We start from the raw sequence: 56,486 nt of genomic DNA, 5'->3' as shown, positions 1-56,486 counted from the left end.
AAAGGCGCGGGCCCGGGCGGCGAGACCGTCCCAGTGGCCGGTCATCCAGTCGAGGAGCAGTACGGTGCCCCGGCCGTCCTGTTCCACATAGGAGGCGCCGGCCCGGGCCGCCGCGTCCAGCCCCTCCTCCAGCAGATCGTCGACGCCCGCCAGGGCACCGACACCCGGCAGGGCACCGAGCCAGACGGCGGCGTCGGCGGCGTTGATCAGCCCGCGCGCCACATGGGGCAGCCGGCCGGGGCGGTCGCCCTGGGCACGCAGCCGGTCCAGGGCCTCCCCGGCGGCCGGGTCGCCGGTCTCCAGCAGAATGGCGACACAGTTGGCGTCGGCGGTGACGCGGATCTCCCCGTCGTCGCTCTCCTCCGCCGCCTTGCGGGCCTCCCGGAGCCAGTGCAGATTGCGTTCCAGCGGTACGGAGGACATGACGGGCATGGCGAGCGCCGACATCGCGCGGACGGCGAGCGCGGGCCGGCCCGTCAGTTCGCCGACGGCCTGTTCCAGCTCGACCACGCCCTCCAGCCCCATGCCCGCCTGGTTGTAGAGGACCAGGCCCAGATCGAGCCGGATACGGCCGCGGGCGGCGTCGGGGAGGGCCTGCTCGTCGAGGATCTGGCGGAGCACCCGCACCGTGTGATCGGTGTGCAGGCCGAGGACGGCGCTGTGGGCGAGGAGCACCGCGAGCCGGGCCCGGGTCTCCCGGTCGGCCGCGGGGTGCGAGAGCGCCTCCTCCAGCAGTCCGATCGCCGTCTGGTGGGCTCCGGCGGCGGCGGTCTGCCGGGCCGCGTGTTCGACGGCCCGGAGCCAGCCGCGCGGCCCGCCGCCGTATCTGCGGTGGCCGGCGACCCGGGCCCAGTCGACGGGATCCCGGCGCACCAGCACCTCCGCGGCCCTGCGGTGCATCTCCTGCCGGATCGGGCCGGGGGTCAGCTCGCGCACGGCGGTGCCGGCGACCGGCGGGACGAAGCCGTAGCGGTCGGTGCCGGTCTCCAGGAGCACGGAGTGCCGCAGCGCCGCCACCAGGGAGCCGCGTCCGGCCTCCGGGTCGAGTCCGGCGACGGCGTACAGCTCACGGGCCCCGGCGGGGCCGTCGAGCACGGCGGCGGCGCAGGCGACCGGGTGGTGCTCCCCGGGGAGTGCGGCGAGGCGCGCGGTGATCTGTTCCGCGACCCGTACCGGGACACCGGTGGCGTCGAGCTCCGCGGGGGTGCGGATGCCGGCGGTGCCGTGGGCGTCGTCGAGCTGGGCGACCAGATCGGCGACGACCTGGGGGATTCCGCCGGAGCGCTCATGGATCCGGGCGGTGAGGGCGGGCGGGCAGTGCTCGGCGCCGAGACGTTCCTCCACCATGCGGCGCACACCGTCGGCGTCGAGGGGTTCCAGACGGATCCGGGCCGCGGAGAGACGGGCGGGGTAGGCGACGGCGCGGCCCAGGACGAGCCCGGGGGCGGGCAGCTCCTCGGGGCGGTAGGCGAGGACGGCCGCCAGCGCGTCCGGCGGGCGCTCCAGCAGCCGGCTCAGGAGCTCGCGCCCCTCCTCGCCGGCCCGGTGGACATCGTCGGCGATCAGCAGCAGGGGCCGGCCGGACGCGGGATCCAGCAGTCCGGCCAGGTCCGGCGGGTCCCCGGCCGCGGGGCCGGATTCCGGCCGGGCGGGGGCGGGCTCCCGGCGGTCGGGGCCGGGACGGCGGTCGGCGGGGGCGGCCGGGCCGCCGGACCCGGGGGCCGGCGGCCCGGGCTCGTCCGGGAGGACGGACGACTCCATGCCCGAGGCCGTGAAGGTCAGGACCACCCTGGTCCGGGATCCGCCCGCCGACCGCTCCAGGAGCTGATCGAGGCGGCGGCTCTTGCCCGTACCGGCGCTGCCCTCCAGCAGCAGCAGAGCGGGCCGGCGGGTGGGATGTCCGACGGTCTGGCGCAGCCATCGCTCCCAGCCCTCGTCACTGAGTGCGGTCACCGGTTCACTCCCCTCGCGGTCGCCGGGTGCGGGCGGATTCCCCCGGACGTCGCCGGGTGTTTCCGGGCGGTTCATTTCTTCGGGTATCCGTACTTCGGTCTCCCCAATTGCGCGGGGCACCCGGTGACAGCGAGCGTAGCCTCATCGGCCCGGCCGTCCACCTGGGCAGAAGGAGTCCGACGTGATCGCATCAGAGAAGTCCGTTCAGCCTCCGCGCCCCGGCACCGTGCCGCACGGCGCCGTACCGCACGGCACCACCGCCGGGCTGGCCCAGTGCGCGATGCCCGCCACCCCGGAATCGACTCGGGCGCTGCGTCATTTCGCCCGGGCGGTGGCCCGCCGGTGGCGGCTGCGGGACGAGTGCGACGAGGCACTCTCGGTGATCGTGACCGAGCTCGTCGGCAATGTGGTGCTGCACAGCGGCAGCAGCTGGGTCGCGCTGGCCATCAAGAGGCACGGCGACGTCCTGACCGCCGAGGTGCGGGACGGCGGGCACTGGAAGCACCGCGCCGGGCCGCGCCGGGAGCCGCTGGACGCGCATGCGGAGTGCGGGCGGGGGCTGCGGCTGGTCGACGCCTTCGCGAGCCGTACGGTCACCCGCAGGGAGCCGGTGGGCAGTGTGGTGGCGGCGGAGTTCCTGCTGGCGCCCGACGCCCCCGGGCCCGCGGCCGGCCGGCCGGCGAGCGCCGCTCCTCCCGCGCGGGAGACCGGCCTCGCGCACGGCATCGGGCGGCAGCCGGCGGGGCCCGGCGACCACCGGCGGACGGTCCCGGTCAGTCCTCCGGCACCGCCTCGCGATGTGCCTTCGCCAGCTCCAGGTACATGGTCGCGTTGAGGGTGATCCCGGCCCGCTCCTCCTCGGTCAGCTCGCGTCTGACCTTCGCCGGCACCCCCGCGACCAGGGAACCCGGCGGCACCCGCATCCCCTGCGGTACGAGCGCCTGAGCGGCGACGAGTGAACCGGCGCCGATATGGGCGCCGTTGAGCACCGTGGCCCCCATGCCGATGAGTGCGCCGTCCTCCACCGTGCAGCCGTGCAGTACGGCGTTGTGGCCGACGGAGACGCGCTCGCCGACCGTCACCGGGAAGCCGGGGTCGACATGGACGGTGCAGTTGTCCTGGATGTTGGAATCGGCGCCGATGACGATGGGGCCGCAGTCCCCGCGCAGTACGGCGTGGTACCAGACGGAGGCGCCGGCGGCGAGGGAGACCTCACCGACGACAACGGCGGTGGGAGCGGTGAAGGCCCCCGGGGCGATCTCCGGGCTTCTGCCGCCGACGCCCGCGATCCATGCCTCTGCCGTCATCGCGCGTTCTCCTTCCGGCGCGCGCCGCGGCGGCGCACGCCGGGCAGCCTATCGAGGCGCCGGTCAGGAGTGGGGGCGCAGGGTCCAGACAATGGTCATCTCGCCGGTGACCGCGCCGTCCGCCCGCCGGATGGCGATGTTCACGGGGAACTCCGGGCGCTCGCCCGCGTCCAGCTCCGCGACGACCTCGCCGATCGGCCGGCCGAGTGTGGCGGTGGCGGTGACCTCGCCCATCGCCAGTTTCCGGTAGCCGATCTCGGCACTCACCGCGAGGGGAACGGCCCGGTTCAGCTGGTCGCCGAAGGCGGCGAGGACGATGGCGCCGCTGGCGGACTCGGCGAGGGTGAACATGGCCCCGGCATGCGGGCCGCCGACATGGTTGTGGAAGTCCGGCTGGTCCGGCAGGCGCAGAACGGCGCGCTCCGGGGTGGTCTCCAGGAACTCCAGATTGAGGGTCCTGGCCATCGGGACGGTTGCCGCGAGCATCGCGCCCACGCTCTGCTGATCTGCGCTCATGGCCGCGATGTTACCCATCGGTAGCACTATTGGCCATCCCCCGGGCGCCGCCGCGGCCCTCCCGGACGGGGCGGGCGTGGCCGCTGTGACACCGGCCCTCTATCGTTACTCGCCATGTGGCCAGGACAGCAGCCGCCCGGGGGCGATAACCCGCAGCAGGATCCGCAGCAGAACCCGTACCAGCAGCCGGGGTATCACCAGCCGAACCCGTACCAGCAGCCCGACTGGTCGCAGACGGGCCGTCAGCCGGGGCAGCAGCCCGGCTGGTCGCAGCCGAACCCGTACTCGCAGCCGACCGTGTCGGCGTACCCGGTGCCGCCGCATCAGGGCGGGCCCGCGGCGGGACCCGGCGGGGGGCCGCCGCCGGGGAACGAGAGGCGGAAGACCGCCGTGGTGGCCATCGCCGCCGCCACGGCGGTGATCGCCGCCGCCGTGGTCACCGGAGCCGTGGTGCTGCGGGAGGAGGACGGGGCCAAGGGCACCCGCGACACCGGGAAGGGCACCGGAGCAAGCGGCTCGGGAACCGCGACCGCGCCCAGCACCCCGGCCGGCGCACCGGCGCCGACCGGGGGGAATCCGCGCAACGCGGCGGAGGCCGAACCGACCATCGCGGGCTGGAAGGTGGTCACCAACCCCCGGCACGGCACCCGGTTCGACGTCCCGCCGGCCTGGGAGATCGTGGGCTCGGGGGTCTCCACCTTCCTGGAGAACGAGAAGGACCCGGCCGGGCCTCCCCTGGTCACCATGTCCGCCCCGGCCCGCTTCACGTCGCGGTGGTGCGAGGCGGACACCGACAAGGACGGCCGGAAGGAGACCTGGGGACTGGCCACCGTCGGCACCAAGGGCGGCCAGGGCGCCAAGGACTCCGCGAGCGCCTCGCGCAATGAGGCGGGCACCTGGGTCTGGGGGGCGTACGCCCAGTCGGACCCGAAGGAGAAGGTGAAGCTCGGCAAGCCCGAGCCGTACACCACCGCTTCGGGGCTCACCGGCAGTGTGACGACGGCGACCGCGGCCGGGGTGACGAAGAAGTCGAAGTGCCACACCGACGGGAAGTCCATCGCCTTCACCTTCAAGGACCGGACGGGTGATTTCCGCACCTGGGTTCTGTACGGGGTCAAGGGCGTCAAGGGCGAGGTGCCGGACAAAACGGTGCGGCAGATCCTGAACACGGTGCGGCTGACGGACACTCCGGCGGACTGACGCGGCCGGCTCCGGGCACCGTCGGCCGGGGGGCGGGGGGCGGGGGCGAATTATTCCGGTTGGCGGCCCGCCCCGGCCGGGGGACAGTCCGGAAGGTGACCGATCCCGCAGCCGCCCCGCCCGGCGGACGCTCACGCCGCCGGCGGATCCACTCCCCCGCCTGGGCGGGCCGCAACTACACCCTTCTCACCGCTTCCGCGGTCGTCACCAACCTGGGCAGCCACGGGGCCCTGATCGCGGCGGCGTTCGCGGTGATCGAGAGCGGCGGCGACGCCGGGGACGTGGGGCTGGTGGCCGCCGCCCGCACCCTCCCGCTCGTGGTCTTCCTGCTGGTGGGCGGTGCGGTGGCGGACCGTCTGCCGCGCCACCGGGTGATGGTCGCGGCCAATGCGCTCAACTGCGTGTCCCAGGCGGTGTTCGCCGTTCTGGTGCTCGCCGGTGACCCCCGGCTGTGGCAGATGATGCTGCTCACCGCGCTCGGCGGCACCGCGCACGCGTTCTTCAACCCGGCCGCCGAGGGCATGCTCCTCTCCAGCGTCGGCGGCGACCAGGCGGCCCGCGCCTTCGCCCTCTTCCGGATGGCCACCCACGGCGCGGGCATCGGCGGCGCGGCGCTCGGCGGGGCCATGATCGCGGCGATGGGCCCCGGCTGGGTACTGGCGGTCGACGCCGCGGCGTTCGCGGTCGCCGGGGCCCTGCGGGCGTTTCTCGATGTGAGCGGTGTCCGGCCGCGCGAGCCGGGCGGCGGGCTCCTCTCCGACCTGCGCGAGGGGTGGGCGGAGGTGCGGAGCAGACCCTGGCTGCTCGCCATCGTGGCGCAGTTCTCCGTGGTCGTCGCCGTGGTCGCCACCGCCGAGGGGGTGTACGGGCCGCTGGTCGCCCGCGATGAACTGGGCGGCGCCGCCCCCTGGGGGCTGGCGCTCGCCGCCTTCGGGATCGGCACACTGCTCGGGGCGGTGCTGATGATGCGCTGGAAACCCCGGCGGCTGCTGCTCGCCGGCACGCTCTGCGTCTTCCCGCTCGCCGCGCCGTCGGCGGCGCTGGCGATTCCGCTGCCGACCGCCGGGCTCGCCCTGGTGATGCTGGTGAGCGGCGCGGCCATCGAGGTGTTCGGGGTGGCCTGGATGACGGCGCTGCACCAGGAGATCCCGGAGGAGATGCTGTCGCGGGTCTCGGCCTACGACTGGTTCGGCTCGGTGGCGATGGCCCCGGCGGCGACCGCGCTCGCCGGTCCCGCGGAGAATCTCCTCGGACGGGACACGGCGCTCTGGGGCTGCTCGGCACTGGTGATCCTGGTGACCGCGGCGGTCCTTCTCGTACCGGACGTACGGAATCTGCGGTACCGCACCAAGCGGGTCAGCGGGGCGCGGCCCGGTTCGTCAGCCGATCCCGAAGGCGCCGTCGGGCGGCTCGGGTGACCCCTGGGCCTCGGCGTCGCCGACGGGCGCGGCGGATCCGGTGAACCTCCTCAGCGGGGCGCCGTGCTCGACCCGGGCTGGGAAGGGGTCGGCGGAGAGCCTGCGGGTGAGCGCGGCGATGTCCACGGGGCGGTGCGAGGCGAGCAGCAGCGCGTTGCCGAAGCGCCGGCCGCGCAGTACGGCGGGTTCGGCGATCAGCGCGAGTTCCCCGAAGACCGAGCCGAAGTTGGCGAGCTGGGAACGGAGGAATCCGAAGGGGGCGCCGTCCGCGAGATTGGCCGCGTAGACCCCGTGCGGGCGGAGCACCCGGTGCACGGTCCGCGCGTACTCGACGGAGGTGAGCGGGGCGGGGACGCGGGTGCCGCCGAAGACATCGCCGACGATCAGATCGGCCGAGTCCGCGGGGGCGGCCTCCAGCCAGGCGCGGGCGTCCGCCGGGTGAACCCGGATACCGGAGCCGGCGGGCAGCGGCAGCTTCTCCAGGATCAGGGCGATGAGTCCACTGTCCGCCTCGACGACCTGCTGCCGGGATCCGGGCCGGACGGCGGCCACATACCGGGGCAGGGTGAACGCGCCGCCGCCGAGATGGAGCACGTCGAGCGGGGTGCCGTCGCCGTCGTGGCAGTCGATGACATGGGCGAGCCGCCGGACGTACTCGAACTCCAGATGGGCCGGAGCCTCCAGATCCACATACGACTGGGGCGCGCCGTCCACGGTGAGCAGCCAGGCGCGGGCCCGGTCGACATCGGGCAGCAGCCTGGCGGTGCCGTGATCCACGGTCCGGGTCACGGGTACGGGCTCGTCCACGGGGCCATTGTCGTACGGGACGGGGACCGGCGGGCCGCGGGGGTGCGGTCCGGGGCCTCACCGGGAGGGGTACGGGCCCGGAGGCCTGCCCCGGCCCCGTCCGGCCCGGGGCGGGCCCGGGCCGGACGGGGGCGTCACAGGAGCGTGGTCACCGTCCCCGCGCCGATCGTGCGGCCGCCCTCCCGGATGGCGAAGCCGAGGCCCGGCTCCAGCGGGGTGTCACGGCCCAGCTCCACGGTCATGGTGACCGTGTCCCCGGGCCGCGCGACGGGCGTGCCGCCCAGGTCGACCCCGCCGACGACATCCGCCGTACGGATGTAGAACTGCGGCCGGTAGCCGGTGGCCAGCGGGGTCGCACGGCCGCCCTCCCCCGCCGAGAGGACATAAACCCGGGCGGTGAAGCGCCTGCTCGGGGTGATGCTCCCCGGCTCGGCCACCACATGCCCGCGGCGCACCGCGTCCCGCGGCAGTCCGCGCAGCAGCAGCGCCACGCTGTCCCCGGCCTCGGCGGACTCCATCGGCTTCCCGAAGGTCTCCAGACCGATGACGGTGGTGACGCGCGGTCCGGACTCCGCGCCGAGCAGCTCCACCCGGTCGCCGGCCCGCAGGGTGCCCCGCTCGACCGCGCCGGTGACGACGGTGCCGCGTCCGGTGATGGTGAGGACGTTCTCCACGGAGAGGAGGAACGGCGCGTCCGTGTACCTGACCGGCATGGGCACATAGGTGTCCACCGCGTCGAGCAGGGCCTCGATGGCGGAGGTCCACCGGGGATCGCCCTCCAGCGCCCGCAGCCCGGAGACCCGGACGACCGGCGCCGCGTCACCGCCGTACCCGTGCGCGGTGAGCAGCTCCCGGACCTCCAGCTCCACGAGGTCGGTCAGTTCGCCGTCCCCCGCGTCGGCCTTGTTCAGCGCGACGACGATGTGGTCGACGCCGACCTGACGGGCCAGCAGCACATGCTCCGCGGTCTGCGGCATGACGCCGTCGAGCGCGGAGACGACGAGGATCGCCCCGTCGAGCTGGGCGGCCCCGGTGACCATGTTCTTGACGTAGTCGGCATGGCCGGGCATGTCGACATGGGCGTAGTGGCGGGTGTCGGTCTCGTACTCGACATGGGCGATGTTGATGGTGATCCCGCGCCGGGCCTCCTCGGGGGCCCGGTCGATGCGGTCGAAGGGGACGAAGGCGGCGCCGCCGCGCTCGCTGAGGACCTTGGTGATGGCGGCGGTGAGGGTGGTCTTGCCGTGGTCGACATGGCCCATGGTGCCGATGTTCAGATGCGGCTTGGTGCGTGCGTAAGCGGTTTTGGACATGGCTCTTCCCCGGAATTCACTGGTGTGCGGATTCATGAGGACCCCTGGACCCCGCCGACCCTCCCCCTGTGGGGTCCCGCCGAACGGTCCGGGAAGGGTCAGCCTCGGCTCTCGGCGGCCGGTGCGAGGCCGGCGGGGAGAGCCGCGACGGCGGCGGAGTCATCCGCGGGGGAGAAGACGGCGGCCTTCGGCGCGTCCGCGTCCGCGGAGTGCGCTGTGAGGAAGGCGTGCCTGGTCATGGGGATGATGATCCGCCACCCGCGCGCCCCGCGTCGAATGGTTTTCCCCACACGGAAGTTGACCGCGGCAGGGTGCGCCGGTCCCGCCCGGCGGCGGTCCCCGGCGTGTACGGGGCGATTTTTTCCACCGGCCCGGCCGGGCCCCGGCAGCTGCGGCATCCGCCCTGGTCGGTACGGGTCGCCGGAGCGTTCCGGGAACGTGCCGAGCGGGTTTCCAGCCGGTCCCGAGCGCGTCGTGCCGCCGGCATTACGGCGATCACATATGGTCGTCGGTTAGTCTCCCCGAATGTTCGAGCCCGTCATCAGGCCGTCCTCCGGACTCGCCATCCGGTGCACCAAGGTGCTGATCTCGCCGTGGTCACGCCTGTCGCTGCTGGTGCTGATGCTGGCCGCGGCGGGCGCTCTGGTGGTGCTGTACGAGCCACAGCGGCTGCTCTCCGACGGCTGGCCCGCGGCTCAGCTCGGCGGCGCGCTGGCGGTGATCCTCTACGCCACCGGGTACGGGGTGTGCACCGCGGCCTTCGTGCCGCGGCCGATCCTCAATCTCGCGGCGGGCGCGCTCTTCGGATCGCAGTTCGGTCTGGTGGCCGCGCTGGCCGGCACGGTCCTGGGCGCGGGTATCGCCTTCACCCTCGGCCGGCTGCTGGGGCAGGAGGCGCTGCGCCCCCTGCTGCGGGGCCGTGTGCTCCGCGCGGCGGATTCCCAGCTGAGCAGTCATGGATTCCGTTCCATGCTCGCGATACGGCTGTTCCCCGGCATTCCCTTCGCCGCGGCCAACTACTGTGCCGCTGTCTCGCGCATGGGATACACACCCTTTCTGCTGGCCACCGCGATCGGTTCGATTCCCAACACGGCCGCCTATGTGGTCGCGGGTTCCCGAGCCGGGTCACCGACCTCTCCGGCATTCCTGGTGGCGATGGGATTCATCGTGGTCACCGGATGTGTCGCCGCGGTGGTGGCCTGGCGCAAGCGCCACAGTCTGAAAGGCAATGCGCCGAAAGGCGATTGACGGTCCGCGCCGCACCCCGCGCCGGGCCGGACGCCGCCACGCTCACCCGGACGGGTGACAGCGCGCCCTGAAGGGGTGCGCCGGTGTCGTGGACAGGGCCCGTACGGACGCGCCGCGCCGCTCCCGCACCCCGCCCGCCGCGCCCGGGCGCTCACCCGGTCCGGTGGCCGTCCGTACAGGAGATCCCGGGAAACCCTTCATCCGCAGGGCGGCGGATCGTAACCTCCGGACGCTACGCTGCCCATCTCACGGGCGCCTGATCCATTATTGCCACGCGCCGTCTGACGGAATCTTTTCTTGGGTGGCGTGCTTTTCCAATGTCGTGGTTTGAATCCTTCATTCTCGGAATCGTCCAGGGACTCACCGAGTTCCTGCCCATCTCGTCCAGTGCGCATCTGCGGCTCACCGCCGCTTTCGCCGGCTGGCACGATCCGGGGGCGGCATTCACCGCGATCACTCAAATCGGCACCGAGACAGCGGTGCTGATCTATTTCCGCGAGGACATCGCGCGCATCGTGTCCGCGTGGTTCCGCTCGCTCACCGACCGCTCGATGCGCGGCGACCACGACGCCCAGATGGGCTGGCTGGTGATCGTCGGCTCCATCCCGATCGGGGTGCTCGGGATCACCCTCAAGGACCAGATCGAGGGACCGTTCCGGGATCTGCGGCTGATCGCAACCACCCTGATCGTGATGGGTGTTGTCCTCGGCGTCGCCGACCGCCTCGCGGCGCGCGACGAGGCCGGCGGGAAACACCGCGCGGTCCGGCGGCGCAAGACGCTCCGGGAGCTGAGCGTCCGGGACGGCCTGATCTACGGCTTCTGCCAGGCGATGGCGCTGATCCCCGGTGTCTCCCGGTCCGGCGCGACGATCAGCGGCGGGCTGCTGATGGGGTACACCCGTGAGGCGGCGGCCCGTTACTCCTTCCTGCTGGCCATTCCGGCGGTCCTGGCCTCGGGCGTGTATGAGCTCAAGGACGCGGGTGAGGGCCATGTGTCCTGGGGTCCCACCATCTTCGCCACGGTCATCGCGTTTGCTGTTGGATACGCGGTGATCGCTTGGTTCATGAGCTTCATCACTACCCGCAGCTTCATGCCGTTCGTCATCTACCGCGTGATCCTGGGAATCGCCCTGTTCATCCTGGTCGGAACGGACACGCTGAGCCCGCATGCGGGTGAATCGGGTGACTGACACCTCGCGGCACAGGGCAGACGCATGTGCGAGGAGGCCGTAATCTGTTCGCATGTCCCCCCTTCCACGCGAGCCAGAGACTTCTTTGTCCGCCCTGTCCGCCGCCGAGCTGAATGCACGCATTCGCGAGCTGTGGGCCGATGGGCAGCTGCCCGAGGACCGGCGGCCGGAGTACGAGGCGCTCGTACTGAAGTGGGCCGCGGCGGCGCTGGCGCGCGGCGGAAACGTCGAACGCGCGGCCTGATCCCGGGTCCGGGAACACCCTCCCGCCGGGCGGAGAGACCCACGTCACTTTCCGGCCGCGAATTCCGTCCGACGGATCTCACCGCACCTCGCGCACGGCCGCACCGCCCCGAGCAGGGGCGGCGGCCGGAGGGCGCCGGGCTCGGCTAGCCTGGCTGCACGATGAACCGTTTGAGCACGTCATGGGGCGAGGTCTCACTCGCCCGTTTCCCCGCCGATCCGCGCGATCCGCTCCGCGCCTGGGACGCCGCCGACGAATATCTGCTGCGGCACCTCGGCGAGACGGAACCCCGTCCCTCCGGAACGGTCGCCGTCGTCGGTGACCGGTGGGGCGCACTCGCCACCTCCCTGGCCGCGTTCCACCCGGTCCAGATCAGCGACTCCTTCCTCGGCCGGGAGGCGACCCGGGCCAATCTGCTGCGCAACGGCCTCGACGCCGGCGCCGTACGGCTGCTCTCCGCGCGGGACACCCCGCCCGAGCGGATCGATGTCCTGCTCGTCCGGGTGCCGAAGAGCCTCGCGCTGCTGGAGGACCAGCTGCACCGGCTCGCGCCCGCCCTCCACGAGGGCACCGTGGTCGTCGGTACGGGGATGGTCAGCGAGATCCACACCTCCACCCTGAGACTCTTCGAACGGATCATCGGGCCGACCCGGACCTCCCTGGCGGTGCGGAAGGCCCGGCTGATCCTCGCCACACCGGATCCCGCGATCGGCGCCGGGCCCAGCCCCTGGCCGCTGCGGTACGCGCTCCCGGACGGCATCGGGGTGATGTCCGGCCGGACGGTGACCAACCACGCGGGCATCTTCTGCGCGGACCGGCTCGACATCGGCACCAGATTCTTCCTGAAGCACCTGCCCGGGACCCGCGGACCGGTGCGGGTGGTCGATCTCGGCTGCGGCAATGGTGTGGTGGGCACGGCCGCGGCCCTGGCCAACCCGGCCGCCGCGGTTTCCTTCGTCGACGAGTCGTTCTCGGCCGTCGCCTCCGCCGAGGCGACCCACCGCGAGAACAGCGGGGGCGAGGCCGAGTTCCTGGTGGCCGACGGGGTGTCGCGACTGCCCGGCGGCTCGGCCGATCTGGTGCTCTGCAATCCGCCGTTCCACTCGCACCGGGCCACCACGGACAGCACGGCACGCCGGATGTTCGGCGGGGCGCACCGGGTCCTCGCTCCCGGGGGCGAGCTGTGGGTGGTCGGCAACCGGCACCTCGGCTACCACCTGAGGCTGCGCCGGCTCTTCGGCGACTGCGAGGTCGTGGCGAGCGATCCCAAGTTCGTCGTGCTCAAGGCGGTCAGGAAGTAGTACGGGCGGGGCGTGCGGCGCGGATGGCGGTACGCCGCGTACGGCCATCCGCCCCGCCGCGAGCCGCTCCGCGCCCGCCCGGGGGCGGTCCGGGCCCCCGGCGGAGAGTGATCGGCCTGCACAGCTCTTGGCCTGGGGGCTCCGCTGACCGAGACTGAGCCGATGACACAGCGCGTGGATCTCGCGGCAGTGATGGACCGGCTGGCCATCGATGAGTTGGTCTCCCGTTACGCGGTGGCCCTGGACGACGCCGACTGGGGCGCCTACCGGGCCCTGTTCACCGCGGACGGACGCGTGGACTATCGCGGTCCCGGCGGTGTGGAGGGTCCCGCGTCCGAGGTGGCCGACTGGCTGGAGCGGACGCTGACGGCCTTCCCCGTACGCCAGCATCTGATCGTCAACCGGCGGGTACGCCTCCCCGAACCGGACGGATACCCGGTCGGCACCGCCGAACTCCGGGCCGACTATGTGAGTCCCATGCGGACGGAGTCGGGGGACGACTTCGTCTCGGGCGGGAGGTATCTCTTCACCGCGGCGCGTACGGAGGAGGGCTGGCTGCTGAGCGGGGTGGAGGTGCACGAGCGCTGGCGGCGGGGGTCGGGCGTGGTGCCGGCCGGGGACTGAGCGGCCCCCGGGGGAGATCGATCTGTTGATACGGGCCGGCTCCGCGCCCACACTGAAGGTCCCTTCGGAGGCAGGGCGAGGAGGCGCGGGTGCGGGTTCCAGCCGGCCGGGCGGCGGACGGGGAGTCCCCCGGGGCCCCGCCCGCACCGCCGCGCCGGCCGCTCACCGGCGGCGTCGGGCGGTCCCTGGCCGCCCTCGGCGCCGGGGCGCTGCCGGCGCTCGCCTTCCCCGAGCCGTCCCTCTGGTGGTGGGCGTATGTGGCGCTGGTGCCGTGGCTGCTGCTGGTGCGGACCGCGCCAACGGCCCGGCGGGCGGCCATGGAGGGCTGGTGCGGCGGTATCGGCTTCGTGGTCGCGGTGCATCACTGGCTGATTCCCAGCCTCCATGTCTTCATCGTGGTGGTGGCGGCGCTGCTGGGGCTGCTCTGGGCGCCCTGGGGTGTGCTGGTGCGCTCCCGGCTCGGCGGGGCGCCGCCGGCGGCGCGGGCCCTGCGGGCGGTGGCGGTGATTCCGTCGGGCTGGCTGGTGATCGAGCTGGTGCGGTCCTGGGAGGCGCTGGGCGGGCCGTGGGGGCTGCTGGGGGCGAGTCAGTGGGAGGTGCCGCCGGCGCTGCGGCTGGCATCCGTGGGCGGTGTGTGGCTGGTGAGCCTGCTGGTGGTGGCGGTGAACACCGCCGTCGTGGTGCTGATCGCGGTGCCCCCGGCCCGGACGCCGGCCCTGGCCGCGCTGGCCGGCGGCGCGCTCGCCGTGTCGGCGGTCTGGCTGTGGGCGCCCCGGCCGGCCGAGCTGTCCCGGGCCCGGATCGCGGTCGTCCAGCCGGGGGTGATCGAGGGCGCCGACCGCCGTTTCGCGCGGGAGGCCGAACTCACCCGCGCGCTCGCCGGGCGGGGCGCCGATCTGGTGGTCTGGGGCGAGAGCAGTGTCGGCGCGGATCTGCGGGAGCGGCCGGACCTGGCGGAGCGGCTGGCCGCGCTCTCCCGGACGGCCGGTGCGGAGCTGCTGGTCAATGTGGACGCACGGCGGACGGATGCCGCCGGGGGCGGCGGGATCTTCAAGAGTTCGGTACTGGTGGGTCCGCGCGGGCCGACCGGGGCGCGCTACGACAAGATGCGGCTGGTCCCCTTCGGCGAGTACATCCCGGCCCGGAATCTGCTGGGCTGGGCGACCTCGGTCGGCAGGGCGGCCGGTGAGGACCGGCTGCGCGGCGACCGCCCGGTGCTGATGGAGGTGCCGGACGGATTCCGGTTCGGCCCGCTGGTCTGCTTCGAGTCGGCCTTCCCCGACATGAGCCGGCATCTGGTGCGCGAGGGCGCCCGGCTGCTGGTGGTGCAGTCGGCGACCTCGTCCTTCCAGGGGAGCTGGGCGCCCGAGCAGCATGCGTCCCTCGCGGCCCTGCGCGCGGCCGAGACGGGACGGTCGGTGGTGCATGCCACGCTCACCGGTGTGAGCGCGGTGCACGGTCCGGACGGCGGCCGGATCGGCCGCCCGCTGGGCACGGACCGCTCGGCGGCGGCCGTGTTCGATGTCCCGCTCGCCGTCGGCACGACGCCGTACGTCCGCTTCGGCGACTGGCCGGTGTACGGCGCGCTCGCCCTGCTGGGCGCGGTGGCGGCGGGCGCCCTCGTGCGGCGCCGCGCCGCGTCCGCGTCCTGAGCCGGGGTCAGCCGGCCTGCTCCAGTGCCCTCAGCACCACCCGCTCGCAGAGTTCGTGTGTCCGCAGGGCGTCCCGCGCGCTGAGCACGGTGCCCGCGCGCACCGCGTCGAGGAAGTTGAGCACCGACTGCTCGATGCCGCGCTGGCGGGCGACCGGCACCCAGTCGCCGCGCCTGCGGACCGTCGGCTGGCCCTTGTGGTCGATGACCTCCGCGAGGTTGCGGACCTCGCGCTTGGTGTCCTGCCCGGAGACCTCCAGGATCTCCTCGGTGGAGCCGCTTCTGCGGTTCATCGCGCCGATGGCGGTGAATCCGTCGCCGGAGAGCTGGAGCACCACCTGGTGCAGCAGACCCTCGCGGACCACGGCCCGGACGTCGGTGTGCTCGATGGGGCCGGGGGCGAGGAAGCGCAGGGTGTCCACGACATGGATGAAGTCGTCGAGGATGAAGGCGCGGGGTTCCCCGGGGAGCCCGACACGGTTCTTCTGCATCAGGATGAGCTCGCGCGGGTGCTCCAGGCACTGGGCGTAACCGGGGGCGAGGCGGCGGTTGAAGCCGACCGCGAGGCCGACGGAGCGGGATTCGGCGAGGTTCACCAGGCGCTCGGAGTCGGCCAGCTCATAGGCGAGCGGCTTGTCCACGAAGGTCGGGACCCCGGCCCGGAGCAGCTCGGTGACGATCCCGGCGTGGGCCTCGGTCGGGGCGTGCACGAAGGCCGCGTCCGGCTCCTGGTCCAGCAGCGACTCCAGAGTGGTGTGCCGCTGCCCGGCCGGAATCCGGTGTGCTTCGGCGACCCGGTCCAGGGTCGCCGGGGTACGCGTCTGAAGATGGAGCTCGACTCCGGGCAGCGTGCCTAGCACGGGCAGATACGCCTTCTGCGCGATGTCTCCGAGACCGATGCAGCCGACCTTCACTGGTTGCCTCCCGGGCATTCGATCATGTGCCCTGCTGGGCCCGGTCAGCATACGTGCGCACGGGCGGACGCCAGTCGGCGATCCCGTCGAAGGCCCGGACGGCCGCTCCGGGGGCGAGAGCCGCGCCCGCGGTCAGCAGGCCGGCGCGCACGGCCGCGGCGGGCGCGGAGCGGAGCGACTGGACCCGGGCGACCCGCGCGGCCCGGCGGACGATGCCGGTGGTGCGGGGCAGCCGGTCGGCGCTGTACGCGGCGAGGGCGCCGGCGAGATCGGTGCCGGGGGCGGTGTGGTGGGCGAGGACGATGGCGTCCTCGATGGCCTGGTTGCCGCCCTGGCCGAGGTTGGGGGCCATGGCATGGGCGGCGTCGCCGACGAGGGCGGTGCGGCCCCGGTGGAAGGCGGGGAGGGGGTCGATGAGGTGGTGCACGTCATTGCGGAGGATCCGCTCCGGTTCGGCGGCGGCGAGGATCGCGGGAATCGGGTGGTGCCAGCCGCCGAAGCGGCGGAGCAGTTCCGCCTTCTCGGCGGCGGGGTCGCCCAGGTGCCCGCCGGCCGGCAGATGGGCCGCGGCATAGGCGTAGACCCGGCCGTCCTTGAGGGGCTGGCTGCCCCAGATCATCCCCGGGCCCCAGGTCTCGTGCGGCCGGAAGGGCGCGGCGGGGGCCGGGACGACGGTGCGCCAGGCGGTGAATCCGCAGTAGGAAGGGCCGGGATGGGCGGGGAAGAGGGCGCGGCGGACGGCGGAGTGGATGCCGTCGGCTCCGACGACGAGCTCGGCCTCCAGCTCGCCCCCGGGGGTGGCGACCCTGGCCGGGCGGCCGTCCGGGGCCCCTGGATCGGTCACTTCGGCGGGGCAGCCGGTGCGGATGGTTCCGTCCGGGAGCCGGGCGGCGAGGCGTTCGATGAGCTGTGCCCGGTGGAGCAGGACCAGCGGGCCGCCGAACCGTTCGGCGAAGGCGCCGCTGTTCACCCGGACGAGCCGGCGCCCGCCCGGTGTGTACAGGCCGCCGTCGCCCTGCCAGGCGGCCAGTCCGCGGATCTCGTCGCCGAGTCCGATGACATCGAGTGCGCGCTGGGCGTTGGGGGCGAGACCGATCCCGGCGCCGACGGGCTCCAGGGAGTCCGCGCGCTCCAGGACGGTGACCCGCCGGCCGTTGCGGTGCAGGGCGACGGCGGCGGTCAGGCCGCCGATTCCACTGCCGATGACGATGGCACGGGTTCCGGGCACGTCTCCTCCTCGATCCGTCCACTACACCTGTAGTGAAATCGAGCGTACTACACCCGTAGTGAGGATCGGTAGGCTGAGGGCATGACCGACCCCGCTCCCCGCCCCGAACCGGCCGCCGCCCGCCCGCCGGGCGCGGGGGCCTCCCGTTCGGCCACCGCGCCCGCGGCCGGCCGGGCCGAACTGATCGCCGACACCGCCCTCGGCCTCCTCGCCGAACGCGGTATGCGCGGTCTCACCCATCGCGCCGTGGACGAGGCGGCCGGACTCCCCCAGGGCTCGACCTCCAACAGATTCCGCACCCGCCAGGCGCTGCTGGAGGCGGCCGTACGGCGGCTGGCCGCGCGGGAGGCGGCCCTGCTCTCGCTGGAGGAGTGGCCGGGTGCGGCCCGCCGGGAGGGATCCGGAGCGTCCGGCGGCGCCGAGTGGCTGGTGGAGCTGGTGGCCGGCACCCTGCACACCTTCCTGGCCCGGCCGGCCCTGCTCGTGGCGCGGTACGAACTGGCGCTGGAGGCGACCCGCAGGCCAGAGCTCCGGGCGATCTACGACTCCGCGGCGGCCGGATTCCGCGGCCCGCTCCGCGAGCTCATGGCGGCGGCCGGTTCGGCGGAGCCGGAACGCCACGCGCTCACCCTGATCGCCTGGTGCGAGGGCCTGCTGTTCAGCTGCGCGGCGGGCGCGGACCACGCCGCCCGGCCCGGCCTCGCGCACCTGCGCGCCGGATGCGCCGAGCTGCTCCGGGGGATGCTCGGCGAGCGCGCGGTCAGACACGAATGGGGCACATTGGGCGGGGGAACCGCGCGGACCGGGGAAGCCGCGACAGACTGAGCCGCCAGGGGCGGACGCGGGAACGGGCCGGCCGGAGTTCACCCTTCCGGGCCCTTGTGCGCCCATCCGACGATGAACAGGCCCCGCACGGATCAGAGTGACGCGCGTGCACCGAACGACAACCACCGCAAGGACCGTGGCCGGTATGGCCGTCTGGGCGGTATCAGGACTGACCCTGCTGGGATGTGTGGCCGTCGAGCCGCTGCCCGGCCCGGCGATCCCGGGCGGCCGCCCGGCACCCGCATCCGAGTCCCGGGTGATACAGGGTCCGGGCCGGGAGGCGCTCACCGCGCCCCCGGGCGGACCGGCCTCCGCCGCCCCGGCCGGCGCTCCCCCGGAACGGACCGCGGCCGGCCGGGAGCACAGACCCCCGGCGCCCCGGAACGCCGAGCGGCCCGCCGTGCGCCCCGCTCCCCCGGCACCCCGGGCCAGGGCGAAACCGCCCCGGCTGCCACTGCCCCGGATCACCCCCGCCGCGCCCGATGTCTGCGGGCTGAGCGAGGCGTACGGCGGCTGGCGGCCCGGGAGCCCGCAGTCGAACCTCTGCCGGAAGGCGTCCCGAGAGGTCTACGAGGGCGGCGCGGGCGGCCGCTGAGCGGGCGGGGACGGGCGCGGGCGAAGGGGTACGGGACCGGACTCGTACGCGCACGGACGCTTACGGGACCGGACTCGTGCGGGACCGGCGGCGGGCCGCCATGGCGCGAGGACTCCGGGACGAGGGCTCGGGGTCACTCGCCCAGCGCCCGCTCCAGCCTCTCCAGCCGCGCCGCCGCCGTGCGCATCCCGTCGCCCCGGCCGTCCTCACCCAGGGAGTCCATCGCCGCCCGGGCCCGGTCGAGATGGATCCGGGCGGGCTCCGGGCGGTGCAGCTTGAGATAGTCGGCGGCCAGGCTGAGATGGAGCGAGGGGGAGAACGCGCGTACCGCGGGCGATGTCCCGGCGCCGGTCCCCCGCCCGCCGTCCGGACCCTCCGCGGCGGCGAGCGCCCGCAGATCCCAGGCGAGCTCGTCACCGGGGTCGTCCTGGGTGTCGGCCATGTAGTGGGCGAGGGTGCAGCGGTGGAACGCCTCGCCCGTCTCCCCGATCTCCGCCCAGAGCGCGCCGAACCGATTCCGCGCCTCTTCGCGGTCCCCGCCGTGAAGCAGCATCAGCGCCTGCCCGATCCGGGTCATGACGGTGTCCTCCGCCGCTTCCTGCTGCTCCGTCACTGCGGCCTCCCACGTCCGTACGGCGAATGACGCGGGGTCCGGGCCGTGCGGACGCCCGCCCGCCATGGAAGCCCACGCGCGGTACGACGCTAGCCGCCCTCACCGCCAAACCGGCACAGGCTCGGGCAATTGCCCGAGCCTGTCGCATCGGCGCCGGGGGCGGGTGAGCCGCTCCCGGCCGCCGCGCGGGCGTCAGCCCAGGTCGGGAATGCGCCAGTCGATCGGCTCGTGCCCCTGGGCCGCGACCGCCTCATTGATCTGCGTGAAGGGCTGCGAGCCGAAGAACTTCTTCGCCGAGAGCGGCGAGGGGTGGGCCCCCTTCACCACCACATGCCGGGACTCGTCGATCAGCGGCAGCTTCTTCTGCGCGTAATTCCCCCAGAGCACGAAGACGGCCGGGTCGGGCCGGGAGGCCACCGCCCTGATGACGGCGTCGGTGACCTTCTCCCATCCCTTGCCCTTGTGGGAATTGGCCTCGCCCGCCCGGACCGTCAGCACCGCGTTGAGCAGCAGGACACCCTGCTCCGCCCAGGGCATCAGATAGCCGTTGTCGGGGATGGGAAGGCCGAGCTCGGCCTGCATCTCCTTGTAGATGTTGCGCAGCGACGGCGGGGTCCTGACGCCGGGCCGCACCGAGAAGCAGAGCCCGTGGCCCTGGCCCTCGCCGTGGTAGGGGTCCTGGCCGAGGATGAGGACCTTGACCCGGTCGTACGGCGTGGCGTCGAGGGCGGCGAAGACCTCCTCGCGCGGCGGGTAGACCGGCCCCTTGGCCCGCTCCTCCTCGACGAACTCGGTCAGCTCCTTGAAATAGGGCTGTGCCAGTTCCTCGCCGAGGACGCCGCGCCAGGACTCGGGCAGCATGTCGGTGTCGGTCACGTCAAGAACCTCCGGAATGTGATCAGTTACCGACACAGAACCTACCCGGAGCCACTGACAATGGCCGCCGAACGCCTCCAGGACCCCGCGGGACCCCGAGGGATCCCGCTACCAGCTGGCCTTCCGGTACAGCTCCCACATCTGCATGATCGTCTGCGGGTCGAAGGTGCGCTCGGCGCCGCCGACGTCGTCGTTGGCCGCGACGTACATCTTGCCCTGTGACAGCGGCAGCATCAGGACGTCCTCGGCCATGATCTCCTGGGCCCGCTCGAAGTCCTTCGCGACAGCCCCGCGGTCGCTCTCCGCGCGGGACGCGGGCAGCAGGTCCTTGGTGATCTCGGGGCTGTCATAGGGGATGGCGAGCGCGTTGTTCGGCCCGACGAACGGGGCGATGAAGTTGTCCGGGTCGGGGAAGTCGGGGAACCAGCCCCAGCCGAAGACCGGGAAGTCTCCGTTCTTGAACCCCTCCTGGAATTCCGCGTCCGACTTGCCCTGCACGGTGATCCGGAAGAGCCCGGAGGCCTCCAGCTGGCGCTTGAGTTCGCGGAACTCCGCCCCGCCCGCCGATCCGTACCGGTCGGTGGGGTACCAGAAGTCCAGCTTCACCGGGGTCTCGATGTTCGCGTTGTCGAGGACCCTCTTCGCCTTGGCGGTGTCCGGGTCTCCGTAGCGGTCGAAGAATTCGGTGGTGTGCCCGGTGATGCCCTTCGGAACCATGGAGTACAGCGGCTCCGCCGTCCCGTGGTGGACCTTGGAGACCAGCGCGTCCCGGTCCACGAGATGCGCGACCGCCCGGCGCACCGCGGGCTTGCCCGCCTTCGGGTCCTTGGGGTTGAAGACCAGATAGCGGACGTCCATGCCGACCGTCTCGATGATGCGGATGTGTTCGCTGTCCGCCCGCTTCTGCTGAAGCTCGACGATGTCCGTGGCACTGAGGCCGCGATAAGTGGCGTCGATGTCCTTCTTCTTCAGCGCCCGCGCCAGTGAACTGGAATCGGGGAAATACCGAATCGTTACGGCAGCGTTCTTGCGCTTCGCGAAACCCGTGTACTTGTCGTTCCTGACCAGTTCGGATCTGTCGCGCTTGCGGTAGGACTTCAGCACATACGGCCCCGAGCCGGTGAGCTCGTTGCCCTCGCGGAGTTTGTTGGCCGGGTACTCCCCGGGCGGTACGAGGGAGGTGGCCGGCGTCGCGAGGATGAACGGGAAGGTCGCGTCGGACGCCTTGAGGTGGAACTTCACTTTGAGTTCGCCCACCAGCTCCACACTGCCGAGGGAGTTCAGCAGCCCATTGGGGCCGCCCTTCACGGCGATGTTGCGGATCCGGTCGATGGAGTGCTTGACCGCACGGGCATCGAGCGCCTCCCCGTTGGAGAACACCAGACCGGGCTTGAGTTCACACTCGAAGACCTTGCTGGCGCTGTCCACGAAGCGGCAGGCGCGGGCCGCGTCGGGCTTCGGGGTGGTACTCCCCGTGGGAAAACTCAACAGCGTCTGGAAGACATTCCGATACAGCTCCCATGAACCGTCCCATGCGGCAGCCGGGTCCAGTGTCGTCGGCTCACTGGTGGTGCCGACGGAAAGCTTCCCGTTGCCATCCGCTTCCGAGTCGGAGAACAGACTGCACCCCGACAGCAGGGATATGGATGTCAGCGTGGCGGCGGCCCGCAGACTGGTTCGGTGGAACACGTGCACGCTCCTCGTTCAAACCATGAGTTGGCAGACCATACCGCAGTGCCCTGCCGGGTCAACCTGAAGGTCCGGCAGGGCACTGATGGCTCATGCGAGCAGTGGATTTCGACGTCCGTGTCAGTGCACTCCGGCGTTGAGGAAGATACCCCCATCGACGACGAGAGTCTGCCCCGTGATCCAATCCGACTGATCCGAGGTGAGAAACGCGGCGGCACCGCCGATGTCCTTTGGCATTCCGAGCCGGGCCAGCGGGTACGCCGCCGCGGCCTCCGCCTCCCTGCCTTCGTACAGCGCCTCCGCGAATTTGGTCTTGACCACTGCCGGTGCGATCGCGTTGACTCGCACTCGGGGAGCGAATTCATGGGCCAACTGGACGGTCAGATTGACCATGGCGGCCTTGCTCATTCCGTATGCGCCGATGAACGGCGAAGGAGCGAGCCCCGCGACGGAGGCAATGTTCACCATCGCACCGCCGTTCTCCTTCTGCCAGGCCCGGTAGGTCTGCTGGGCGAAGCCGAGCGCCGAGATCACATTCGTCTCGTACACCTTCCGGGCCACCTGGAGATCCAGTTCGGCCAGCGGCCCCCGGACCGGGTTCGTGCCGGCGTTGTTCACCAGGAAGTCGACGCGGCCGAAGGTCTCCATGGCGTGTTCCACCGCCGCCGCCTGATGGGCCTCGTCATGGGCCCGGCCGGCGACGGCGACGGCGCGGTCCGGGCCGAGTCTCGCCACCGCCTCGCCGAGCGCGGCCTCGCCCCGCCCCGTGATGCACACCCGGTCGCCCCGCGCGATCAGCGCCTCGGCGATCGCGTAGCCGATTCCCCGGCTCGCACCGGTGATCAGCGCGACCTTTCCGCTGTCGGGCCGTTCCGCCGTCGCGTGGTTCATGTCGCCCGCCCCCCGCTTCAGTTGAGCGGTCCGCCGGCCACGTACAGCACCTGTCCGGAGACAAAGCCCGCGCCCTCCCCGGCGAAGAAGGCGATCGCGTTCGCGACGTCCTCGGGCCTGCCGACGCGCTGTACGGGGATCTGGGTCGCCGCCGCGGCCTGGAAGTCCTCGAAGCCCATGCCGACCCGGGCGGCGGTCTGCGCCGTCATCTCGGTGACGATGAAGCCGGGCGCGACCGCGTTGGCGGTGACGCCGAATTTGCCGAGTTCCTTGGCGAGGGTCTTGGTGAAACCCTGGAGTCCGGCCTTGACGGCGGCGTAGTTGGCCTGGCCCCGGTTGCCGAGCGCGGAGGACGAGGAGAGCGAGACGATCCGCCCGAATCCGGCGTCCACCATGTACTTCTGGCAGGCCCTGGCCATCAGGAAAGCGCCCTTGAGGTGCACATTCACGACCGTGTCCCAGTCGGACTCGCTCATCTTGAAGAGCAGATTGTCGCGGAGCACACCCGCGTTGTTCACCAGGATCACCGGGGGGCCGAGCTCGGCGGCCACCCGTGCCACGGCGGCCTCCACCCGGTCGCTTTCGGAGACGTCGCAGCCGACCGCGAGGGCGGTGCCGCCGGCCGCGGTGATCCGCTCCACGGTGTCCTCGCAGGCCGCCTCGTCGAGGTCGAGTACGGCGACGGCGCGGCCCTCGGCCGCGAGCCGCACGGCGGTCTCGGCGCCAATGCCGCGTGCCGCGCCGGTCACGATGGCAACGCGCTGCTCGGTGGTGGACATGCTGGTTCTCCTCGCCCTTGAGTGCGGTTCATCCCGGCCGGACTGCCACCAACGGATGAGCGACCGCTTAGTACCTTCGGCAGACGAGACGCTAGAAGCCCTGGCACCCGGTGTCAACGGCCCGCCGGGTGCGCCGGGTCGCGCCCCCCGCCCGGCAGACGGGCCGCTCGCCCGCCGGCGGCCCGCTCCGCCCCGCCCGTCACCGGGCGCGCCGACAGCGGAGCCCGGGCCGGAGAGGTCCGGCCCGGGCTCCGATCGGCACGCCTCAGCGCACCAGCAGATCGAGCAGCCGCTCCACCTCCGCGAGCGGGTCCGCGGTCAGCCCGGTGTGCACCGGCCCCGGCTGGACCACGGTCGAGCGGGGTGCGATCAGCCAGCGGAACCGGCGCCCCGCGTCGTCCCCGGACGCCTGCCCGGCCTCCGCGCCGCCCCGGCAGACCTGTTCGACCGCATGCAGCGCCGCCCGTACGCCGGCGGTGTCGGCCGCCGGATCCAGCACCCTCAGCTTGTTCTCGTCCAGCAGGGTCCGCGCCCCGACGAACGACCGCGCCCGGCTGTAGACCACCACTCCGGCGTTGAAGCACTCACCGCGCTCGACCCGGGGCACCACCCGCAGCAGCGCGTACTCGAAGACCTCGCGCTCGCTCATGCGTTCGCACCCTTTTCATCTGCGATGTTTCCCCGAACCGCGGGACGGTCCGGCCGGCCGGTGAGCCACCCGGGCGCCCTGGAGGGCCTGGGTCCGCCGGGCTCCCCCAGGATGATCCGGGTGTGGATGGACGCCGCGCGCGGCAGCAGCGCCTCCACATAGGCCCGGCGCACCGCGTCCGTGCTGTCGAAGCCGGGCTCGCCCGCCAGCCACTCATCGGGTACGTCGGCGGCCACACCGGTCAGCAGCTCCTCGGTGACCAGCGGCGCGAGCTCCGCCGCCGCCGCCGCGACATCGGGCCGGAAGCGGGCGAGCACATGATCGGAGGCGTCGTACGACTTGGCGGCGGAGGCCGCCGCCCCGGGCCAGTTGTGGTGCCAGATCATGGTGGCGCCGTGGTCGATGAGCCAGGGATCGCCGTGCCACACCAGCATGTTGGGGTTCCGCCAGGAGCGGTCGACATTGTTGATCAGGGCGTCGAACCAGACGATCCGGCCCGCCTCGGCCGGGTCCACCTCATAGGCGAGCGGATCGAATCCGATCGACCCGGGGAGGAAATCCATGCCGAGGTTGAGCCCGCCGCTCGCCTTGAGCAGCTCCTGCACTTCCTGATCCGGCTCACCGAGTCCGATCACCGGATCGAGCTGGATGGAGACCAGTTCGGGCACCCGCAGTCCGAGCAGCAGTCCGAGCCGGCCGCAGATGACCTCGGCGACCAGGGTCTTCCGCCCCTGCCCCGCACCGGTGAATTTCATGACATAGGTACCGAGATCGTCGGCCTCGACGATGCCCGGGAGCGAGCCGCCCTCACGCAGGGGCGTGACGTAGCGGGTCGCCGTGACTTCAGTGAGCATGGCTCCCACATTATCCGCCGGGCCGGGCCGCGCGGGCGGATGAAAGCGCTGCTCCGGGCGGGCCGAAAACGGATGGAGAGCGGGCAGAGAGCGGGCAGAGGGCGGGAGAAGGCACGACGCGAGGCGAGCCGGAAGGCGGGACGGGAAGCCACTTGTCCAGACCAATGGCGGAACGCGCGCGGCACCCGTTCCCCCGGCCGCCTTCCTGAGAATTTCCTTGAATCCTTGAGAATCTGAACCCTCTCCCGCTCCGGTCCGTAACAACCTTCGAGTACTTCCGGCCTCTCGGGGCCGGCCGGGACCGTGCACAGAAGGAGCGACCACATGACCGGAGCGCGGAAAGCGTCCCTCGCCGTCGGACGCCGGGCAGTCGTGGCCGCGGCGGGAGGAGCGGGCCTGGCCGCCGCCCTCACCGCCTGCGGCGGCACGCCGGGCGACCGGGTGGCGGGCAGCGGGCCGGCCGACGGCGACCGGGGAGACCGGGGAGACGAAGGAGGCGGGGCGGAGATCGCCAAGGTGGCGGACATACCCGAGGGCGGCGGCAAGGTGGTGGGGGATGTGGTGATCACCCAGCCGGCGGCGGGCCGGTTCAAGGCGTTCTCCGCCAAGTGCACCCATCAGGGGTGCGCGGTCCGGGGCGTCGCCGGCAATGTCATCACCTGTCCCTGCCACAACAGCACCTTCGACGCCGACGACGGCAGCGTGACGGGCGGCCCCGCGAGCGCGCCCCTGCCGCCCGCCGCGATCACGGTCGAGGGCGACTCGATCAGGCTCGTCCGGTAGCGGGCCGGCCGTGCCGTACCCCACCGCCGGGCGTGTGTGTGTGACGGACCGTCGCGGGCGCCCCCGCGACGGCATCCCGGCCGCCGTTGCCGTATCCGAGGCCGACCGCGCCGGGGACGGCGCCGGGGATCGCGGCATGGGCCGAGACCCCGGTGAGCAGCGGCTGCCGCAGCCGGGATCGCGGCAGTCCCCGGTTCCGGCCCCGGAGACCGTCACCTCCCGGGACTCGCGCGGACTCACCCGCCGAGCGGGGCGGGCGGGGCGGCGCGGGCACATGAGCGGTGCTACGCCGGGGAGCCGGCCGCCTCGCGCAGCGCCTCCACCGCGGCCCGGATCGAGGGCCGCCGGTCCGCGTCGGTGCGCCACACCGCGTACACATGACGCCGCATGTGCGGCCGTACGGGCACCAGCGCCACCCCCTCCGGCACCGGGCCCCGGCCGAGCCTCGGGGTCACACAGACCCCGAGGCCGGCGGCGATCAGCGCGAGCTGGGTGTGGTGCTCGGCCGCCAGATGGGCGATCCTCGGCTCGATCCCCCGCGAGCGCAGGGTGAACATCAGCCACTCGTAACAGAATTCGCCCTCCGGCCAGGAGACCCAGTCGTCCTCCGCGAACTCCGCCAGATCCGCCTCCGCGCGGCCGGCCAGCGGATGGTCCGCGGGCATCGCGACGTCGGGGGCGTCGTCCAGGAGATGGGCCTGGGCGAGTCCGCCGGGCACCGGCAGCCGTTTGTTGCTCCAGTCGAGCACCACGGCGAGATCGAGATCCCCGCGGATGACCGCCTCGATCCCCTGCTCAGGCTCCAGCTCGCGGCAGCGCACCCGCAGATCGGGATGGGCGGCGCGGAGCGTGCCGAAGGCCGCCGGGAAGAGGCCGCGGGCGGCGGTCGGGAAGGCCCCGAGCCGGACCTCTCCGACGACCTGTCCGCGCTGTGCCTCGATGGCGGACTGGGCGAGCTCCACCTGGGAGAGGATCCGGGCCGCGTGATCGGCCAGCAGCCGCCCGGCGTCGGTGAGCCGCACCCCGCGCCCGTACCGCGCGAGCAGTTGCTGGCCGACCTCCCGCTCCAGCTTGGCCATCTGCTGGGAGACGGCGGAAGTGGTGACATGCAGCCCGTCGGCCGCGCCGCTCACCGAGCCGTGCCGGGCGAGGGCGTCCAGGGTCCGCAGGCGCTCCAGATTCAACATATAAGCGATGCTAATCGATGCTCACAACAAAGTCTCACTTGTGCTAATAGATCAGGGGGGTGAAGCTGAGCACCATGACCACCGCTCCCCTGCCGTCGCCCCGCCGCTCCCTGATCGACTGGCGGATTCGCTTCGCGATCCTCTCCCTTGTGTGGGGTTTCAGCTTTCTGCTCATCAAGGTGGGCACGGACGGGTTCGCGCCCTTTCAAGTGACCTTCGGCAGGCTGTTCTTCGGTACGGCGGTACTGGCCGTCGCCCTGCTGGTGCGCCGGGAGCGGCTGCCGCGCGGAGCCCGTACCTGGCTGCATCTGTCGGTGGCGGCGCTGCTGCTCAACGCCATACCGTTCTCGCTCTTCGCCTATGCCGGGCCGCTGATCCCGTCCACCCTCTCGGGCATCTGCAACGCCACCTCGCCGCTGTGGGGCATGGCGCTGGCGATGGTGGCGCTCTCCGAGGACCGGCCGACCCGGCGCAGGGTCGCGGGCCTCGGCCTCGGATTCCTGGGGGTGCTGACGGTGCTCGGCGCGTGGCAGGGCTTCAACGGCATCGATGTCCGCGGTACGGCGATGGCTCTGCTGGCCGCGCTCTTCTATCCGATCGGCTGGATCTACGTGCGGCGCACGCTGGCGGGGGCGAAGGAGTCGAATCTCTCGCTGACCGGCGCGCAACTGCTGCTCGCCACGGTCCAGCTGGCCCTGGTGACCCCGCTCTTCACCACCCTGCCGGCCTCCTTCCCGGCCGTGCCGCTGCTCGCGGTGGTCGCGCTCGGCGCGCTGGGCACGGGGCTGGCGCTGCTGATCCAGTACGGGCTGGTGGCGGAGGTGGGGCCCACGACGGCCACGATGGTCACGTACTTCATCCCGGTCATCGCCACGGCGGCGGGCGTCGCGGTGCTGGGCGAGGAGCTCAACTGGAACACCCCGGTGGGCGCGCTGATCGTGCTGGCGGGGGCGGCGCTGGCGCAGAGCCGGGCGCGGTCGCGCACCGAACCCCCGAGGATCGTCGCGCAGGGCGAGGCGGAGCCGGTTTCCCGGCCGGCGACGGGAGCCCGGCCGTAGCGGATCGCCCGGCCGCAGGTCCCCGTACACCCCGCCCGTACCGCCGGCGCGCCCCCGGGCTCCGCGACGGCGGACGGATCCGGACGCTCAGCCGTAGCTGCGGGCGGGGGCCGGTCCGGCCGCCGCCGCCACCGCGTCCGCGATCGGCCCGACATCGCCCATCGCCAGGCCGGAGACGGTGATCCGCATCCCGGGCGGGGTGGCCACCCGGTAGCGCGCGCCCGGGGCGACCGCCCAGCCGGCCTGGAGCATCCGCATCACCGCACCGGTCTCGTCGGGCACCGGCACCCAGACATTCATCCCGCTCCGCCCGCGGGCCGCCACCCCCCGCTCGGCGAGGGCCAGGACGAGGGCGTCGCGGCGCTCCCCGTACGACCGCGCCACGGCGGCGAGGTCGACGGTCTCCGAGGTCCACAGCCGGACGACGGCCCGCTGGAGGATTCTGCTGACCCAGCCGGGGCCGAGCCGCTGGCGCCCGGTGAGACGGTCGACGGTGACCGGGTCGCCGGTGAGCAGCGCGACCCGGAGGTCGGGGGTGTACGCCTTGGCCGCCGAGCGGACGAAGGCCCAGCTGTCGGTGGTCCCGGCGAGGGAGTGCAGGGGCTGTTCCACGATGCCGTGGCCGTGGTCGTCCTCGATGAGGAGGGTCTGCGGGAACCGGGCGAGCACGGCCCGCAGCCGGGCCGCCCGCTCCGCGCCGATCACCGCGCCGGTCGGATTCTGCGCCCGACTGGTGACGACGAGCGCCCGCGCCCCGGCGGCGAGCGCCTCCTCCACATCGCCGTCGAGCGGACCGTCGTCGTCGACCCGTACGGGAACGGGTTTCAGCCCGAGCGCCGGTACGAGGTCCAGCAGCCCGCTCCAGCCCGGATCCTCGACGGCGACCGCGTCACCGGGCCGCAGCCGCGCGGTGAGCACCCGTTCCATCGCGTCCAGCGAACCGGAGGTGACGGCGACCGGACCGCCGGGAACACCGTCCGCGTCGAGCGCGGCACGGGCGAGCCGGCCGAACTCCTCGTCGACCGGCTCCTGTCCGTACAGCCCCGGCCGCAGCTCATTGGCGACGGCCGCGGCGGCGAGGGCCTCATGGAGCGGGGGCAGCAGCGCGGGGTCGGGATTACCGGCGCTGACATCCCGTACGCCGGGCGGCGCCTCGACCCGGATGGACCCCCGGGGGGTGCTGGCGGGCGCGGCGCGGACCCGGCTGCCCCGGCGCCCCGCGGTCTCGATCACCCCGCGCTCGCGCAGGGTGCGGTAGGCGGCGGCGACGGTGTTCGGATTGACGCCGAGCAGCTCCGCCAGCTCGCGCATGGGCGGCAGCAGCTGTCCCGGCTCCAATTCACCCGTGCCGACACCGCGTTCGACACTGTCGGCGATCTCCGATGCGCGCCGCCCCATGATCCGATACTCTCCTAGCACAAAGACAAGTATGCACTAGTGCAATGGAGAGCGCAATGCCGGACGCCTACGAGCCGACCGAACGCACCGTCCCCACCCGTTCCCGGGAACGCGCCTCCTATGACCGCGCGCGGGTGCATGCGATTCTCGACGCGGCGTACCTGTGCCACCTCGGCTTTGTCCGGGACGGCGCTCCGGTGGTCCTGCCGACGCTCTACGCCAGGGTCGGCGACCGGGTGTACCTCCACGGCTCGACCGGCTCCCGCCCGTACCGGATGACCGCCGGGCCCGAAGCCCCGGGGCTGGACGTCTGTCTGACGGTGACCCATGTCGACGGGCTGGTCCTGGCGCGCTCCGCCTTCCACCACTCGATCAACTATCGCTCGGTGATGATGCACGGAACCGCCCGTCAGGTGAGGGATCCCGAGGAGAAGTCGGCCGCGCTCGACGCGCTGGTGGAGGCGGTGGTGCCGGGCCGGGCCAAGGACTCCCGCCCGGCGAACACCCGCGAGCTGGCGGCCACGGCGGTGCTCCGTCTCGACCTCGTGGAGGTCTCGGCGAAGATCCGCACCGGCCTGCCGAGCGACGAGCCGGAGGATCTGGACCTGCCGTACTGGACCGGCGTCGTACCGCTGCTGACCTCGTACGGCACCCCGGTCCCGGCGCCCGATCTCGCGCCGTCGATCGCGGTGCCGGAGTATGTGCACGCGCTCTGACCGGTACGGGAGGACGGCGCCGGGCCCTGGTGAGGGCCCGGCGCCGCCGTCTCAGACGCGCGGCCTCCGCGTCTCCGACCGGGCCAGCCCCGCCACGGCCGCGAGCAGCACCGATGTGCCGAGCACCGTGGCGGCGGTCAGCCGCTCGCCGAGGAGTGTCACCGCGATCAGCGCGGCGCTGACCGGCTCCAGGAGCATGACCACCGAGACGGTCGCGGCGCGCACCACCGCCGCGCCCGTGAAGTAGAGGACATACGCCAGCGCCGTCGGCACCGCCGCCACGTACACCAGCAGCGAGATCACCCGCACCGGCTGATCGGTGTGCGGGAGCAGCCCCTCCGCGAGCGCCATCGGCAGCAGTCCCAGCGCGCCGATGGCGAAGGCCCACGCGGTGGTGACGAGCGGGTCGGCGGTGACACCGGCCCGGGCCGAGCCGCGCGCGAGCAGGGTGATCGCGGCGTAACCGGCGGCGGCGAGCAGCGCGAGCAGCACCCCGGGGGTGCGCACCGTGCCGCCCTCGCCGCCCAGGACCAGGATCATCAGCCCGCCGAGGGCTCCGGCGACGGCCGCGGCACCGCCCCTCCCCAGCCGCTCCCCCAGGGTGAGCAGCGCGCCGATGGCGATGAGGACGGGGCCCGCGCCCAGGGTCACCACCGTGGCCACCGCGAGGCCGGTCGCCTCGACGGCCGCGAAGTACGCGCTCTGGAAGACGGTCAGGCCGATCCCGGTGCCCAGGATCCGGATCAGCCCGCGGCGCGGGGACTCCGCGGTGGCGGCGGCGCCGGCCCGCCCCGCGGTACGGGTCCGGGCGCGCCGGACCCGTACCGCGAGCGCTCCCAGGAGCAGCAGCAGCCCTCCGGCGCAGCGCCAGAAGGAGAGGGAGAGCGCGCCGAGATCGCTGATCCGGAAGACCAGCGAGGCGGCGGCACCCGCGGTGCCCCAGGCGATCCCGGCGACGATCAGACGGAGCAGGCCCCGCGCCACCGGATCCGGGGCGGGAACAACGGGCAGGGCGGCGGCGGAAGCGGAATCCGCGGCGGGCAGGGAGGAACGATGCGGCACGCGATGTCTCCGGGTGAAGAGCGGGCTGGACAGTCGGTCTGCTCCGTCACGCGGGCAGCGACGGACCGCCCGGGGGGCACAGCCCCGGGCCCGGTCTTCGTCAACGGCGAGCCGCCCGCGCTAGACGGCGGGAGGCGGAAGCACAGTCGCATGCATGGCGTCACCCTAGGTCGCGGTGCGATCCGCCGACAACTCCGCCTCGGGAGCGGTGGTGGAGCCCGCGGGTGCCGCGGTGGGGCCGTCGCCGCCCGGGGCGGCCGGTCCGGCGGGCGGCAGCACGGCGATCACCGGCCCGCCCGAGGCCACCGGGACGGCCGCGGGCTTCGCCGCAGCCGGCGGCCGTGACTGGGCGATGAAGGCACCGGCCAGGACCAGCGCCCCGCCGGCGATCTGCGGCAGCGACAGATGCTCCCGCAGCAGCACCCAGGCCAGCACCGTGGCGATGACCGCCTCCAGACAGGCCACCACCCCGGCCACCTGCGGGGAGAGCCTGCGCACCGAGACGACGCCGGTGATGTAGGCGAGCACGGTGGCGATCAGCACCACCCAGGCCAGCAGCAGCCAGGCCGCCACCTCGGTGCCGCCCATCTCGACCGAGGTGGCGAGCAGACCGAAATCCATGCCCCACGGCCGGGCGATCACGGTCAGCACGGCGGCGCCGATGAGGAGTCCGTACGCGATGACACCCAGCGGGTCGGCGCGGTCCTCGCTGTCCCCGCCGTGGTCGGAGAGGATGAAGTAGCACGCCTGGCAGCAGGCCGCGCCCAGGGCGAGCAGCAGCCCGAGGATGTCGAAGCTCAGCCCCGCCCAGACCTCCACCACACAGGCCAGCCCGCCGACGGCGAGCACGACACCGGCGGCGGCGGCCCGGGTGACCGGCCGGCGCTGCACGAACCGGATCCAGCCGAGGACCAGCGCGGGGCCGAGGTATTCGACGAGCAGGGCGACGCCGACGGGTATCCGGGAGATGGAGGCGAAGTAGAAGGCCTGAACACCCGCGACGGCGAGCAGCCCGAAGCCGAGGAGCAGGGCGGGTTTGCGCCGCACCAGATCCCGGTGACGCCATGCCAGGGGCAGCATGAAGAGCGCGGCACCGGCCGCGCGCAGCCACACCACATGGAGCGGGTCGAGTCCCGCCTCGATCAGCGGCTTGGCCGCGACCCCTGAACCACCGAACGCGAGCGCGGAGACCAGGGCGATCCCCAGGCCGGCGCTTCTCCCCTGAGCAGCTTGCATCGGCACATCATGACAGTGAGCAGTCAGGAGCGTCGACCCTTTCACGCATGTCAATTCTCATGATCGGCGGACTTGGGCCGGTGCCGGTGGCGTGCGCACACACATCCCGCCTCACCGCTTCGCCTCACCGCTTCGGCTTGCGCGCGGAACCGCGGTCGCGCCAGAGTGCGACGGGCGCGGAGCTCCGGGCTCCCGGCGACCGGAGCGAGGGGGCATGCGGGTGTGCGCTACGGATCGGGCCGCCAAGGACGCGGCGATCGCGCGGTTCACCGGCGCGTACCCGCGGGCAGCCGATGCCGGCGCCGGACATCCCGCCCTCCACGGGTGTGAGAACGTCCGCTGGCCGGCCTTTCCCGGATGCCCCGCCGCGATCCCGGTGATCCTGCGCGCTCTCGCGGATCGGACCGCCGCGTCCGAGGCCCAGCGCGTCCTCGTCAACTCCCTGTTCGACAGCGTCACGGAGATGAACGCGGCCGTGCCGGAAGTCCTGCCCTTTCTGCTCCGTCTCGCGGGCGACGAGCGGCTCCCCGGGAGATCCGGGCTGCTGGACTGCCTGGTCGAGTTCGCCGAGTCCGCCGAACCGGTCGGGGGCGACGACGAGATCGCGGTCCTGTGGCTCGGCAGCGACAGCGATCACCCCGAGCGCGAGGGGTGCCGGGCCGTGTTCGCGGACCACGCGCGCGCGGTGGCGATGCTGCCGGAGGGCCTGATCACCGCCGGCGGCCGGGCGACGCTCCGGCGGGCCGCCGGGCTCGACTGAGCCCACGGGGACGCGGGTACGGAGAGGGCCGCGCCGCTGCCGCGCCGGGGCCGGTCAGCCGACCTCCATCCGGCCGCCGAGCTGCCCGGTGTCCACTCCCGCGCGCCGCAGCACCTCCACCGCGCGGCAGCCGGGATCCATCGCGAGGCGGGCGAGCAGATCGACACCCGCCGCCCGGCCCTCGCCGCGGGCACGGGCACGGGCGCGCGCACCCTCCATCGCGGCGGCGGCGGACGGCGACCAGCCCGGCGCCCCCGCGCCCGGACCGGCCCGCGCGCCGAGGGCACGGGCCGCCGGCAGGGCCCCGGAATCCTCCACCGAACCCTGCCAGCGCAGCCCGTATCCGATGGAACGCTGTACGAGATAGCCGAGCACCCGCGCGACGCGCGCACCCTCCCCGAGCGCGGCCCGTACCTCGGGGTCGGCCTCGATGAGCGAGTGGAGCAGATGAGCGGTGTCCAACTGCCGGTCCCCGTCGCGCAGCGCTCTGCGCCGCGCGCCCGCGACCACCGAGGACAGCTCATCGGTGAGGCCGGTGTCGGCATCGGCACGGACAGCGGCGGGCAGCCGCGGCTGCCCCGGATGATGGATCGGCACATATCCCACTCCACCAGGTGAGTCCGGAGAAAGCGTCCCCGCCCGGTCGCATATCCGCATCCCACCGAAGTTGGGCAACCAGGTCTTTTTCTCCTCCTTGCGGATGAGATCGGAGGAACTTTCCCCCAAGGGGCGCACGCATCGCCGCGCACACCCCTCCGCGCCCCCGAACACACCCGCTCACAGATACGCGCCCTCACCCGCAGGGCAACCGATCCGCCACCGGAGGCGTCCCTTCCGGCATGTCCTGGATGGTCACTCTGCTCGCCACCGACGGACGGAGGTACGCCTACCGGGTGCACGCACCGGCGGGCGCGCTCCTCGGCGATGTCTTCTGGTCCGCCTTCCACTGCCACGACGAGGGACCGCATCCGCGCGCGTCCGACAGCTTCGACCTGGCCGAGATCCGGCACATCCCGGCCGGCCGGGAACATCTGACCATTCATCAGCACTGACTGTTCACCCCGGTACGGCCACGTCCCGGGACGCCGTGACCCGGCATCGAGGGGTGGCCGCGGGCCCGAAGTCGGCGCCGTGGCCCGTATCGCGAGGATCCGGGCCCGGTGTGACCGACCTCTCCACCCACGGCCGGCGAAACGCCACCCGCCCCGGTTTCCCCCAGAGCGTTCCGGCCGCCCCGGAGGAGTCACCGCGGAAGCCGGACGGCCCGACCGGCCGAGCGCGCGCACGAACGGGGGCCCGTGCCGTCGCACGGACCCCCGGAGCACCGGCCCATCGGCCGGCGGTCACACCGGCCGGCGCTCAGCGATCGTCGTCGGCGAGAATCAGATAGAGCTTCTTGCGCGCCTCGTTGATGACCTCGACCGCCTTGGTCCGCTGCTCGCTGCTGCCGGTCTTCCAGACCTGCCCGAAGGCTTCCATGAGCCCCCAGCCGGCCTGGCGGATCTCATTGACCGTCTCCCAGTCGACTCCGCGCCCGGCCTCTTCCCAGGGGGCGTCCGGCCCCTCGCCGGCCTCGGTGCGCCCGGCGTCGGTGAGCGTGAACAGCTTCTTGCCGCCCTCGCTCGCGCTGACGATCAGCCCCTCGTCCTCCAGCATCTGAAGGGTGGGGTAGACCGAGCCCGGACTGGGCTTCCAGGCTCCGCCGCTGCGCTCGGCGATCTCCTGGATCATTTCGTACCCGTGCATCGGGCGGTCCTTGAGGAGCGCCAGGATCGACGCGCGCACATCACCGCGCCGCGCCCTTCCCCTGCCGCCACCCCGCCCGCGCCCGCCGCCGAAGGGCCCACCGGGCCCGAAGGGTCCGCCGCCGAAGGGCGGCCCGAACTGCCCGAAGGCACCCCGGCGCCCCTCGAATCCACCCCGACCCTGATGTCCGGGCCCGCAGTGGCCGCCGTGCTCATGCTCGTATCCGGATGAACGCATCGCCGCGCTCCTTTCATCGTTGATCTGTCGCGATACGTCAACGATATATCGGAATAGCTCGCAGAGCAATGCCTCGGGGCGGGAGTGGCTTGACCTGCCTCAACGACGACAGAGGCGACCGGCGCCCTGTCCGGCCGGCGGTTGGACACGCGGCCGGAGCGCCTGCCGGGCCTCGCCGGGCGGCGGCAATCGGGCCGCGCGGCCCTCGGCGTTTCCTACCGGGCGTCCAGTCGCCCGGTGACCGTGTCGAGTGCCGGCCAAGGAGGCCCCGCCCGCAGTGAGCGCAGGCACTCCACCCCGAATCGCCTCCCGTCCGGAAGCCGGTCGCGCCCCTCCCAGCGCCAGGCGGCGACCATCGCCAGAACGAGCTGCCGGCACTCGTCCAACAGTCCTTGATCGACGTCCGGATAGTGTTCGGCGACCGCCTCGGCGACATGGGCGAGATCGAACTCGACGGGTCCGCGGCAGCATGTCTCGAGATCGATGAACAACGGGCCGTGCTCCGTGCCGAGGACATTGCCCGGATGCGGTTCGCCGTGGAGCAGTTGCTCCGGGGCGCCGCGGTCCTCGATCGACCGGCGCAGGCTTCCCAGCACGCCGGCGAGGAAGGCGCGGTCCTCCGCGGCGAGCTCCGGCGAGCGATCCGGGTCGGCGACGACTTCTTCCGCCTCGGCGATGCGGTCCGTGAACCGCGGGCAGGGCACATCGACCTCGCGCATGCCGGCATGCAGCCGCTCCAGCGCCTTGGCGCGGCCGGCCGGTGAGCTGTGCGGTGCCACGGTCTCGTAGTAGGTCCACAGCGTCACCGTGAAGCCGTCGCGCGTGTACACACGGGGGGCCACGCGCGGTTCCAGAAGGCCCGTCGGGCATCCGGCCCGGGCGAGCCGCCGAGCGAGCTCGACCTCGAACCGCGCGGCACCGTGCCCCGCCGGGGCGACCCGGGCCAGGACGTCACACGGGGTCAGCCGCAGCGCCAGCCTGTTCGAGCTGTGGAGAACGATCGCGCCGTCGGCCGGCAGGCCGAGCGATGCGGCGACCGCCGTCGCAGCCGAGATCGCGCGCGTGATGTCGGTCATCTCCACCCTCGTCCGAGCCGGGACACATCTGCTGGACACCCCGGTCATCCTTCTCGCGACCCGTGGCGGATCGCCATGCATTTTCGGAATCGCGACGGGGTGCGCGGCGCCGGGAATCCGCCCCCGTGGGCTCCGGTCCGCGGACTGCCGAACGAGTGCCGGGGAGCGAGCGGTGGACGACGAGGACACGTGGCCGCCGCGGCACGGCCCGTATCCCGATGAGCACGGTCCCGGCGGGACGCGCGGGCCGCTGATCGAGCGGACGCGGCTCGAACGCGCGAGCCGGGGGCTCGGCGACACGCTTCCGATGAAGCTCTGCCGCGTCCGGTTGCTCCCATGCCGGCGCGCTCGATGACGTCCCGCTCATCCGGCGCGCCGAAGCGGCCGGGTGGGACGCCGGCCGCTCCATCGACATCCGGCTCCGCTGCGGCGCCGGCCCGGAGGCGACCAAGGCGTACTCGCATCGCGCGATTCGGACGAGCGCCGGCCGGCCCCGCGGCGCCTGCTCATCCGTAAGGAGGCGGGCGACGACGGATTCCCGCCCGCGGAGCGGTCCGCCGAGTACGCCGCGTACTGCGCGTGATCCACCGCGCCCGGGGCGAGCGGCCCGGTCCGCCGCCGCCGCGATCAGGGGTCCGGAGCTCTGAGCGGCCTCTCGGTGGACCGGATCCGGCACCACGCGAAGAGCCGCCGAGCCGCCCGCCCGGGCTCGTCACCGGCGTCTCATTCCAGGCCAGTTCGGTGCGATTGGCCTTGGCCGCCCGGTTCGCACATGACTACCGTCGTCGTATGCGTATTCGAATCGTCGACGCGTTCGCCGACCGGCCCTTCGCCGGCAACCCCGCCGGAGTCGTCCTCCTGGAGGGCGGCTCCTTCCCCGGCGACGCATGGCTGCAACAGGTCGCCGCCGAGGTCAATCTCTCCGAGACCGCGTTCGCCCACCGTCTTCCGGCCGGCGGCGGGGCCGACTGGGCCCTGCGCTGGTTCACCCCCACCGTCGAGGTCGACATGTGCGGTCACGCCACCCTGGCCACGGCCCATGTCCTGCGGACCACCGGCGCCTGGGACGGCCCCGTCCGGTTCTCCGGCGTCTCCGGCATCCTCGGCGCGGCCGGCAATGAGGACGGCACGATCACTCTCGACTTCCCCGCCGTGCCGTCCCGGCCCGTCGAGGTCTCCCGGGAGCTGGCCGAGGCGCTGGGCGCCGAGGTGATCTCCCTGCACGACACGGGTCCGGTCATCGGGGATCTCATCGCCGAGGTCGCGGACGAGCGGACCGTGCGCGGGCTGACCCCGGACATCCGGGGTCTGTACGAGCACTCCGTCCAGGGCGTTCTCGTCACCGCGGCGGCCGAGGACCCCGCGCGGGGCCATGACTTCGTCTCGCGTTGCTTCTTCCCCCGTGTCGGCATCGACGAGGACCCGGTGACCGGGCGCGCCCACACCTCTCTCGCGCCCTTCTGGTCCGCCCGCCTCGGCCGTACCGAGCTCACCGGGCTCCAGGTGTCCAGCCGCTCCGGAGTGATCCGTACCGAGGTGCGCGGCGACCGCACCCTGCTGACGGGCCGGGCGGTCACCGTCATCGACGGGGAGCTGCTGGCCACCCCCTGACCCGGGGCGGGCGGGCCCGCCCCGGGAGCGTCCGTGAATCCGGCGTCACGCCGTGGGCAGCCAGCCGACCTTTCCGGCCAGCAGGGCGTAGCCGGCGAAGGCCACGATGTCGAGCAGCGCATGCGCCACCACCAGCGGCCCGATCCGCCCCCAGCGCCGGTAGAGGAGGACGAAGACCACGCCCATGACCATGTTGCCGATGAAGCCGCCGATGCCCTGGTAGAGGTGGTACGAGCCGCGCAGCAGCGAGCTCGCGGCCAGCGCCGCCATGGGTGACCAGCCGAGCTGGTCGAGTCTGCGGAGCAGATAGCCGACCACGATCACCTCCTCCACGACGGAGTTCTGGATCGCAGACAGGATCAGTACCGGGAATTTCCACCAGACCTCGGGCAGGGATTCGGGCACCACCGTCAGATTGAAGCCGGTGGCCCGCGCGGCCAGATAGAAGGCGAGCCCGGCGCTCCCGATACCGGCCGCGATCAGGGTGCCCCGCCCCAGATCGGACCAGGGCCTCTCGCGGTCGAAACCCATCGCGCGCAGCCCGCCCGCGCCCTCTCGGGTGAGCAGATGGGCGACGAGCAGCACCGGCACCAGTGCCGTGGTGATTCCGAAGAGCTGCCAGGCGAGATCGAGCCAGGGCCGGCCGGGTGCGTACGACCCGTTCAGCGTCGCGGCCTGTTCCTTGAGCCCACCGGGCTTGGTCACCGAACCGACAAAGCTGATCAGGGCCGATACCGCACTCGCCCCCAGCGAGAGGGCGAGCACCAGCAGCATCTCGGACCGCAGAATCCTTCGCGGCTCACTCTCCGGGGTCAGAGATTCGGCCACGCGGCCCGCCTCCGTCTGCACACAAGCCTCCAGTCGAGTGGTCCCGCGGACCCCGGTTCCTCCCGTCGCCTGAGCCGGACGCGGCACCCGCTGGTCCGCGATCCCGGTTCACCGATGCCGGCCCACCGGCCGCGGCTCACCCTGCGCGGGCTCCGCGGGGGCCGTCACCGCACGGGTCGTCACAGCTTGCCCCATGACGGCCGCGCGGCGGGCAGCGGGTCCGGCGGAGGCGCGCCGCGGCGCCCGCCCCGCCCCCTCCGCAACAGCCGCCCCGCGGCGGAGACGACGCCGCGGACACGGTGCGCACGCGGCACAGCGACGGTGTCCCGCCGCCCGCCGAACCCGACAGCCCGCCCCACGCGACACGCAGTTCCACACCACGGGCAGTCCCACCCGCCGGCCCGTCCCACCCGCCGGCCCGTCCCACCCGCCGGCCCGTCTCACCCGCCGGGGCCGGGGAAGCCCACCGGCCAGGTGTGCACCGGCTCGCCCTCCAGCATCAGTTCGGAGTACCTGCGGGTCATCGCCGCGAGCGCGGCCTCGCGCTCCAGTCCGGCCTCCAGGGCCCGGTGGTAGGTGTCCGCCTGCCAGGAGGCACCGTTCATCCGCCGCTTGCAGCGCTGCTCGATGACCCCGAGATACCGGTCGCGGTCGGCCGGATCGACATTCCAGGCGTCCAGCCCCGCCGCGGCCAGCGGCAGGAGTTCGTCCCGTACGAGCTTCACGGCCGGAACCCTGGTGACACCGCCGGCCCGGCCCGGCCGGGGCCAGTGGAGCTCCGCGTCGATGCCGTCGCGGCACGCGGTGTCGAAGTTCTCCGCGGCGGCCTCGAACGGCAGCCGGCTCCACACCGGCCGGGACTCGTCACCGAGCGCCCGCACCAGCCCGTAGAAGAAGGCGGCGTTGGCGATCACATCGGTGACCGTGGGCCCGGCCGGCAGGACCCGGTTCTCCACCCGCAGATGCGGTACGCCGTCGGCGACCCCGTACACCGGGCGGTTCCACCGGTAGACCGTGCCGTTGTGCAGCACCAGCTCCTTCAGTCCGGGCACACCGCCCTCGTCGACGACCCGCAGCGGATCCTCCTCCGCGCAGATCGGCAGCAGCGGGGGGAAGTAGCGCAGATTCTCCTCGAAGAGGTCGTACGCGGAGCTCACCCAGCGCTCGCCGAACCAGGTGCGGGGCCGCACTCCCTGCGCCTGGAGTTCGGGCGGCCGGGTGTCGGTGGCCTGCTGGAAGAGCGGGGGCCGGGACTCCCGCCAGAGCTCCTTGCCGAAGAGGAACGGCGAATTGGCGCCGACCGCGATCTGCACCGCCGCGATGGCCTGCGCCGCGTTCCACACATCGGCGAACCGGGCCGGTGTCACCTGGAGATGCAGCTGCACCGAGGTGCAGGCGGCCTCGGGCGCGATGGAGGCGGAGGTGCAGGTCAGCCGCTCCACACCGGCGATGTCGAGGGTGAAGTCCTCGCCCCGCGCCGCCAGGATCTGTTCATTGAGCATCAGATACCGGTCGGCGTCCGAGAGATTCCCCGAGACCAGATCGTCCTGGACGAGCGTCGGCAGAATGCCGATCATGACAATGCCGGCGCCCACTTCGTTCGCTTTCCGGTCGGCATATCCGAGCCCGGCGCGCAGCTCCTCGGCCAACTGGTCCAGAACCCGGCCGCCGAGCCGGTGCGGAACGATATTTACTTCCAGGTTGAACATTCCGAGCTCGGTCTGAAAATCATGACTCGCGATCCGCTCGAGAACTTCCGCATTCATCATCCGGGGCAGACCGTCCGCTCCCGCGAGATTCAACTCGATCTCCAGGCCCATCAGATTCTTCGGGCGGTCGAACCTCTTCTCGTCCAGCAGTCGCGCCAGTCCCGCCAGGCACTGCTGGAGCTTTCGCCGGTAACGCTGGCGATCGGACAGCGCGAACCTGCCCGCCACGACCTTCTCCCCCATCGAAGGGTCCCTCCTCGACTGTGGGCACCGCGCGCTCTGGTCGCTCGCGTCACGGACGATAATGCCCAGACTTGCTGATCCATAACGCCGCGCGGAGAGTCTGCGACCGATAGGGTGTTGAGAGTGACCGGCGGCACACTTGAAGGCAAGCCGGGCATCGCAGAGTGCAGCACACAGCTAACGCAGGCCCGCGTATGGTGGAAAACACCGTCGGGTTCCGGCCTACCGCCGCCGGGGAGAATTCCCAGGCCGTTGAGGATATTTCCCCGGGAATCCGGCAGATCGCCCATGCCCAAAAGACCTGAACTCCCCTTGCACGCAATATGCGTGAACGCTAGCCGAAACACCATGGGAACGCCTGTCGTATAAACTCGGCTAAAGAGGCAGAGAGTTGGCGCTCGGTGGCCATCCCAGCCCCCTCTGGCCCCACCCGCTGACAGCGACGTCCGCACCCCTGCCCCCGCTTCACCGTGTCTCGCGAGTGAGAGGCGACCCACCCATGCCCCTGCATGTCCTCCCTGCCCCCGCGCCGGCGCTGCGCACCGTCCACATGGCACTCGGCTCCCCCACCGCCGTCCGTGCGAACCACACCCCCGCCCTCCGGTCCGTCCAGGGACCGCTGAGCCCCGAATCCCCTCTTCCGGTCCATGTCCTGGACCGGATAGCCCCGAGCGAGTCCGGGCCCGCCACCCGGCTGACCGGCTGGCGCTTCCTGCTCCGCGGCGGCGAGCGGTACGTGGCCGCCGCCGAGACCGTGCTCACCCCGGACGGCTGGACCTTCTCCCACTTCTTCGAGGGCCCCTACCTCCACTCCACCGAACAGGCCCTGCGGCAGGCCGAGTCGATGAAGACCCGCTTCCAGCCGAGGCTGCTCTCCGTCCCCGAGCTGTACATGCTCACGCTCTGGCTGCACGGGGACATCACCGCGGACGCCTCGTCCGGCACTCCGCTCCCCGCCGACATCCTCGTACCGCTCGCGCCCGCCCCGCCCGGTATCGCCGCCCACCGGCCGCAGCGGGTCGCCGATCTGCTCCCGGTGATGACGCTCCGGCTCGCTCCCGCGCCCCTTCTGGGCACCCCCGCCTGACCTCACCCGCAAGCAGCGCGCCCCGTGACCGGACGGTCACGGGGCGCGCTGCCGTCCGATGGGACTAGCCCGTACCGGCCATGCGGAACCACCCGAAAGGACGGTGGATCGGCGGTGAACCATCCAGCTGGGTGGTACGTCATTAATCAGTGAGACGAGCTGCCGCGAAATCCCTGCGGAATATCGCCCGTGGGGCAACACTGGGATTCGGACCGACAGATACGGGGGGCGGCCATGAACACCTCATCGAGCCGCAGGACACTCACCACATCAGAGCGAAAGAACCCGCCCATGTGCCAGCACCAGCCAGCCTGCCCGACATCCGACTCAGCCGACCGGGACGCCGCGCGCCTCGTGGCGCACCACCCGGAGCAGGGCTGGAGCCTGCTGTGCAATGGGGTGCTGCTCTTCGAGGACACGGGCGAGCTCCTGCCGGACGGGCAGATCATCGCGCCGCACCGGCCGCGCCGGATCGTGACGGCCGCATAGCGCCCCACTCCGTACCGGAGCGGCACGGCCCCCGGTACGGCGCGACGGACACCGCACCGCGGTGCGCGGCACGACAGGCAGTACGACACACGACGAGGGGCCGGCCCGGAGAATTCTCTCCGCACCGGCCCCGACGCATTGCGCATCCGTCAGCGAGTCACCGTCAGTTGTCGTACTCGTCCAGCGGAGGGCAGGAGCAGACGAGGTTGCGGTCGCCGAAGGCACCGTCGATACGGCGCACCGGCGGCCAGTACTTGTCCGCGGTGCTCACTCCGGCCGGGAAGACCGCCTCGTCACGGCTGTAGGCGTGGTCCCACTCGCCGCCGAGCGCGGCCGCGGTGTGCGGGGCGTTCCGCAGCGGGTTGTCCTCGGCGGGCCACTCACCCGCGGCGACCTTCTCGATCTCCGCCCGGATCGCGATCATCGCATCGCAGAAGCGGTCGATCTCGCTCAGATCCTCACTCTCGGTGGGCTCGATCATCAGGGTGCCCGCGACCGGGAAGGACATCGTCGGAGCGTGGAAGCCGTAGTCGATGAGCCGCTTGGCGATGTCGTCCACGCTGACCCCGGTCGCCTTCGAGAGCGGACGGAGGTCGACGATGCACTCGTGCGCGACCAGACCGGCCGGACCGGTGTACAGCACCGGGAAGTGCGGTTCGAGCCGCTTGGCGATGTAGTTGGCGGCGAGCACCGCGACCTGGGTGGCGCGCTTGAGACCGGCGCCGCCCATCAGCCGGACATACGCCCAGGAGATCGGGAGGATGCCGGCGGAACCCCACGGAGCCGCGGAGATCGGACCGACGCCCGTCTCCGGTCCGGCGGTCGGCTGGAGCGGGTGGTTCGGCAGATACGGGGCGAGGTGCTCCCGGACCGCGACCGGGCCGACCCCGGGGCCGCCGCCGCCGTGCGGGATGCAGAAGGTCTTGTGCAGGTTCAGATGCGAGACATCGCCGCCGAACTTGCCCGGCTTGGCGAGCCCGACCAGCGCGTTGAGGTTGGCGCCGTCCACGTACACCTGACCGCCGGCCTCGTGGACCCGGGCGCAGATGTCGGCGACGTGCTCCTCGAAGACACCGTGGGTGGACGGGTAGGTGATCATCAGTACGGAGAGCTCGTCGCGGTACTGCTCGATCCGGGCGCGCAGGTCCTCGATGTCGACCTCGCCGTCGTCGGCGGTCTTGATCACCACGACCTTCATCCCGGCCATCACCGCGCTCGCGGCGTTGGTGCCGTGCGCGGAGGACGGGATCAGGCAGACGGTGCGCTGTTCGTCGCCGTTGGCCCGGTGGTACGCGCGCACCGCGAGGAGTCCGGCGAGCTCGCCCTGGGAGCCGGCGTTGGGCTGGATGGACACCTTGTCGTAGCCGGTGACCTCGGCCAGCCGCTCCTCCAGCTCACGGATGAGGGTGAGGTAGCCGGCGGCCTGGTCGACCGGGGCGAAGGGGTGGATCTGTCCGAACTCGGGCCAGGTGACCGGCTCCATCTCGGTCGTCGCGTTCAGCTTCATGGTGCAGGAGCCGAGCGGGATCATGCCGCGGTCGAGCGCGTAGTCGCGGTCGGCGAGGCGGCGGAGATAGCGGAGCATCGCGGTCTCGGAGCGGTGCTGGTGGAAGACCGGGTGGGCGAGGTAGTCGTCGCCGCGCAGCAGTCCGGCGGGCAGCGCGTCCGCGGCGACCTCGTCCAGCGCCGCCACGTCGCCCTCGGTGCCGAAGGCGGCCCAGACCGCGATCAGATGGGCGCGGGTGGTGGTCTCGTCACAGGAGACGGAGACATGGGAGTCGTCGACGAGGCGGAGGTTGACACCGTCCTCGCGGGCGGCGGCGACCACATCGGCGGCCCGGCCGGGGACATGCGCGGTGAGCGTGTCGAAGTACGCGCCGTGCACCAGCTCGACACCGCCGGCGCGCAGGCCCGCGGCCAGGATGGCGGCCTGGCGGTGGGTGCGCCGGGCGATCGTCCGCAGTCCGTCGGGACCGTGGTAGACGGCGTACATGCCCGCCATCACGGCGAGGAGCACCTGGGCGGTGCAGATGTTGCTGGTCGCCTTCTCGCGGCGGATGTGCTGCTCACGGGTCTGGAGCGCCAGCCGGTACGCCTTGTTCCCGTCGGCGTCCACGGAGACGCCGACGAGCCGGCCGGGGAGGCTGCGCGCGAATTTCTCGCGGACGGCCATATAGCCGGCGTGGGGTCCGCCGAAGCCCATGGGGACACCGAAGCGCTGGGTGGTGCCGACCGCGATGTCCGCGCCGAGCTCACCGGGGGAGGTGAGCAGGGTGAGCGCCAGCAGATCGGCGGCGACGGTGACGACCGCGCCGAGGCCCTGCGCCTCCTCGATGACCGGCTTGAGGTCACGGACGGCGCCGGAGGCGCCCGGGTACTGGAGCAGCACACCGAAGACACCGCGCTCGGCGATCTCGGCGGGGATGCCGTCGCCGAGGTCGGCGGTGACGACCTCGACACCGGTCGGCTCGGCGCGGGTCTCGATCACGGCCAGGGTCTGCGGCAGCACATCGGCGTCGACGAGGAAGACACCGTTCCTGACCTTGCCGACCCGGCGGGCCAGGGACATGGCCTCGGCCGCCGCGGTGCCCTCGTCGAGCAGGGAGGCGCCGGAGGTCGGCAGGCCGGTGAGCTCGGCGACCATGGTCTGGAAGTTCAGCAGGGCTTCCAGCCGGCCCTGGGAGATCTCGGGCTGGTACGGGGTGTAGGCGGTGTACCACGCCGGGTTCTCCATGACATTGCGGAGAATGACCGGCGGGGTGAAGGTGCCGTGGTAACCGAGACCGATCATCGGCGCCAGGACCTTGTTGCGGTCGGCGAGCCCGCGCAGCTCGGCGAGGACCTCGGCCTCGGTACGGGCCTCCGGCAGGCCCAGGGCCTCGGTGCTCTTGATGACATCGGGTACCGCGGCGGCGGTCAGCTCGTCCAGCGAGCCGTATCCCACCTGTGCCAGCATCTTGGCCTGGGCCTCGGCGTCGGGCCCGATGTGGCGCCGCTCGAAGGGAGTGCCTTGCTCCAGCTGGGAGAGCGGAATGCGGTTGGCGGTCATGGCGGAGGGCCTCCTGGTCTGACACGACCTGCGAGGGGCACCACAGCGGATGCCCTGGACGGCCTCCCCCTCTGTCATGTCAACCTGAGAGCTTCACCGGGGCGCCCGCCTGCGACGTCCCGGCTTTCACCGTCGGTGAGAGCGGATGCCGTCCGACGCCCGCCCTGCTTTCCAGAGTGACCTCGTCCGCGCGGTACAGGTGCCTGAGAGATTCCGGGGAGGATTTGCTCCTTCGGCGCCACCGTCGTCCTGCCGGTGGACTCTCCCGCGCGGGGTCAGCAGCCGTTAGCCAGCCTACCAGCGCACCTCTCGAGAATCGCTCAAGTGGCCGATAGCGGAGATCTGCCCTTTCGTATGCATTGAGGAGCAGTTGCGACCTATTGGAGGGACCGTGCAGACCGATATCGATCCGCGCAGCCTGATCGGCCGCAAGGCGTTCGACAGCAATGGGGCCAAGATCGGAACAGTCGACGAGGTGTACCTGGACGACGCGACCGGTACACCCGAATGGGCGGCTGTCCGTACCGGGCTCTTCAGCCGGGACGCTTTCGTCCCGCTGGAACCGAGCACCTTCGTCGACGACATCCTGCGCGTCCCCTACGAACGCTCGCTGATCAAGGACTCACCGGACTTCGGAGTCGGCCGCCATCTCTCTCCCGAGCAGGAGCTTCAGCTCTACCACCACTACGGCCTCGGGCTCTCCCCGGCTCCGGAGACTCCCGCCGCGCCCCCGGAGGACCGCTCCTTCGGGCGGGTGGCGGGCGACGGGGAATGACCCCCCGCGACCCGTCCCGCTCCGCCTCCGCCGGATCGGCGGAGGCGGACGGGCACACCACGGCTCTGCGGGCATGACGGAGGGGCCTCACCCCCGGGCCGCCGGTGAAATCCCCGGGCCGCCGGCCGGAGGAGCGGACGGCGGGCCCTCCCCTTCCTCGCCGGGTGCCGGCGGAGGAGGGTCCTCCCCTCCCCCGCCCGGTGCCGCCGGAGGCGATCCCGGCGCCGCCACCAGGGGCAGCGGGTCGGCGGGGGTCAGCTCGGGGTCGTCGACCCGGAAGGTACGCACCCTCCCCGGCCGGGGTGAATCCGGGGCCTCGAACCGGATGGTGACCCGCCCGACCCCGCTGCCCTGGACCCATCCCGCGCCGTACCGCTCATGGCGCACATCCCGCCCGGCGGACCACTGGCGGACACCGGGGGCCGCATCCTCGCGGAACGGCTCACCGCCCGCCTCCCGCCCCGCCGCCCCGCCGGGATCCGCCGCGGGCCCGCCGCCCCCGGCCACCGCGTCCGCCCCGGCCGGTACGCCGCCGTCCGCATCCGTGCCGGTGCCGGTGCCGGTGCCGGTAGCGGAGGGAGCCGTACCGGACGGAGCCGTACCGTCACTCCCGGCCGACCGGCCGGCCGCCGCGGCCTGGGCGAAGAGATCCTCCTGGGTGTAGTCGGCGAGCCCGGTCACCCCGACACCGAGCAGCCGCACCCCGCCGGTGGTGTCCACCGACTCCAGCAGCCGCGCCGCCGCCTCCCGCACCACCGAGGCATCGTCCGTGGGCCCGCGCAGCGTCTCGGAACGGGTCAGGGTCGAGAAGTCGTACCGCCGCACCTTCAGCACGATCGTCCGCCCGGAGTGCCCGGACGCCCGCAGCCGCTCCACACACCGGTCCGCCAGCCGTTCCACCTCGATCCGGATGGCGATCCGGTCGTGCAGATCCACATCGAAGGTGTCCTCCACCGACACCGATTTCGTGTCACGCTCCGCGACCACCGGCCGGTCGTCGTGCCCCAGCGCCATCCGGTACAGCGCGGCCCCCTGCGCCTTGCCCAGCAGGCGTACGAGCTCGTCCTCCCCCGCCTCGGCCAGATCCGCGCAGACGGTCATCCCGGCCCGCCGCAGATGCTCCCCGGTGGCGGGCCCGACACCGGGCAGGATCCGTACGGACTTCCGTCCCAGCAGCTCGCGCTCGGTCCCCGGCACCATGAGCACCAGCCCGTCCGGCTTGGCCTGCTCGGACGCGATCTTCGCGAGCATCTTGGACCCGGCCAGCCCCACCGACCCGGAGAGCCCGGTAACCGCTCGGATGTCCGCTCGCAGCCGCTCCCCCGCGGCCCGCGCCGACCGCGCGTCGCCGGCGGCGCCGCTCGCCTCCAGATCCACGAAGGCCTCGTCCAGGCTCAGCGGCTCCACCAGCGGCGACAGCTCCCGGAGGAGCCCCATGACCTGCTCGCTGATCCCGCGGTAGAAGGAGAAGCGGGGCACCAGATACGCGGCGTTCGGCGCGAGGCGCCTGGCCTGGGCCATGGGCATCGCCGAGTGCACACCGAAGCGCCTGGCCTCGTACGAGGCGGTGGCCACCACACCGCGCGGCCCCAGCCCGCCGACGACCACCGGTTTTCCGCGCAGGCTGGGTTTCGCCGCCTGCTCGGCGGCGGCGAAGAACGCATCCATGTCCAGATGCAGAATCGTCGGCGCGGGTCTCACACCCCCGATGCTGCCGCACACCACTGACAACGGCCCCGGCCAGGGGCTTCCCCGGCGTGGCCGCCCGCCGGTCCGGAGGTCTCCCGGGCAGCGCGATCAGCACTCCGGCACCGGGGCGCGGCGGGGTATCGGAGTGCCGCGGGGTCAGACCGCTCGATCGCGCCGGCGCCGGGCCAGCTCATCGGCGGGGTTGTGGCCGATCAGGGTCTCACCGGTGTCGACACGCTCACCGTGCAGCCGGGAGAGGGCCGACTCGACATCGCGCCAGACCACGCCGACCGCGATACCGAAGATCCCCTGTCCCCCCTGGAGCAGATCGACGACCTCGTCCGGCGAGGAACACTCGTAGACGGTCGCCCCGTCGCTCATGAGCGTCATCCGTTCGAGATCCGCGCAGCCGCGGGCGCGCAGATGCAGGACGGCGGCCCGGATGTTCTGGAGCGCCACACCCGTGTCCAGGAAACGCTTGACGATCTTGAGAACGACCACGTCCCGGAGGCTGTAGAGCCGCTGGGTGCCGGATCCGCAGGCCGAGCGGACACTCGGCTCGACCAGGCCCGTACGGGCCCAGTAGTCCAGCTGCCGATAGGTGATCCCGGCCGCCGCACACGCCGTGGGTCCGCGATATCCCACCGTGTCGGCCGGATGGTCGGCCACACTCCCGGGGAGCCTCTCGGGGAGCGGATACGGCCCGCTCTCCCCCAGACCACGTCCGAGGGCACCCCCCACCGCACCGTCGCCGCTGTTTCTCACGCCGACCTCCGTCCTTGACCTGCCCAACTCGACGGTAGGCAGTGACCAGGGGCGCGTCAACGATCGCCACACTCGGCACGCCGAGCGACAATCACCCCAAGAGTGGTTTCACGTGGCCCGAATCGGGGAAAGAGTACTCGAATGGGCGTGAAACGCCCGCACTCGCCACACGCACTCGCGCCCGCTGCCGGACCACCGCCTACGGTGGCCGCCGGGACAGGGGCGGCCACCTGCGCGCCGTTCAGCGGTCACTGGCTATTGGTACCGAAGTCCTCGGGCGAAATCTGATCGAGGAACTCGCGGAATTTCTCCACCTCGTCCTCCTGCTCGTCCGGAATCGCGATGCCGGCGTCGTCGAGCACTCCGTCACTGCCGAAAATCGGCGTGCCGGTGCGCAGGGCGAGCGCTATGGCATCGGATGGGCGAGCACTGACCTCCACCCCACTGGCGAAGACCAGCTCCGCATAGAAGACCCCGTCCCGCAGGTCGGTGATGCGGACCTCGGTCAGCTCCTGGCCCACCGCCTCCAGCACGTCCTTGAAAAGGTCGTGCGTCAGCGGTCTGGCAGGAGCCATGCCCTGTTGGGCAAAGGCAATGGCGGTAGCCTCCCCGGGACCAATCCAAATGGGGAGGTACCGATCGCCTCCCACTTCACGCAGGAGCACGATCGGTTGGTTGGAGGGCATTTCCACCCGGACACCCACAACGTCGAGCTCGTTCACACAGTAACCCTAGGACGTGCCCGACCCGTTTGGGTAGTCGGGCACATCCCCGGTCAGTGAAGCCGGACTCCCAGCGCGATCTGCACCAAGGCCGAATGAAGCCTTATCGACAGGGCCGCGAGCTCTTTTGCGGTGGCCTCCGCATGCGCTCTGGTCTGCGGATTGCGATGGCGCCGCAGGGGTGCGACCACCTGTTCGATCAGCCCGGCCTCCCGCTCGGCGGAGGCCCTCATGGCGCGAAGATGGCGCGGTTCCAGACCGAATCTGCCCAGCTCCGCCACCAGCCTGGCCACAGCGACCGACTCGGCGTCGTACCCGCCGCCGGCATGCTGCACGATCAGGCCGTACGACTCCCAGTCGGCCAGCTCCGCCTCTCCCACCTCCGCGGCGGCCAGCAGCTCCGCCCGGCCCACCCGGGACGCCGTACGGGGCTCACCGTCCGTCTCCCAGGCGACGGCGGGCAGCTCCTGCCGGTCGGCCGGGAGCTGCGGGCCGCGGTCCGGCAGCGCCGGCTGTTCGCCCCTGGCCACGGCGTCGAGGTGCTCACGGATCACCTTCAGCGGAAGATAGTGGTCCCGCTGCATCCGCAGCACCTGCGCCAGCCGCTCCACATCCTCCGAGGTGAACTTCCGGTACCCGGAGGGGGTACGGCGCGGCTCGACCAGCCCCTCCGCCTCCAGAAAACGGATCTTGGAGATCGTGACCTCGGGAAACTCGTCCCGGAGGCGGCCGAGCACCGTACCGATGCTCATCAGCCGCTCACCCGCGGCCTGCCGCTCCCCGGCGGTGGCGGTGCCGTGGCCGGCACCGCCCGTCGGTGTTCGCATGTGCCTTCCCTGGCGGGGTTACATGCCCCGCTGGCTCGCGTAGAAGACCAGACGGTACTTGCCGATCTGGACCTCGTCGCCGTTGGCCAGATAGACCGAGTCGATCCGCTCGCGATTGACATAGGTGCCGTTGAGGCTGCCGACATCGGCGACGCTGAAGCTGCCGTCGGGGCCCCTGCGGAATTCCACATGACGCCGCGAGACGGTCACGTCGTCGAGGAAGATGTCGCTCTGCGGGTGACGGCCGGCCGTGGTCAGCTCACCGTCGAGAAGGAAGCGGCTGCCCGAATTGGGCCCGCGGCGCACCACCAGCAGCGCCGAACCGAGCGGCAGCGCCTCGACCGCGGCCTGAGCCTCGGGCGAGAGCGACGGCAGCTGGGTCTGCCCCGTCATCTCGGAGTCATATGCCTCGAGACCGGAGATGGAGATCGTCGAGGTGGTCTCCGACGCGCGCTCGGCGGGGACGGCCCCGGCCCGCAGCGGCGCACCGCAATTGGAGCAGAACCTGCTGGACAGCGGATTCCGGTTCCCGCACCTCGAACAAACCGTCACGCCCGCCATGGACGGATCCTCCTGCCGCGGCTGTCCCCCATGGGGATTGGTCGCATACGGATCGTGAGGAAACCCTCCACCCGTACTTGAGGCTTGTGATTCACCGAAACCTATGCGGCCGGGACCGGCAGGGTCAACAGACGACGCGCCGGGCCCGCCGGGAATGTCACCGCCCGTCCCGGACACCTGGTCCCGGAAGAGCGGGCGGTCCCCGCCCTGCTCCTCATTCTCACCACTGCGGCGCGCACGGTGCCTGGCGTTGCCGCCGTCCTCGCGTGCGCTCTTGCCGAACAACTTCGCAAACAACTTCACGGGCGATTCCCCTTGACCGAAATAGACCCGCCCGTGGGGCAGGACGAACCCTCAATGACCACACCTGCCGACCCGGACACCCTCACAACGTCCGTGCCCGTCAGACAGTTTCCACCACACGGCACATGTTCGATGTGCCGACCCCCCGCAACCGCTTGCCCCGGCCGGCGGATGCTCATGCGCTCCCGCCTCACTGGTCCGACGACCGAGCGTAGTCAGGCCGCTCCGCCCGTCGCAAGGCGTCAACCACGATCTTCTCCGAGCGGGCCACCGTGGCGGTGGCCTGCTCCTTCTCCAGTGTCTGCACCACACCGCCGGGAATGTTCAGGGCGGGCTCCAGATCCTGCGGCTTTCCGATGACCTTGAAGATGTACGGCGCGCCGATCCGGTTCCCGTCCACCTCGATGTCACCACCCGTCCCGGTGAAATATGTGTCCGCCACAACCCTGTTGCCATTGACCTGGATCGCCTCGGCACCCGCGGCCCGCAGCTCCTGAATGGCGTCGAGCAGCATGTCCGCCTCCACGGCGCCGGACCGGTCCTCGATGGTGAGGGTGATGCCGGGACCCTGCGCCGCGACAGTACCCGCCAGGATGCCCAGCTGCTGCTCCTTCTGCCGGGTCTGCTTGCGGGCCTCCTCCGCCTGGTCCGAACTGTTCTCCAGCTCGGTCCGCTGCTCCTCCAGGCGCTGCTTCTCGTCCGCCAGCCGCTGCGAGCGGTTGTCCAGCTCGTCCAGGATGCGGACCAGGTCCTCCTGGCGCGCGCCGCGCAGAGCGCTGTTGTCACTGGTGGACCGGACCTGGATGGCCAGCCCCAGACCGAGGACGAACAGCAGCACGGCGACGGTGAGTTGAGCACGGGTCACCCGCGGCGGCCAGAGGCCGGCCACCAGGCGCTGACGCCCCGTCCGCCCGGTTCCGCCCGCCGCGGACGGCGCCTTGGGCACGGCCTCGGACGGGGGTGCGGCGCTGTCGGACGCGGCGGGACCGGTTCCCGGGGTCCGCTGGTTCTCCTCGCTGTTCACCGGCGTCACGCCCGGAAGACGTGGCGGCGGATCGCGGCCGCGTTGGAGAAGATCCGGATACCGAGGACCACGACCACACCCGTGGAGAGCTGCGCGCCGACCCCGAGCTTGTCGCCGAGAAAGACGATCAGGGCGGCCACGACCACATTCGAGAGGAAGGAGACGACGAAGACCTTGTCCACGAAGATGCCGTCCAGCATGGCCCGCAGACCGCCGAACACGGCGTCCAGCGCGGCGACCACGGCGATCGGAAGGTAGGGCTCGACCACCGCCGGAACCTCGGGCCGGACGAGCAGTCCGGCCACGACTCCCACGACGAGCCCCAGTACGGCGATCACGATATGCCCTTCCCTGTGTCTGCCGTACCCTGCCCGCCGCCAGTCACGGCGCCGGCGGTTCTCGGCTCTGCTGTACGTACGATCAGGCTCGGGGCAGCCGGAAGACGGACCCTGTCCTTGGCCGAGATGGCGTACCTGACCTTGAAGTTCTCCCGCAGCGCATGCAGATACTGCCCGTCCGCGCTGTCCCGGAAGGTCGTGCCCAGCGTCTTCCCGTCCCCCACCGCGAGCACCCGGTAGGGCGGCACCAGCGGCCTGTTGTCGACCAGTATGGCGTCCCCGGCGGCCCGGATGGCGGAGAGGGCGGTCAGCCGCTGGCCGTTGATGGCGATGGCCTCCGCACCGGATTCCCACAGGCCGTTGACGACCCGCTGCATGTCGCGGTCCCTGACCCGGCCCGTATCGCTGAAGCCGCTGGTCTCCCGCGGACCGTCACCGCCCTGGCCGGTGCCCTCCGCGTCATCGACCATGAGCTCGATGCCCCGGCCCTCGACCTCGGTCGCTCCCGCGAGCAGGGAGGCCAGGTGTTCCGCCTCGCCGCCCTGGGTCCGCAGCGCCTTGCGCTGCCGCTCCCGCACATCGTCACGGAGTCTGTCGACCTCGCGCTCCAGGGCGTCCGCGTCGGAGGTCTCGCCGTCGATGCGGTCGATGAGCTCCTCGCGCTCCTTCGCCAGCACGGGGGCGGAGACCCGGGCCTCGGCCGCGCCGACGGTGACCACCATCGCGGCGAGCACGAGCCCCGCCGCGAGCCCGAGTTTGGCGCGCAGCGGCCGGGGCAGCCCGCCGGCACCCTCCGCCTGTCTGCGGGCGGTGGCCTCGGCGTACCCCTCGTCCAGGCTGTGCTCCATCACCGTCGTCAGCAGCGACATGGAGGCGTCGGGGCGCGGGGGCGGGGAACCTGTGCTCCGAACGGGGGGCTGCTGCGACATGCCGCACATCGTCGCACGTCGTGGCCGCTACCGCCGAATGGCCCCACCGGTGTACCGGCGACCGCCCTCGGGCCGCCGCCGGTACACCGGTCACACCTCAGTGACCTGCGCTCTCCACAACGCCGGCCCACTCGTCGAGCAGTGCCTGAGCCGATGCGTCATCCGGCCCCTCGGCCCACAAATGGGTGACGGCCTCGGACGGATCGGGCAGCACCATCACCCACCGGCCGTCGGACTCCACCACCCGTACACCGTCGGTGGTGTCGACATGACGGTCGGCGGCCGCCTCCACCACCCGCCGCATGACGAGCCCCTTGACGGCCCAGGGGGTGGCGAGGTCGCGCTTGAGCACATGCGCCCGCGGAATGCGCGCGTCGATCTGGCTGAGGGTGAGCTGCGTACGCGCCACCAGCCCCACCAGCCGCACCAGGGCCGCCGTGCCGTCGAAGACACTGCTGAACTCGGGCACGATGAATCCGCCGCGGCCGTCACCGCCGAAGATGGTGGTCTCCTCCCGGCCCACCCTGGTCAGATCGTCGGGTGAGGTCGTCGTCCACTCCACCTGGGTGCCGTGGTACGCGGCGACCTGCTCGGCGATCCTGGTCGTGGTGACCGGCAGAGCCACCCGGCCGCTGCGGCGTTCCGCCGCGACCAGGTCGAGGAGGACCAGCAGCGCGCGGTCGTCCTCGATGATTCTGCCCTGCTCGTCCACGAGGGAGAGCCGTTCGCCGACGGGGTCGAAGCGCACCCCGAAGGCGGCACGTGCGGAGGCCACGATCTCCCCGAGCCGCACCAGGCCGGCCCGGCGGGTGTCCGCGGTCTCCGTGGGCCTGGCCTCGTCCAGCCCCGGATTGATGGTGAGTGCGTCCACCCCGAGCCGTCCGAGCAGACTGGGCAGAACAAGCCCGGCACTGCCGTTGGAGGCGTCCACCACGACCTTGAGGCCGGAGTCGGCGATTCCCGTGGTGTCGATATTGCGCAGCAGGGATCCGGTGTACGAGTCGAAGACGCTCGCCGGGAAGTAGAGGTCCCCGATCTCCCCGGGGAAGGCCCGCCGGTACTCCTGACGGGCGTACACCCGGTCCAGCTTGCGCTGCCCGGCCTGCGACAGGTCGGCACCGCGCTCGTCGAAGAACATGATGTCCACCGAGTCGGGCACACCCGGCGAGGTCCGGATCATGATGCCGCCGGCGCTGCCCCGGGCGGTCTGCTGCCGGGCGACCGGCAGCGGCACGTTCTCCAGATCCCGCACATCGATGGCGCTGGCCTGGAGCGCCGAGATCACGGCCCGCTTCAGTGCCCGCGCGCCCCGGGAGTGGTCACGCGCGGTGGTGACGGTCGATCCCTTCTTGAGTGTGGTGGCGTACGCGCCGGCGAGCCGGACGGCGAGCTCGGGGGTGATCTCAACATTGAGGATGCCCGAGACGCCCCTGGTGCCGAAGAGATGCGCCTGTCCGCGCGACTCCCAGATGACCGAGGTGTTGACGAACGCGCCGGCCTCGATGGTCTTGAACGGGTAGACCCGCACATTGCCCTGAACAATCGATTCCTCACCGACGAGACACTCGTCGCCGATGACGGCACCGTCCTCGATGCGGGCGGCCCGCATGATGTCGGTGTTCTTCCCGATGACACAGCCGCGCAGATTGCACTGCTCACCGATGTACACGTTGTCGTGGACGACGGCCTTGTGGAGAAAGGCCCCGCTCTTCACGACGACATTGGATCCGACCACGGTGTGCTCGCGGATCTCCGCATCGGCTTCGACCTTGGCGTAGTCGCCGATGTAGAGCGGGCCGCGCAGCACGGCGTCGGGGTGCACCTCGGCACCCTCGGCCACCCATACACCGGGGGACATCTCGAATCCGTCGATGTCGACGTCGACCTTGCGCTCGAGGACGTCCGCCTGTGCCTTGACGTAGCTCTCGTGGGTGCCGACGTCCTCCCAGTAGCCCTCGGCGATATAGCCGAAGATCGGCTTGCCCTCCTTCATGAGCTGGGGGAACACATCGCCGGACCAGTCCACGGACACATCGGCTTCGACATAGTCGAAGACCTCGGGTTCCATGACATAGATCCCGGTGTTCACGGTGTCCGAGAACACCTGCCCCCAGGTCGGTTTCTCCAGGAAGCGTTCGACCTTTCCCTCTTCGTCCACGATGGTGATACCGAATTCGAGGGGGTTGGGCACCCGTGTCAGACACACGGTGACCATTGCACCCTTCTCCTTGTGGAAGGAGATCAAATCGGTGAGATCGAAGTCTGTGAGGGCATCACCGGAGATGACGAGGAATGCGTCGTCCTTGAGTGCTTCCTCGGCGTTCTTCACACTCCCGGCGGTACCGAGTGGCTTCTCCTCATTGGCATAGGTGAGCTCCATACCGAGCTCTTCACCATCGCCGAAATAGTTTCTGACGAGTGATGCGAGAAACTGTACGGTTACGACGGTCTCGTTCAGCCCATGCCGCTTCAGCAGCCGCAGCACATGCTCCATGATCGGTCGGTTCACGACCGGCAGGAGTGGCTTGGGCATGCTCGAAGTCATGGGGCGAAGTCGGGTTCCTTCGCCACCGGCCATCACGACGGCCTTCATGTCGGAAGCGTCCTCCTTGAGAGACGGTCTAGCCGACTTCGCTCGCCCAAAGAGGCCCTCTGGCGTCATGCGCGGCCGGCCACACTGCACGGCTCCGCATCGACGAGGTCAATCGGCCACTGTATCCGCCTTGACGAGTCGGCGGACCTGGACCACATACAGGATCCCTGCCCACCAATACAGAGTTGTACCCCATCCGGCGAAAGCCCATCCGAAAATAGCAGCGAGTGATGCAAGCCACCCTGATCCGTCACTGAGGAGGAGGAGAGGGAAGGCGTACATCAGGTTGAACGTGGCTGCCTTGCCGAGGAAGTTCACCTGGGGCGGCGGATAGCCGTGCCGGCGGAGGATTCCCACCATGACCAGCAGCATCAGCTCGCGCGCCAATAGGGCCGCGGTGAGCCAGAGCGGAAGGATCTCCCGCCAGGTGAGCCCGACCAGGGTGGACAGAATGTACAGACGGTCGGCGGCCGGGTCGAGCAGCCGGCCGAGGCTGCTGACCTGATTCCATCTCCGGGCGAGTTTACCGTCGAGATAGTCACTGATCCCGCTGAGCATGAGTACCAGCAGTGCCCAGCCGTCACTCTGGGGTCCGCCGAAGACAGGTCTGAGAATGAGCCACAGGAAGAGCGGCACACCGACGAGCCGGGCCATGCTGAGGATGTTGGGGATGGTGAGTACCCGGTCCGTTTGAACGCGGGTCTCCTGGACCTCCACCCGGGGGCCTCCTGTGTGGAATGTGCCGATGTTTCTCCCCGACCTTACCGCCAGCACGGCGCCTCCCCGGCAACCGGGTGGCGGATTCCCCCGCCGTATTGAACGGGTCGTGAACGCAAAAAAGCCTCGTCCCCCGGACAATGTCCGGGGGACGAGGCATAAAAATTGTTCGGCGGCGTCCTACTCTCCCACAGGGTCCCCCCTGCAGTACCATCGGCGCTGAAAGGCTTAGCTTCCGGGTTCGGAATGTAACCGGGCGTTTCCCTAACGCTATAACCACCGA

The 56,486-nt window shown here is 71.9% G+C and carries 55 protein-coding genes, 1 rRNA gene and 1 riboswitch (1 of these 57 running past the window's edge); of the genes, 20 read left to right on the top strand and 36 right to left on the bottom strand.

The features are described 5' to 3' along the window. A protein-coding gene (locus AAFN69_RS26780; RefSeq protein ID WP_347731366.1) for a LuxR C-terminal-related transcriptional regulator crosses the window boundary here: on the bottom strand, positions 1–1,953 show its 5' portion. The gene continues 936 nt to the left of window position 1, outside the view; 1,953 of the gene's 2,889 nt are visible here — the first part of the coding sequence; the start codon lies at positions 1,951–1,953; its stop codon lies off the left edge, out of view. Positions 1,954–2,134: 181 nt separating this feature from the next. Between AAFN69_RS26780 and AAFN69_RS26775 the strand changes: the two genes are divergently transcribed. Next, positions 2,135–2,788: an ATP-binding protein gene (locus tag AAFN69_RS26775; RefSeq protein ID WP_347731365.1), complete on the top strand. Its 654-nt coding sequence runs from the start codon at positions 2,135–2,137 to the stop codon at positions 2,786–2,788. On the opposite strand, the gene AAFN69_RS26770 is transcribed toward AAFN69_RS26775, so the two are convergent. Continuing rightward, a complete protein-coding gene (locus tag AAFN69_RS26770) occupies positions 2,727–3,260 on the bottom strand; it encodes a gamma carbonic anhydrase family protein (protein WP_347731364.1) in 534 nt (177 codons plus the stop codon). The two genes, AAFN69_RS26775 and AAFN69_RS26770, sit on opposite strands and share 62 nt — an antisense overlap. A gap of 63 nt (positions 3,261–3,323) precedes the next feature. Further along, complete coding sequence (locus tag AAFN69_RS26765) at positions 3,324–3,776, bottom strand: DUF4442 domain-containing protein (protein ID WP_347731363.1); 453 nt, start codon at positions 3,774–3,776, stop codon at positions 3,324–3,326. A 114-nt stretch (positions 3,777–3,890) separates the two neighbouring features. Between AAFN69_RS26765 and AAFN69_RS26760 the strand changes: the two genes are divergently transcribed. Both AAFN69_RS26760 and AAFN69_RS26755 read left to right on the top strand, forming a co-directional pair. After that, positions 3,891–4,976 (top strand): hypothetical protein, encoded by a 1,086-nt coding sequence (locus tag AAFN69_RS26760; protein WP_347731361.1) that lies wholly within the window; start codon positions 3,891–3,893, stop codon positions 4,974–4,976. A gap of 95 nt (positions 4,977–5,071) precedes the next feature. Further along, on the top strand, positions 5,072–6,394 hold the full coding sequence (locus AAFN69_RS26755) for an MFS transporter (protein WP_347731359.1): 1,323 nt from the start codon (positions 5,072–5,074) through the stop codon (positions 6,392–6,394). Here the strand turns inward: AAFN69_RS26755 and AAFN69_RS26750 are convergent. The 3 genes from AAFN69_RS26750 to AAFN69_RS26740 form a co-directional block, all read right to left on the bottom strand. Then, on the bottom strand, positions 6,356–7,201 hold the full coding sequence (locus tag AAFN69_RS26750) for a fused MFS/spermidine synthase (RefSeq protein ID WP_347731358.1): 846 nt from the start codon (positions 7,199–7,201) through the stop codon (positions 6,356–6,358). The genes AAFN69_RS26755 and AAFN69_RS26750 overlap by 39 nt on opposite strands. Positions 7,202–7,335: 134 nt before the next feature. Continuing rightward, on the bottom strand, positions 7,336–8,514 hold the full coding sequence (gene tuf, locus AAFN69_RS26745) for an elongation factor Tu (protein WP_347731357.1): 1,179 nt from the start codon (positions 8,512–8,514) through the stop codon (positions 7,336–7,338). A 98-nt stretch (positions 8,515–8,612) separates the two neighbouring features. Beyond that, on the bottom strand, positions 8,613–8,753 hold the full coding sequence (locus AAFN69_RS26740) for a hypothetical protein (protein ID WP_347731355.1): 141 nt from the start codon (positions 8,751–8,753) through the stop codon (positions 8,613–8,615). 286 nt (positions 8,754–9,039) lie between these two features. On the opposite strand from AAFN69_RS26740, the gene AAFN69_RS26735 reads away from it, so the two are divergent. The 6 genes from AAFN69_RS26735 (at position 9,040) to lnt (ending at position 14,773) form a co-directional block, all read left to right on the top strand. Beyond that, positions 9,040–9,762 carry a TVP38/TMEM64 family protein gene (locus AAFN69_RS26735; protein WP_347731353.1) on the top strand — a complete coding sequence of 241 codons (723 nt, stop codon included), beginning with the start codon at positions 9,040–9,042 and terminating at the stop codon, positions 9,760–9,762. 317 nt (positions 9,763–10,079) lie between these two features. Next, on the top strand, positions 10,080–10,952 hold the full coding sequence (locus AAFN69_RS26730; protein ID WP_347731351.1) for an undecaprenyl-diphosphate phosphatase: 873 nt from the start codon (positions 10,080–10,082) through the stop codon (positions 10,950–10,952). A 52-nt stretch (positions 10,953–11,004) separates the two neighbouring features. Next, positions 11,005–11,196 (top strand): hypothetical protein, encoded by a 192-nt coding sequence (locus AAFN69_RS26725; RefSeq protein WP_347731350.1) that lies wholly within the window; start codon positions 11,005–11,007, stop codon positions 11,194–11,196. Positions 11,197–11,357: 161 nt separating this feature from the next. Beyond that, entirely contained in the window at positions 11,358–12,497 is a 1,140-nt protein-coding gene (locus AAFN69_RS26720; RefSeq protein ID WP_347731349.1) for a methyltransferase, read from the top strand. Positions 12,498–12,659: 162 nt separating this feature from the next. Then, positions 12,660–13,121, top strand: coding sequence for a nuclear transport factor 2 family protein (locus tag AAFN69_RS26715; protein WP_347731347.1), 462 nt, complete (start codon positions 12,660–12,662; stop codon positions 13,119–13,121). A gap of 185 nt (positions 13,122–13,306) precedes the next feature. After that, the gene (lnt, locus tag AAFN69_RS26710; RefSeq protein ID WP_347731497.1) at positions 13,307–14,773 is read left to right on the top strand and encodes an apolipoprotein N-acyltransferase; all 1,467 of its coding nucleotides are present in this window, start codon (positions 13,307–13,309) and stop codon (positions 14,771–14,773) included. Between the two features lie 7 nt (positions 14,774–14,780). Here the strand turns inward: lnt and AAFN69_RS26705 are convergent, their stop codons facing one another. Then, a complete protein-coding gene (locus AAFN69_RS26705; RefSeq protein ID WP_347731346.1) occupies positions 14,781–15,686 on the bottom strand; it encodes a Gfo/Idh/MocA family oxidoreductase in 906 nt (301 codons plus the stop codon). 22 nt (positions 15,687–15,708) lie between these two features. After that, complete coding sequence (locus AAFN69_RS26700; protein WP_347731344.1) at positions 15,709–16,914, bottom strand: FAD-dependent monooxygenase; 1,206 nt, start codon at positions 16,912–16,914, stop codon at positions 15,709–15,711. An 81-nt stretch (positions 16,915–16,995) separates the two neighbouring features. Here AAFN69_RS26700 and AAFN69_RS26695 point away from each other — a divergent pair, with 81 nt between their 5' ends. Both AAFN69_RS26695 and AAFN69_RS26690 read left to right on the top strand, forming a co-directional pair. Further along, entirely contained in the window at positions 16,996–17,739 is a 744-nt protein-coding gene (locus tag AAFN69_RS26695) for a TetR family transcriptional regulator (protein WP_347731343.1), read from the top strand. Between the two features lie 106 nt (positions 17,740–17,845). Continuing rightward, entirely contained in the window at positions 17,846–18,334 is a 489-nt protein-coding gene (locus AAFN69_RS26690; RefSeq protein ID WP_347731342.1) for a hypothetical protein, read from the top strand. Positions 18,335–18,467: 133 nt separating this feature from the next. Here AAFN69_RS26690 and AAFN69_RS26685 read toward each other — a convergent pair whose 3' ends face one another. The 7 genes from AAFN69_RS26685 to AAFN69_RS26655 all read right to left on the bottom strand — a co-directional run bounded on the left by AAFN69_RS26685 (position 18,468) and on the right by AAFN69_RS26655 (position 24,685). Continuing rightward, on the bottom strand, positions 18,468–18,947 hold the full coding sequence (locus AAFN69_RS26685; protein ID WP_347731341.1) for a hypothetical protein: 480 nt from the start codon (positions 18,945–18,947) through the stop codon (positions 18,468–18,470). A 192-nt stretch (positions 18,948–19,139) separates the two neighbouring features. Then, positions 19,140–19,823 carry a uracil-DNA glycosylase gene (locus AAFN69_RS26680; RefSeq protein ID WP_347731340.1) on the bottom strand — a complete coding sequence of 228 codons (684 nt, stop codon included), beginning with the start codon at positions 19,821–19,823 and terminating at the stop codon, positions 19,140–19,142. 108 nt (positions 19,824–19,931) lie between these two features. Then, a complete protein-coding gene (locus AAFN69_RS26675) occupies positions 19,932–21,512 on the bottom strand; it encodes an ABC transporter substrate-binding protein (protein WP_347731339.1) in 1,581 nt (526 codons plus the stop codon). Positions 21,513–21,632: 120 nt separating this feature from the next. Continuing rightward, entirely contained in the window at positions 21,633–22,403 is a 771-nt protein-coding gene (locus AAFN69_RS26670) for an SDR family oxidoreductase (RefSeq protein ID WP_347731338.1), read from the bottom strand. 17 nt (positions 22,404–22,420) lie between these two features. Beyond that, positions 22,421–23,182 (bottom strand): 3-oxoacyl-ACP reductase FabG, encoded by a 762-nt coding sequence (fabG, locus tag AAFN69_RS26665; RefSeq protein ID WP_347731337.1) that lies wholly within the window; start codon positions 23,180–23,182, stop codon positions 22,421–22,423. A gap of 265 nt (positions 23,183–23,447) precedes the next feature. After that, positions 23,448–23,831: a DUF3037 domain-containing protein gene (locus AAFN69_RS26660; protein WP_347731335.1), complete on the bottom strand. Its 384-nt coding sequence runs from the start codon at positions 23,829–23,831 to the stop codon at positions 23,448–23,450. Beyond that, the gene (locus AAFN69_RS26655) at positions 23,828–24,685 is read right to left on the bottom strand and encodes a HipA family kinase (protein WP_347731334.1); all 858 of its coding nucleotides are present in this window, start codon (positions 24,683–24,685) and stop codon (positions 23,828–23,830) included. The genes AAFN69_RS26660 and AAFN69_RS26655 overlap by 4 nt, the downstream gene beginning before the upstream one ends. A gap of 324 nt (positions 24,686–25,009) precedes the next feature. On the opposite strand from AAFN69_RS26655, the gene AAFN69_RS26650 reads away from it, so the two are divergent. Further along, complete coding sequence (locus AAFN69_RS26650) at positions 25,010–25,468, top strand: Rieske (2Fe-2S) protein (protein ID WP_347731333.1); 459 nt, start codon at positions 25,010–25,012, stop codon at positions 25,466–25,468. 284 nt (positions 25,469–25,752) lie between these two features. On the opposite strand, the gene AAFN69_RS26645 is transcribed toward AAFN69_RS26650, so the two are convergent. Next, the gene (locus AAFN69_RS26645) at positions 25,753–26,655 is read right to left on the bottom strand and encodes a LysR family transcriptional regulator (RefSeq protein ID WP_347731332.1); all 903 of its coding nucleotides are present in this window, start codon (positions 26,653–26,655) and stop codon (positions 25,753–25,755) included. A gap of 74 nt (positions 26,656–26,729) precedes the next feature. Here AAFN69_RS26645 and AAFN69_RS26640 point away from each other — a divergent pair, with 74 nt between their 5' ends. Then, complete coding sequence (locus AAFN69_RS26640) at positions 26,730–27,713, top strand: DMT family transporter (RefSeq protein ID WP_347731331.1); 984 nt, start codon at positions 26,730–26,732, stop codon at positions 27,711–27,713. Between the two features lie 87 nt (positions 27,714–27,800). Here the strand turns inward: AAFN69_RS26640 and AAFN69_RS26635 are convergent, their stop codons facing one another. Further along, positions 27,801–29,132, bottom strand: coding sequence for an aminotransferase class I/II-fold pyridoxal phosphate-dependent enzyme (locus AAFN69_RS26635; protein WP_347731330.1), 1,332 nt, complete (start codon positions 29,130–29,132; stop codon positions 27,801–27,803). 23 nt (positions 29,133–29,155) lie between these two features. On the opposite strand from AAFN69_RS26635, the gene AAFN69_RS26630 reads away from it, so the two are divergent. Further along, positions 29,156–29,827 (top strand): pyridoxamine 5'-phosphate oxidase family protein, encoded by a 672-nt coding sequence (locus AAFN69_RS26630; protein ID WP_347731329.1) that lies wholly within the window; start codon positions 29,156–29,158, stop codon positions 29,825–29,827. A 51-nt stretch (positions 29,828–29,878) separates the two neighbouring features. Here the strand turns inward: AAFN69_RS26630 and AAFN69_RS26625 are convergent, their stop codons facing one another. Both AAFN69_RS26625 and AAFN69_RS26620 read right to left on the bottom strand, forming a co-directional pair. Beyond that, positions 29,879–30,838 carry a DMT family transporter gene (locus AAFN69_RS26625; protein WP_347731496.1) on the bottom strand — a complete coding sequence of 320 codons (960 nt, stop codon included), beginning with the start codon at positions 30,836–30,838 and terminating at the stop codon, positions 29,879–29,881. Positions 30,839–31,054: 216 nt separating this feature from the next. Beyond that, positions 31,055–32,125, bottom strand: a complete 1,071-nt coding sequence (locus tag AAFN69_RS26620; RefSeq protein ID WP_347731328.1) for a DMT family transporter — start codon at positions 32,123–32,125, stop codon at positions 31,055–31,057. Positions 32,126–32,345: 220 nt separating this feature from the next. Between AAFN69_RS26620 and AAFN69_RS26615 the strand changes: the two genes are divergently transcribed. Beyond that, positions 32,346–32,885 (top strand): hypothetical protein, encoded by a 540-nt coding sequence (locus tag AAFN69_RS26615; RefSeq protein WP_347731327.1) that lies wholly within the window; start codon positions 32,346–32,348, stop codon positions 32,883–32,885. A 54-nt stretch (positions 32,886–32,939) separates the two neighbouring features. Here AAFN69_RS26615 and AAFN69_RS26610 read toward each other — a convergent pair whose 3' ends face one another. After that, positions 32,940–33,452, bottom strand: coding sequence for a Clp protease N-terminal domain-containing protein (locus tag AAFN69_RS26610; RefSeq protein ID WP_347731495.1), 513 nt, complete (start codon positions 33,450–33,452; stop codon positions 32,940–32,942). A gap of 272 nt (positions 33,453–33,724) precedes the next feature. Between AAFN69_RS26610 and AAFN69_RS26605 the strand changes: the two genes are divergently transcribed. Continuing rightward, positions 33,725–33,937 carry a hypothetical protein gene (locus AAFN69_RS26605; protein WP_347731326.1) on the top strand — a complete coding sequence of 71 codons (213 nt, stop codon included), beginning with the start codon at positions 33,725–33,727 and terminating at the stop codon, positions 33,935–33,937. 307 nt (positions 33,938–34,244) lie between these two features. Here AAFN69_RS26605 and AAFN69_RS26600 read toward each other — a convergent pair whose 3' ends face one another. After that, positions 34,245–34,868, bottom strand: coding sequence for a PadR family transcriptional regulator (locus AAFN69_RS26600; protein WP_347731325.1), 624 nt, complete (start codon positions 34,866–34,868; stop codon positions 34,245–34,247). 215 nt (positions 34,869–35,083) lie between these two features. Further along, positions 35,084–35,944: a phosphotransferase gene (locus tag AAFN69_RS26595; RefSeq protein WP_347731324.1), complete on the bottom strand. Its 861-nt coding sequence runs from the start codon at positions 35,942–35,944 to the stop codon at positions 35,084–35,086. A gap of 789 nt (positions 35,945–36,733) precedes the next feature. Between AAFN69_RS26595 and AAFN69_RS26590 the strand changes: the two genes are divergently transcribed. Beyond that, on the top strand, positions 36,734–37,555 hold the full coding sequence (locus AAFN69_RS26590; protein WP_347731323.1) for a PhzF family phenazine biosynthesis protein: 822 nt from the start codon (positions 36,734–36,736) through the stop codon (positions 37,553–37,555). A gap of 45 nt (positions 37,556–37,600) precedes the next feature. Here the strand turns inward: AAFN69_RS26590 and AAFN69_RS26585 are convergent, their stop codons facing one another. Next, positions 37,601–38,404, bottom strand: coding sequence for a type II CAAX endopeptidase family protein (locus AAFN69_RS26585; protein WP_347731322.1), 804 nt, complete (start codon positions 38,402–38,404; stop codon positions 37,601–37,603). 419 nt (positions 38,405–38,823) lie between these two features. Further along, on the bottom strand, positions 38,824–40,335 hold the full coding sequence (locus tag AAFN69_RS26580; protein ID WP_347731321.1) for a glutamate-cysteine ligase family protein: 1,512 nt from the start codon (positions 40,333–40,335) through the stop codon (positions 38,824–38,826). Positions 40,336–40,834: 499 nt separating this feature from the next. Here AAFN69_RS26580 and AAFN69_RS26575 point away from each other — a divergent pair, with 499 nt between their 5' ends. Together AAFN69_RS26575 and AAFN69_RS26570 are read left to right on the top strand one after the other, a co-directional pair. Next, a complete protein-coding gene (locus AAFN69_RS26575; protein ID WP_347731320.1) occupies positions 40,835–41,422 on the top strand; it encodes a hypothetical protein in 588 nt (195 codons plus the stop codon). A 291-nt stretch (positions 41,423–41,713) separates the two neighbouring features. Then, on the top strand, positions 41,714–41,911 hold the full coding sequence (locus AAFN69_RS26570) for a DUF5999 family protein (RefSeq protein ID WP_347731318.1): 198 nt from the start codon (positions 41,714–41,716) through the stop codon (positions 41,909–41,911). Positions 41,912–42,074: 163 nt separating this feature from the next. Here the strand turns inward: AAFN69_RS26570 and gcvP are convergent, their stop codons facing one another. Continuing rightward, positions 42,075–44,960, bottom strand: a complete 2,886-nt coding sequence (gene gcvP, locus AAFN69_RS26565) for an aminomethyl-transferring glycine dehydrogenase (RefSeq protein ID WP_347731316.1) — start codon at positions 44,958–44,960, stop codon at positions 42,075–42,077. Between the two features lie 181 nt (positions 44,961–45,141). After that, positions 45,142–45,238: riboswitch (glycine riboswitch) on the bottom strand. Positions 45,239–45,339: 101 nt separating this feature from the next. Between gcvP and AAFN69_RS26560 the strand changes: the two genes are divergently transcribed. After that, on the top strand, positions 45,340–45,735 hold the full coding sequence (locus AAFN69_RS26560; protein WP_347731494.1) for a PRC-barrel domain-containing protein: 396 nt from the start codon (positions 45,340–45,342) through the stop codon (positions 45,733–45,735). Positions 45,736–45,822: 87 nt separating this feature from the next. Here AAFN69_RS26560 and AAFN69_RS26555 read toward each other — a convergent pair whose 3' ends face one another. The 11 genes from AAFN69_RS26555 to rrf all read right to left on the bottom strand — a co-directional run bounded on the left by AAFN69_RS26555 (position 45,823) and on the right by rrf (position 56,486). Next, a complete protein-coding gene (locus AAFN69_RS26555; protein WP_347731315.1) occupies positions 45,823–47,436 on the bottom strand; it encodes a DNA polymerase IV in 1,614 nt (537 codons plus the stop codon). A 144-nt stretch (positions 47,437–47,580) separates the two neighbouring features. Beyond that, complete coding sequence (locus AAFN69_RS26550) at positions 47,581–48,189, bottom strand: MerR family transcriptional regulator (RefSeq protein WP_347731314.1); 609 nt, start codon at positions 48,187–48,189, stop codon at positions 47,581–47,583. Positions 48,190–48,437: 248 nt separating this feature from the next. Continuing rightward, complete coding sequence (locus AAFN69_RS26545; protein ID WP_347731313.1) at positions 48,438–48,911, bottom strand: bifunctional nuclease family protein; 474 nt, start codon at positions 48,909–48,911, stop codon at positions 48,438–48,440. A 53-nt stretch (positions 48,912–48,964) separates the two neighbouring features. Continuing rightward, the gene (locus AAFN69_RS26540; RefSeq protein WP_347731312.1) at positions 48,965–49,738 is read right to left on the bottom strand and encodes a MerR family transcriptional regulator; all 774 of its coding nucleotides are present in this window, start codon (positions 49,736–49,738) and stop codon (positions 48,965–48,967) included. A gap of 18 nt (positions 49,739–49,756) precedes the next feature. Further along, positions 49,757–50,644 (bottom strand): FHA domain-containing protein, encoded by an 888-nt coding sequence (locus AAFN69_RS26535; protein ID WP_347731493.1) that lies wholly within the window; start codon positions 50,642–50,644, stop codon positions 49,757–49,759. A 148-nt stretch (positions 50,645–50,792) separates the two neighbouring features. Continuing rightward, the gene (locus AAFN69_RS26530; RefSeq protein ID WP_347731492.1) at positions 50,793–51,548 is read right to left on the bottom strand and encodes a DUF881 domain-containing protein; all 756 of its coding nucleotides are present in this window, start codon (positions 51,546–51,548) and stop codon (positions 50,793–50,795) included. An 83-nt stretch (positions 51,549–51,631) separates the two neighbouring features. Next, positions 51,632–51,964: a small basic family protein gene (locus AAFN69_RS26525; protein WP_006376801.1), complete on the bottom strand. Its 333-nt coding sequence runs from the start codon at positions 51,962–51,964 to the stop codon at positions 51,632–51,634. Further along, the gene (locus AAFN69_RS26520) at positions 51,961–52,893 is read right to left on the bottom strand and encodes a DUF881 domain-containing protein (RefSeq protein ID WP_347731310.1); all 933 of its coding nucleotides are present in this window, start codon (positions 52,891–52,893) and stop codon (positions 51,961–51,963) included. Before AAFN69_RS26520 ends, AAFN69_RS26525 begins: the two co-directional genes overlap by 4 nt. Before the next feature lie 97 nt (positions 52,894–52,990). Next, positions 52,991–55,486, bottom strand: a complete 2,496-nt coding sequence (locus tag AAFN69_RS26515) for a mannose-1-phosphate guanyltransferase (RefSeq protein ID WP_347731309.1) — start codon at positions 55,484–55,486, stop codon at positions 52,991–52,993. A 108-nt stretch (positions 55,487–55,594) separates the two neighbouring features. Continuing rightward, the gene (locus AAFN69_RS26510; protein WP_347731491.1) at positions 55,595–56,203 is read right to left on the bottom strand and encodes a CDP-alcohol phosphatidyltransferase family protein; all 609 of its coding nucleotides are present in this window, start codon (positions 56,201–56,203) and stop codon (positions 55,595–55,597) included. A 167-nt stretch (positions 56,204–56,370) separates the two neighbouring features. Next, positions 56,371–56,486, bottom strand: a 5S ribosomal RNA gene (gene rrf, locus AAFN69_RS26505).

Source organism: Streptomyces sp. CAU 1734, from assembly GCF_039888735.1.
GTDB lineage: Bacteria > Actinomycetota > Actinomycetes > Streptomycetales > Streptomycetaceae > Streptomyces.
Note: the sequence above shows the minus strand (reverse complement) of the source record. Positions and strands in the feature narration are given on the sequence as shown.

Excerpts from the sequence above, each read along its gene's own strand:
- AAFN69_RS26660 (WP_347731335.1), bottom strand. The coding sequence starts at position 23,831 with ATGAGCGAGCGCGAGGTCTTCGAGTACGCGCTGCTGCGGGTGGTGCCC.
- AAFN69_RS26735 (WP_347731353.1), top strand. The coding sequence starts at position 9,040 with ATGTTCGAGCCCGTCATCAGGCCGTCCTCCGGACTCGCCATCCGGTGC.
- AAFN69_RS26520 (WP_347731310.1), bottom strand. The coding sequence starts at position 52,893 with ATGTCGCAGCAGCCCCCCGTTCGGAGCACAGGTTCCCCGCCCCCGCGC.
- AAFN69_RS26730 (WP_347731351.1), top strand. The coding sequence starts at position 10,080 with ATGTCGTGGTTTGAATCCTTCATTCTCGGAATCGTCCAGGGACTCACC.
- AAFN69_RS26595 (WP_347731324.1), bottom strand. The coding sequence starts at position 35,944 with ATGACCGACATCACGCGCGCGATCTCGGCTGCGACGGCGGTCGCCGCA.
- AAFN69_RS26540 (WP_347731312.1), bottom strand. The coding sequence starts at position 49,738 with ATGCGAACACCGACGGGCGGTGCCGGCCACGGCACCGCCACCGCCGGG.
- AAFN69_RS26670 (WP_347731338.1), bottom strand. The coding sequence starts at position 22,403 with ATGAACCACGCGACGGCGGAACGGCCCGACAGCGGAAAGGTCGCGCTG.
- AAFN69_RS26590 (WP_347731323.1), top strand. The coding sequence starts at position 36,734 with ATGCGTATTCGAATCGTCGACGCGTTCGCCGACCGGCCCTTCGCCGGC.
- fabG (WP_347731337.1), bottom strand. The coding sequence starts at position 23,182 with ATGTCCACCACCGAGCAGCGCGTTGCCATCGTGACCGGCGCGGCACGC.
- AAFN69_RS26725 (WP_347731350.1), top strand. The coding sequence starts at position 11,005 with ATGTCCCCCCTTCCACGCGAGCCAGAGACTTCTTTGTCCGCCCTGTCC.
- AAFN69_RS26640 (WP_347731331.1), top strand. The coding sequence starts at position 26,730 with ATGACCACCGCTCCCCTGCCGTCGCCCCGCCGCTCCCTGATCGACTGG.
- AAFN69_RS26765 (WP_347731363.1), bottom strand. The coding sequence starts at position 3,776 with ATGAGCGCAGATCAGCAGAGCGTGGGCGCGATGCTCGCGGCAACCGTC.
- AAFN69_RS26575 (WP_347731320.1), top strand. The coding sequence starts at position 40,835 with ATGCCCCTGCATGTCCTCCCTGCCCCCGCGCCGGCGCTGCGCACCGTC.
- AAFN69_RS26715 (WP_347731347.1), top strand. The coding sequence starts at position 12,660 with ATGACACAGCGCGTGGATCTCGCGGCAGTGATGGACCGGCTGGCCATC.
- AAFN69_RS26770 (WP_347731364.1), bottom strand. The coding sequence starts at position 3,260 with ATGACGGCAGAGGCATGGATCGCGGGCGTCGGCGGCAGAAGCCCGGAG.
- tuf (WP_347731357.1), bottom strand. The coding sequence starts at position 8,514 with ATGTCCAAAACCGCTTACGCACGCACCAAGCCGCATCTGAACATCGGC.
- AAFN69_RS26695 (WP_347731343.1), top strand. The coding sequence starts at position 16,996 with ATGACCGACCCCGCTCCCCGCCCCGAACCGGCCGCCGCCCGCCCGCCG.
- AAFN69_RS26740 (WP_347731355.1), bottom strand. The coding sequence starts at position 8,753 with ATGACCAGGCACGCCTTCCTCACAGCGCACTCCGCGGACGCGGACGCG.
- AAFN69_RS26600 (WP_347731325.1), bottom strand. The coding sequence starts at position 34,868 with ATGCGTTCATCCGGATACGAGCATGAGCACGGCGGCCACTGCGGGCCC.
- AAFN69_RS26620 (WP_347731328.1), bottom strand. The coding sequence starts at position 32,125 with ATGCAAGCTGCTCAGGGGAGAAGCGCCGGCCTGGGGATCGCCCTGGTC.
- gcvP (WP_347731316.1), bottom strand. The coding sequence starts at position 44,960 with ATGACCGCCAACCGCATTCCGCTCTCCCAGCTGGAGCAAGGCACTCCC.
- AAFN69_RS26720 (WP_347731349.1), top strand. The coding sequence starts at position 11,358 with ATGAACCGTTTGAGCACGTCATGGGGCGAGGTCTCACTCGCCCGTTTC.
- AAFN69_RS26605 (WP_347731326.1), top strand. The coding sequence starts at position 33,725 with ATGTCCTGGATGGTCACTCTGCTCGCCACCGACGGACGGAGGTACGCC.
- AAFN69_RS26630 (WP_347731329.1), top strand. The coding sequence starts at position 29,156 with ATGGAGAGCGCAATGCCGGACGCCTACGAGCCGACCGAACGCACCGTC.
- AAFN69_RS26570 (WP_347731318.1), top strand. The coding sequence starts at position 41,714 with ATGTGCCAGCACCAGCCAGCCTGCCCGACATCCGACTCAGCCGACCGG.
- AAFN69_RS26655 (WP_347731334.1), bottom strand. The coding sequence starts at position 24,685 with ATGCTCACTGAAGTCACGGCGACCCGCTACGTCACGCCCCTGCGTGAG.
- AAFN69_RS26515 (WP_347731309.1), bottom strand. The coding sequence starts at position 55,486 with ATGAAGGCCGTCGTGATGGCCGGTGGCGAAGGAACCCGACTTCGCCCC.
- AAFN69_RS26760 (WP_347731361.1), top strand. The coding sequence starts at position 3,891 with ATGTGGCCAGGACAGCAGCCGCCCGGGGGCGATAACCCGCAGCAGGAT.
- AAFN69_RS26650 (WP_347731333.1), top strand. The coding sequence starts at position 25,010 with ATGACCGGAGCGCGGAAAGCGTCCCTCGCCGTCGGACGCCGGGCAGTC.
- AAFN69_RS26580 (WP_347731321.1), bottom strand. The coding sequence starts at position 40,335 with ATGGGGGAGAAGGTCGTGGCGGGCAGGTTCGCGCTGTCCGATCGCCAG.
- AAFN69_RS26645 (WP_347731332.1), bottom strand. The coding sequence starts at position 26,655 with ATGTTGAATCTGGAGCGCCTGCGGACCCTGGACGCCCTCGCCCGGCAC.